Origin of the sequence: Oenococcus oeni DSM 20252 = AWRIB129, assembly GCF_000372485.1 — a bacterium.
Lineage (GTDB): Bacteria > Bacillota > Bacilli > Lactobacillales > Lactobacillaceae > Oenococcus > Oenococcus oeni.
The window spans coordinates 57,672-115,342 of the sequence record NZ_AQVA01000002.1; the positions used below are offsets into that span (position 1 = coordinate 57,672).

The window sequence follows — 57,671 nt, forward strand, 5'->3', positions numbered from 1 at the left end:
GAACCGAAACGGTTTTGCTTATGATAATGGTTACCGTCAGCAACCAAAGATGTCGGCAGTTAATTCTTCAACCCAATCTGCAAATAACTCAGCAAAAATCGATAGCCATATCGCTCTATTTGTTCCGAAAGTTTTTTCTGATGCTAAAACAATTGTTAATCAGTTATTGTTGCATGAAGCGGTGATTGTTAATTTTTCGGCGATCGATGAAACACAATCTGCCAAAATAGTTGATTTTGTCGCTGGTGCTATTTATGCTGTCGAAGGGTCGATCGAAAAGATTTCCGATGAGATTTGGCTAATTGCACCAAACAATTATGCGGTTTCCGGATCTGGTTCGGCTGCGAATTCAATGGGGCAAAATGCTCGCTTCTAATTCTTTATACTACATATACCTAATAATTCACTGGGTAATTAGTCTTTATTCGTGGATTATTTTTTTATGGGCAATTATGAGCTGGCTGCCGATTAACTTTAGTTCTAAATTTCTTTATTGGTTAAATTGGATTGTCGAACCTTTTATTAATATTTTCAGACGCTTTATTCCAACGTTTGCCGGGATTGATTTTTCACCAATTATTGCGATATTGGTCTTGCAATTTGCCAATCGTGGATTGGCGCTTATTTTTGTACAATTATTGCAATGACAAATTTTGATGTTAACTTAAACCACTATTCCGATGCCGAAAAAATTTTTGCAAAGCAGGTACTCGATTGGTTTTTTCAGGCAGATGAAAAAAGCTTTTTAACTGTTTTTTTGAACCCACAAGAGCAGAAAATTTTACTTGAGTTGGCGAAGCAGATTGGATTTTCTGTTCGTTTCGGCGGTGGTTACCAAAGGGCTGAAAATAAACGCGCCCTAATCGGCGATCATAAAGAAAATGATTTTCAAATATCTCTTCTCCAATTGAATTATGCTTCTCATTACGTTCACCTTCATCATTCAACTGTTTTAGGAAGTTTGCTGCATCACGGAATTTCCTATGATCGTATTGGCGATGTGATTCATGAAAACGATAATTGGCAGCTTTTAATTGATTCTAGTTTGGCCGATTTTGTGGTTGAAAATGTCAAACGGGCGGCTTCCAAGAAAATTACTTTTGAGAAAATTCCCTTTGAAAAAATTTTAAACCCTCAATCGGATGAAAAGGAAAAGGAAATAGTTATTTCCTCACAGAGAATCGACCTTTTGATTAGCCAGATATACAATTTTTCCCGTGCCCATGCGAAAGATTTAATCGAAACCGGCCAGGTTATGGTTAATTGGTTCGAGAAGGATAATACGAGTTATTTGGCCAAATTGGGAGATGTGGTTTCGACGCATGGCTATGGTCGAATTCGTTTGATTACCACTCGGGGGACGACTAATCGAAATAAAATACGTTTAAAGATTGGAATTGTCGGAAAAGGGTAGAATTTTTCCGATAGTTTTGTATAATGACTTTATATTCTGGAACAGAAAGTTAGAGTTTATGCGCACAGAGAGCCGGAACGCTGGAAACCGGTCGCCGATGAATTCTTTTAGATCAGCCGGTTAAAATAATTAATTTAGAAACGCTGAGGCGCACTGACCAAGTGCGTGAAGTTGGGTGGTACCACGTGAGAACGTCCCGATAATTCGAGGCGTTTTTTATTTTATCTAAGGAGCTTTATGAAGATTAAAGATACACTACATTTAGGACATACAAATTTTCCGATGCGGGGAAGTTTACCAAAAACCGAGCCCACGCGTGAGAAACAATGGGAAGACGATCACTTGTATGAAAAAAGGCTTGATTTAAACAAAAATAAAGCTCATTTCAACTTGCATGACGGACCGCCATATGCGAATGGAAATATTCATATCGGCCATGCAATGAACAAAATATCCAAGGATATCATTGTCCGTTATAAGAATATGACCGGTTATAATGCTCCTTACGTTCCCGGATGGGATACGCATGGTTTGCCAATCGAACAGCAATTAACAAAAGCCGGCTATGATCGAAAATCAATGTCGAAGGCTGATTGGCGTCGTTTGGCTCATGATTATGCCTTAAAACAGGTTGAGATGCAAAAACGCGATTTCAAACGGCTTGGTGTGCTTGGCGAGTGGGATAATCCTTATTTAACCTTGAATCCGGAATTTGAAGCAGCTCAGGTTCGTGTTTTTGGTGCAATGGCCGGTAAGGGATATATCTATCGGGGCTTAAAACCGGTTTACTGGTCTTGGAGTTCGGAATCGGCTTTGGCCGAGGCCGAGGTCGAATACCATGATTTGGAGTCGACATCACTTTTTTATGCTAATCGTGTCAAAGACGGTAAAGGGGTTTTGGATAATGATACCTATCTGGTTGTTTGGACAACTACGCCATTCACGATTACTGCCTCACGTGGGATTACAGTTGGGCCTAATTTTGATTATGTGCTGGTCAAGCCGAAGGGACAGACTAGTAAATATGTTGTTGCGAAGGCTCTGCTCGAAGAGAATGCTGCCAGGTTCGGCTGGAAAGAACCAGAAGTCCTGGCAACTTATAAAGGCATTGATCTTGATAAAATTACCGTTGAGCACCCTTGGGATAAAAACATTACAGAATTGGTTATGAACGCCGATCACGTTACTCTTGATTCTGGTACCGGACTGGTTCACACGGCTCCTGGTTTTGGTGAAGATGATTACAATGTCGGCATGAAATATGGCCTTCCGATTGATATGACAGTTGATTCAAAGGGTTATCTTATGAAAAGCGCCGGAAGTGATTTCGAGGGTAAATTCTATGATGATGTTGTTCCTTTGGTAATTGAGAAATTGAAAAAGGCCGGTTTATGGTTGGCAACTGAAAAGATTAAACATTCGTATCCTTTTGACTGGCGGACAAAAAAACCGATTATCTGGCGGGCCGTTCCTCAATGGTTCGTTTCAATCGAACCATTTAGAAAAGAAATTCTTGATCAGATAAAAGATGTTAAGTTTTATCCCGATTGGGGTGAAGTTCGTCTGTACAATATGATTAAAGATCGTGGCGATTGGGTTATTTCCCGTCAACGTGTCTGGGGTGTTCCATTACCGATTTTCTATGCAGAAGACGGTACACCGATTGTTGATGAAAAATTGATCGATCATGTTGCTGATTTGTTTGCCAAACATGGTTCAACTTATTGGTTCGAACACACAGCTAAAGAGCTTCTTCCAGATGGATATACTAACGAACACAGTCCGAATGGCAAATTCACAAAAGAAGAAGACATTATGGACGTTTGGTTTGATTCTGGTTCGAGTTGGTCGGGAGTGATGCAGGAAAGATCTTATCTCGATTATCCGGCTGATGTTTATTTGGAGGGGGCAGACCAGTTCCGTGGATGGTTTAATTCCAATATCATAACTTCAGTTGCTGTTAACGGAATTGCGCCTTACAAATCTGTGATTGCCCAGGGATTTGTTTTTGATGATAAGGGACAAAAGATGTCCAAATCCTTAGGAAATATTATTTCGCCAAATGATGTTGCCAATCAAATGGGCACAGAGATTGTCCGCCTTTGGGTTATGAGCATTGATTCCAGTCAGGATGTTCATGTTTCAAAAGATATTTTAAAACAGGTTTCCGAGTCATATCGCAAAATCCGTAACACAATGCGATTTTTGTTAGCGAATACCGAAGATTTCGATCCTAAGAAAAATTCAGTAGCTTTTTCCGACCGCGAGCCGATTGATAAATGGATGACAGCTGATTTCAATCAATTTATTAAAGACTGGCATGAAAAGATGGGTCGATATGATTTTTATGATTTGTTCAAACAATTAATTAACTTCGTCTCAAACGATCTCTCAGCCTTTTATTTAGATGTGGCAAAAGATATTGTTTATATCGATGAAGCAGATTCTTCTGAACGTCGTTCAATGCAGACCGTTTTTTATGAAATATCTGTTAAATTAACAAAATTATTGACTCCTTTTTTGCCCCACACTGCTGAAGAACTTTGGGAGAATCTAAAAGAGCCGGAAGCTTATGCATATTTGTCTGAGGCGCCGCGTTTTGAGAAATTGGCCGATGCTGATAATTTATTGAAAGATTGGGATTACTTCTTCAAATTCCGCGATCTTGTTAATAAAGAGCTGGAAAATGCCCGCGAAAAGACCTTAATTGGGAAAAATGCCGAGGCAGCTTTGCAGGTCACTCTAACCGAAAAGCAAATGGAAGTTTTCGACCATCTTCAACTTGATATCAGGAAGCTGTTAATGGTCAGTCAATTAAAAGAGACGAAAGGCCAGGAAACAAAGGTCGAAGTCACTCATGCTTCTGGTCAGGTTGATCCTCGTGATCGTCTTTACCATGATGATATTGGTGCCGATACAAAATTCCCGATGTTTTCCAAGAAAAATGCTGAAATTGTTGAACACGATTTCCCTGATTTAACTTCTGAACAATTGGAAGACTGATAAAAAATATTTTGAAACGGAAATTAATTTTTCCGTTTTTTTATTGCCTGAGTTTAATTTTATTTAAATCTCCTTTATAGTCCCCAAAAACACAAACACGAAATATTTTTTAAAATCTTAATTAAATTGCTATTAAAAACAGTAAAACACGAACGTTCGGGAATAGAAGGGCTGGATTTTTCCGTTTTTTATTGATACACTTAACGAGTATTTCGGAGGACAGATGTCAAACACGAAGATTGCTGTTGTAATGGGATCAGTTTCTGACTGGGAAACGATGAAAAATGCGGTCAATATTTTGAAGGATTTTGGAGTTGAGATTGAAAAACATGTTATTTCCGCACACAGAATGCCTGACCAACTGAGTGAATTTTCCAAAGGAGCTCGTCAACGAGGTCTGCAGATGATGATCGCTGGTGCTGGTGGTGCAGCTCATTTACCTGGCATGCTGGCTGCCAACACAACCCTTCCAGTAATTGGCGTTCCGATTCAATCGCATGCTTTAAATGGTTTGGATTCTCTTTTGTCGATTGTACAGATGCCGGCCGGGATTCCGGTTGCCACGACGGCGATCGGTAATTCCGGCGCTAAAAATGCAGCTTACTTGGCTTTATCGATTCTTAGCCTGCAAGACCAAGAAATTGAAAATAAATTAATCATGTTTCGTCGGGAGCAGACAAAAAAATCACTTGAAAGCGATGCACAGCTCAATGATTAAAAGAACGATTTTACCACCGGCAACAATCGGAATTATTGGTGGTGGACAATTGGGACAAATGATTTCACTGTCAGCTAAATCAATTGGTTATCATGTTGGTATTTTGGATCCTACTGAACAGTGTCCGGCCGGGCAGGTTTCTGATTTTCAGATCGTGGCCGGGTATGGTGATGAAGCGGCATTAACCGAGTTGGCTGAAAAATCGGATCTGCTGACTTATGAATTTGAAAATGTCGATCAAGATGTTTTGGCACGTGTTCAAAAAAGAACCGGGGTCCTAGTCCCTCAAGGTGTCAAATTGTTGACGGTGACTTCAAATCGAATCAACGAAAAAAATTTTCTTCGAACACACGGCTTGCCGACAACCGATTTTGCAAAAGTTGCTTCGCCCGCGGAACTCAAAGTAGCGGTAAAAGAGCTTGGCTTTCCAGCAATTTTAAAAACTGTTTCTGGCGGTTATGACGGTCACGGGCAGTGGGACATCAATTCGGAACAGGATGTTAAAAATATGCTTGAAAAATGGCCAAAAAATCTGCTAGCTATTTTAGAAAAAAGGGTTGATTTCGTTAAAGAAATTTCTGTCATGGTTTCTCGTGATAATTGTGATCAAGTTAAACTCTGGCCTATTACCGAGAATCAACATAAAAATCATATCCTGCATCTTTCCTATGCTCCTGCTTCTATTACAGATTCCGTAGTTCAATCGGTTAAAAAAGAAGTTAGCAAATTAGCAAACGAAATTAATTTGTACGGTGTTTTGGGAGTTGAAATGTTTCTTCGCCCTGATGGAAAAATTTTAATTAATGAATTGGCGCCAAGGCCGCATAATTCCGGTCATCTGACGATCGAAGGCTGCAATATATCACAATTTGAAGGTCATGTTCGTTCAATTTGCGGATTGCCGATTCAAGGCCCACTTCTAATAAAACCCGCTTTGATGCGAAACTTATTGGGCGACGATCTGGCTAAAGCTCGAAATGATCTTGTCAATCATCCTGAATGGTATTTCCACGATTATGGAAAAGCGGAAATTAGACCGCAAAGAAAAATGGGTCACATAACTGTTTTAGGCGATGAGGCAATTAAAAAGTTGAAAGTGTGGAATAAATGACTGAAAGTCTTTTATATTCTGGTAAAGCAAAAAATATGTTTCAAACTGACGATCCAGAGATCGTCCATATTCATTACAAAGATCAAGCGACTGCTTTGAATGGAAAAGTCAAAGAGAAAATCGAAGGAAAAGGACAATTAACTTCGCACATTTCGGCTTTGTTGTTTAACTACTTAACTGTTCAAGGAATCGAAAATCATTTTCAAAAAGAATTGGAAAACGGTGATGCTTTAGTTAGGAAAGTTAAAATTGTTCCCTTGGAGGTTGTAACTCGTAATTTTGCTGCCGGCCATTTCGCTTCGCGTTTCAATGTGCCGATGCACAAAGCTTTAAAGCCGGCTGTTCATGAATTTTATTTTAAATCGGATTCTTTGGATGACCCTTTTATTAATAACGAACAAATTCTAGCATTGGAAATTGCCGATAAAAAAACTATCAGCCAAACGAAAGAAGAAGCTGAGCTGATCAATCAAAAACTGATCAATCTGTTTGATCAAATCGGAATTACCTTAATCGATTTCAAAGTTGAATTTGGGTTCACTAGTCAGGGAAAACTCTTGCTTGCTGATGAACTTTCTCCGGACAATATGCGCTTGTTGGATAAAGAAAGTGGCAAATCGCTTGATAAAGATGTTTTTCGTCAAAAAATCGGTGATGTCAGAATTGGTTATCAAACCGTTTTGGATCGTTTGAATAACAAATTAATTGCAGGGGAAAATTAAAATGTTTTTAGCAAAGATCTACGTTACTTACAAGCCTTCAATTCTCGATCCACAGGGTGAAGTCATAAAATCGGCTCTTCATCGCCTTGATTATACAGACGTTAATTCGGTTATGCAGGGAAAATACTTCGAAATAAAACTTGAGGCAAAAGATCAAAGGACAGCGGCAAAAGAAATTGAGGAATTTTCTGACGAATTATTGATCAATGTCAATATGGAAACTTTCACTTATAAATTAAGCGAAATATCTTCGGTGGAGGAATAAAAATGAAGGCTGCAGTTCTTGATTTTCCCGGATCCAATTGCGATTTTGATATGTATTATGCATTGATTGATTTTGGGATTGACGCAAAAATAATCGATGCCCGCCAAAGTAATCTGGATGATTATGATGCCATCTTTTTACCGGGGGGATTCTCGTATGGAGATTACTTAAGAGCAGGAGCAATTGCTCGTTTTGCTCCGGCAATGGAAGCTGTTAAAAAAGCTGCTGATCAAGGTCGGTTTGTCGTTGGAATTTGTAATGGTTTTCAAATCTTGACTGAAGCCGGGCTTTTACCGGGAGCTTTGAGAATGAATGCCAAAGCAGGATTTATTTGTGATCAGGTTTTGCTGAATGTTGAAAACGACAATTCGCTTTTTACAAAGAACCTTTATCGACAACAACTTTTATTGCCAATCGCCCATGCCGGTGGCAATTATTATGCCGATCAAGAAACTTTGACAAAACTACATGCCAACCGACAGATAATTTTTACATACCAGGACAACCCGAACGGTTCAATTGACGATATTGCCGGAATTGTCAACGAGAAAGGAAATGTTTTTGGAGTGATGCCGCATCCGGAACGAGCCGTCGATCCATTACTTGGGAATATCGATGGTCGTCCGTTCTTTGAATCGATTCTACAGACAAGTGGGGTTTTAAATTAATGTCAATAGCTGCTAATCCACAACTTAAATCAGCAGAAGAGGTCAAATCAGAACGCATTTATGCACAGTGGGGTCTTACCGATCAAGAATTTAAAATAATTGAAAATGAAATGGGCCGTTTGCCGAATTATACCGAGACAGGTTTATTTTCGGCCATGTGGTCGGAGCATGCTTCTTATAAAAAATCCAAACCAATTCTGAAAACTTTTTGGTCAAAAAACGAACGTGTTTTGCAGGGACCCGGGGAAGGAGCTGGAATTCTCGATATTGGCGATGGCCAGGCAGTTGTTTTTAAAGCCGAAAGCCATAACCATCCTTCTCAAGTTGAACCTTACCAAGGAGCTGCGACTGGAGTCGGTGGTATTTTACGGGATATTTTTTCGATGGGTGCTCAACCAATTGCGGTTTTAGATTCGCTAAGATTTTCAGAGATTAAAAATGAACAGACCAAATCTTTAATCGATGGAGTAATTGACGGAATTGCCGGCTATGGAAATGCTATCGGTATTCCAACTGTTGGCGGCGATGTTGCTTTCGATGATGCCTACGAAGGTAATTTGCTCTGCAATGTTATGTCTATCGGTTTGCTTGATCATCAGGATACGATCAAGGTCGGGCAAGCACACGGAAAAGATAATTCGGTCATTTATGTTGGGGCCAAAACCGGACGCGATGGAATCAATGGTGCTACTTTTGCCTCAACTGAGTTTTCTTCCCAAGAAGAATCTCAACGTTCCGCTGTCCAGGTTGGCGATCCTTTCATGGAAAAACTAGTAATGGATGCGACTATTAAAGCCGTCAGAGAAATGCCGGAAGCAGTAATTGCGATTCAGGATATGGGCGCAGCCGGAATCTTGTCCTCTTCGTCTGAAATGGGTGAAAAAGGCGGTTCTGGAATTTGGCTTGATTTGGATAAAGTTCCGGTGCGAGAAAAAGGAATGATACCTTATGAATTGATGCTTTCCGAGTCACAGGAACGAATGTTGTTGGTCGTTGCTCAAGGCCGGGAAAAAGGAGTGATTGATCTTTATAGAGATGCCGGCCTGGATGCTGTAGTCATCGGTAAAGTGACCGATGACAGTCGTTATCGTTTATCTTTTCAGGGGGAAACAGTTGCTGATCTTGATATAAAACTGTTAACCAAAGCACCTTCTTACAAACTGCCAAGTAAGCTGCCGGTCCATATTAAAAAGGCCAGTCAACAACAATATCAACCAAAAATTTCTAACCCGCTTCAAATTATTATGCAAATTCTTTCTCAACCGACGATTTCATCGAAAAAGTTTTTTTATCGTCATTTCGATTCAATGGTAAGAACCGATACTGTCGTGAAACCGGGCGGTGATGCTGCCGTAATCAGAATTCGCGGAACAAAAAAAGCCTTGTCGCTGACAACTGATGTTAATGGGCGTTACGTTTACTTGGATCCATATCGTGGCGGGCAGATGGCAATCGCAGAAGCGGCCCGCAATGTTGTTTCGACCGGTGCTTTGCCAATTGGAATTACCGATTGTTTGAACTTTGGCAATCCGGATAATCAGGAAGTTTATTATGAATTGGAACAATCTGTCGCCGGCATAAATAATTTTGCCAAACAGCTGAATACCCCGGTTGTTTCCGGCAACGTATCGCTTTATAACGAAACCGACAATCGGGCCATTTATCCAACGCCGATGATCGGGATGGTCGGTTTGATCAGGGATAATCGCAAAATCACAACGATTAATTTCAAAAAGAATGGTGATCTGATTTATTTAATCGGATCTACCGGCAATGACTTTAATGGATCCGAGATTCAAAAGTTGCAGACGGGAAAAATCTCGGGAAAATTATTCGACTTTGATGCCGATGCTGAATTAAACAACCAAAAATTAATCTTAACAGCGATTGAGGCCGGCTTATTGAAATCCGCTCACGATCTAAGCGAGGGAGGACTGATTGTCGCTTTGCTTGAATCGGCTTTTGAAACAAGCTTTGCTTTTGATGCCAACCTGAAACTCGATGATGCACAGCTTTTTGCGGAAACGAATGGTCGTTTTATTGTCACAGTTGAGCCAGAAAAAGAACCGGTTTTTGAAAAAATGGCCGGTGATCAGGCTGAATTGATTGGTCGGGTAACTGACAGAAATCATTTTCAAATCAAAACGGATCAAAGCAGTTTTTCGATTGATAAAGAAGAAGCGACCAAAACCTGGAAAAATTCGATCGCGAATTTAATGGAGTAACGAGGATAAAATGACGGAATTGCAAACTGCAACAGATTTTCGTGGACTGAATGAAGAATGTGGTTTATTCGGCGTTTGGGGATTGCCGGAGGCTGCCCAAACAACTTTCTATGGTATGCATGCCTTACAGCACCGTGGCCAGGAGGGTGCTGGAATTGTTTCAAACGACAATGGTCGCCTTTGGCAGCACCGCGGTCTCGGCCTGCTATCGGACGTTTTCCGTAATCCGGAGAAAATTGCCAGTCTAAAAGGGAACTCGGCAATTGGTCACGTTCGTTATGCAACTGCTGGTACTCACGGAATTGAAAATATTCAACCTTATTTAGTTCATTTTAACGATTACCAAATCGCCCTTGCTCATAATGGCAACATTACAAATGCCTTGACTTTAAGAAAACAGCTCGAAGATATCGGGTCGATTTTTCAATCTTCATCGGATTCGGAAATTTTGCTGCATTTAATTCGTCGCTCTCATCAGAATTCAATGAAAGAAAAAATTGCTGAGTCTTTAAGACAACTTCACGGAGGCTTTGCTTTTCTTCTGTTGACTCCCGATGCTCTTTTCGCTGCTCTTGATCCGCATGGTTTTCGCCCTTTCTGTATTGGGAAATTGCCCGGCGGACAATATGTAGTTGCCTCTGAAACAGCTGCCTTGAATATGACTGATGCTGAATTTGTCCGCGATGTTCAACCGGGAGAATTGATCGCCATTAATGATCAAGGAATGCAAATCGATCATTATACAGATAATGTGACTTTAAACATTGATGCGATGGAATATATTTATTTCGCCAGACCTGATTCAACGATTTATGGAGTCAATGTTCATATCGCGCGTAAGCATATGGGCCGTTGTCTAGCTCGCGAACAGCCGGTTTCTGGGGCCGATATTGTTGTTGGGGTTCCCAATTCTTCTTTGTCAGCGGCCCAAGGTTATGCCGAGGAAGCTGGTTTGCCAAACGAAATGGGGCTGGTTAAAAATCAATATATCGCTCGAACCTTTATCCAGCCAAATCAAGATAAACGCGAGCGGGCAGTACGAATGAAACTTTCGGCCATCAAAGAAGTTGTTAATGGAAAATCAATCGTTTTGGTTGATGATTCGATCGTTCGTGGTACTACTTCTATGTATATTATTCGTATGTTGAAAGATGCCGGGGCTAAAGAGGTTCATGTTCGGATTGCTTCACCGGCTTTTAAGTATCCCTCCTTTTATGGCGTCGATATGCAAACAACAAACGAATTGATGGCCGCGAACCATAGTTTGGAAGAAATGACCGAAATGATTCAGGCTGACTCTCTGGCTTTCTTGTCTGTTCAAGGCCTTGTCGATTCGATTAATTTGAAGACACCATATAATGGCAATGGTCTCACAACTGCTTATTTTGATGGTCATTATCCTTCGCCAATCTATGATTATCAATCCTCTTTGCAGAACAAGGTTGATGCCGGACTGGTTAATTTCGATCCCGAACCGATTGCTGTTATGCCAGAAATATTTTCTGTTAGGAAAGGTATTTAAAATGGTTGACGCGTATTCTCTCGCCGGTGTCGATATTCAGGCCGGTAATCAGGCAGTCAAAAAAATGTCGACAGCTGTTAAATCGACTTATAACGACCAGGTTCTCGCCGGTGTTGGCGGTTTTGCTTCTCTTTTCAAGTTTCCGGGAGGATATAGTAAACCAGTTTTGGTTTCCGGAACAGATGGTGTCGGTTCGAAACTTTTATTGGCTCAAGCCGCTAATGAACACCAATCAATTGGTCAGGATTTAGTTGCAATGGTTGTAAACGATCTGTTGGCTCAAGGCGCTAAACCACTTTTTATGCTTGATTACATTGGTATTGACAAAGTTTCATCGGATAAAGTGGCCGAAATTGTTAGCGGAATTGCCAAAGCCTGTCGACAGTCAAAAATGGCTTTAATTGGCGGCGAAACGGCCGAACTTCCCGACATGTATTTTAAAGACGAATATGATCTAGCTGCTTTTGCAGTTGGTGTTGTCGAAGAAGATAAAATTTTAAATGGCAATCGACTTCAGGTTGGAGACACGCTGCTTGGAATAGCTTCAAATGGTCTGCATTCCAACGGTTACAGTTTGGTTAGAAATTTATTGCTCACTCGGGCAAAAAAGACTTGGAGTCAATTAGATGATTCTTTACAAAAGGAATTATTAAGACCCACTCGTATTTATGCAGCATCGCTGATTCCGCTCTTGAATAACAACAAAATCCATGCACTGTCGCATATTACCGGCGGCGGCCTTCTGGAAAATGTTCCGCGAATGTTGAGCAACCAAACAGCTGTCGAAATTAATTGGGGTAGTTGGCCGATTCCGGAAATTTTTCAGAGACTGCAGGAAACCGGTAAACTTTCTAACCACGAAATGCTGGAAACATTCAATTTGGGTATCGGAATGGTTGCCGCTGTTTCGGCTGACGAATCTGCTGAAATAATGAACCAACTTAAAAAAAGTGGTGAAAAAGTCTATCAAATCGGAAAAGTTGTTTCCCGAGCAAAGAGTCAGCAAATAATCAATTTTAACGGAAACGAACCATGGAAAGAAAAAGCATGAATCCGATTAGACTAGCCGTTTTTGCCTCCGGAAACGGAACGAATTTTACGGCTCTCGTTAATTATGCGAAAAAACAATTGCCGAACGTAGAAATCGTTCGTCTGATTGTTGATCATAAGTATGCTTTTGTTGTTCAGCGAGCAAAAAAACTTGAAATACCCTCGACTTATATTGATTATCGAAAGTTTAAAGACAAGGCCGCTGCCGAAACTGAAATTATTGGCCGCTTAAAAGAAGATCAGGTTAGTGGGATTCTGCTTGCCGGTTTTATGCGAATTATTGGTCCGGATTTATTATTGGCCTTTCCAAACAGAATTATCAACATTCATCCGGCTCTTTTACCAAGTTTTCCAGGTCGCCATGGAATTGAAGATGCATTTGAGTATGGTGTCAAAGTAACTGGGGTAACAATTCACTATGTTGATAATGGAGTCGACTCGGGGGAAATAATTGCTCAAGCCCCTGTGAGAATAAAAGAAAGCGACAATTTGGAAAGTTTGGAAAAAAGAATTCATCGATTGGAACACAGATTATATCCGCAAACGTTAAGGCAACTAATTAAAAAAGGAGTTTTCACAGTATGAAAAGAGCATTGCTAAGTGTGTCCGATAAAAGAGGCTTGATTGATTTTGCCAAGGGCCTGATTAAAAATAATTACGAAATAATTTCGACCGGTGGAACTTTAAAATTTTTGACGGAGGCTGGTGTTAAAGCGAAGGCCGTTGAAGAAATTACCGGTTTTCCCGAGATATTGAATGGAAGAGTAAAAACACTTCATCCAAAAATTCATGCCGCATTACTTGCCAAAAGAGAAAATTCCGAACATATGAAGACTTTGGAGGAACACCAGATTACGCCGATTGATTTACTGGCAGTTAATCTTTACCCTTTTAAGGAAACGATTGAAAAAAAGGATGTTTCCTATGACCAAGCAATTGAAAATATCGACATTGGCGGACCGTCGATGCTTCGTTCTGCCGCTAAAAATGCTCGAGATGTAATTGTTGTTGTCGATCCGGATGATTACGATTCAATATTAAAAGCAATTGCAAACGACGATCTTAGTCATGACTTTCGACGACATTTACAAGCAAAAACTTTTCGTCATACGGCAGCTTACGATGCCTTGATTGCCGATTATCTTTCCAAAGAAGAATATCCAGAAAAGTTAACGGTAACTTATGACAAAGACTTCGATTTGCGTTATGGTGAAAATCCTAATCAGACCGCAGCCGTTTATGCCGATGCCATTCCGAAAGCTTATTCGATTCTGCAGGCGAAAATTCTTCACGGCAAGAAGTTGAGTTACAACAATATTAAAGATGCCGATGCCGCTTTAAGGACGATTGCCGATTTTCAAGATCAACCGACAGTTGTGACCTTAAAGCACATGAACCCGGCTGGGATTGGCCAGGCAATCACAATTGAAAAGGCCTGGGACAAAGCTTTTTATGCTGACGATATTTCTATTTTCGGTGGAATAGTTGTTTTAAACCGGGAAGTCGATTTAGCCACTGCACAAAAAATGCACACAATTTTTCTTGAAATTATCATTGCACCAGGTTTTAGCGAGGAAGCTTATCAAATTTTGGCAAAAAAGAAAAACTTACGTTTATTGACCGTAGCTATGACCAACACATTACCAAAAGAACTGGAGCTTACTTCAGTTCTCGGCGGAGCAGTTGTTCAAGAAATGGATAGATTAGTTGAAAACGCTGCTGATTTTGAGGTCGTTTCATCTGCTAAACCGACCGATGAGCAGTTGGAAGCCTTGGTATTTGCTCAAAAAGCCGTTAAACATGTTAAATCGAATGCGATTTTAATTGCTGCACAAGGTCAAACATTGGGCATTGGTGCCGGTCAGCCAAATCGAATCGATTCGGTTAAAATTGCCTTCAAACATGCAGAAGCCAAAAAGAATTTTGATCAGGCCGTTTTGGCTTCGGATGCTTTTTTTCCAATGGACGATTCGGTCGAATTTGCCGCTGAGCATGGAATTAAAGCGATCGTTGAACCAGGTGGATCGATCAAGGACAAAGATTCGATTGCGATGGCAGATAAACTTGGCGTGGTTTTGGTTTTCTCACATAATCGTCATTTTAGACATTAAGGATGATGGAAAATGGCTAAGGTTTTAATTATTGGTGCTGGTGCGCGTGAACACATTTTGGCAAAGACTTTCTTTAAAAGCCCTCAAGTCGATCAGGTTTTTGTTGCTCCCGGCAACGAGGGGATGATTGAAGAACGAATTAAGATTGTCCCGATTAATATCGATGATCTTAAAGGGATGGTTGATTTTGCAAAAAAAGAAAATATCGATCTGACTTTTGTTGGCAGTGAGGAACCTTTGGTTCTCGGAATTGTTGATGAATTCAAGAAAGCCGGCCTAAAGATTTTCGGACCGAATAAAACTGCAGCCCAACTCGAAGGATACAAATCATTTGCGAAATCGATTTTAAAAGAAGCGAATGTTCCAACGGCTGCTTTTTCGATAGTTCGATCTTTATCAGAAGCACGGAGAGCTCTTGTTAAACACGATTTTCCAGTTGTCTTCAAACTTGACGGATTGGCTGCCGGAAAAGGTGTTTCGGTTATTTCTTCTTGTAAGCAGGCGGAAGATTATATAGTAAATTTATATAAAAATAATTCAAATACGAAATTGTTGATTGAAGAATTTATGCAGGGTCCCGAATTCTCACTCTTCAGCTTGGTCGGCAAAAATAATACAGTTGTTCATACACCAATTGCTCAGGATCACAAACGCCGTTTTGATGGCGACAAGGGTCCAAATACTGGTGGAATGGGGGCCTACAGTCCGGTTGCTCAAATATCTTTCGCGATTATCGAAAAAGTGATTAAATCGATTGTCGAACCAGTCTTAAAAGTAATGCAGGATAAAGGCAATCCTTTCACCGGTGTTTTGTATACCGGATTGATGCTGACTAAAAGTGGCCCTAAGGTTATCGAGTTTAATGTTCGCTTTGGCGATCCTGAGGCGCAAGTTGTTCTGCCACAATTAAAAGGTGATTTTTATCAAATGATTATCGATCTGATGGATGGCCGAAAACCCTTGATCGAATGGCAAAAAAAAGAAATTTATTTGGCTGTTGTGATTGCTGCCCCCGGCTATCCTGATAATGTTGATAAGGGATTTTCAGTTCCGTTATTAGATGATTTGCCGTCGGATTTACAAATTGATTATGCTGCAGTTAAAAAAGATGGCCATAATTTGATATCTAGTGGTGGTCGGGTGGCCACGATTGTCGGTCATGCAAAAAAAATTCAATTAGCACAAAAAGATGTTTATTCCTATTTGGATCGAAGCAATTTACAACTTGCCTATCGTCACGACATTGCCAATCAACTAGCAAAATTTGAAAGAGATAATCAATAAAAATCATTAATTTATTCCAATCTGTTTTCGTCGGAAATAGGCTTGCATTTAAACTTATTTCTGGTAAGGTAAATAGCAACCAAGCAGGTATATCGTCGGATAATGGCTGACAGTTTCTACCCAACACCAATGTTGGACTATCTGTGGATGTCTTTTTGGCGTCTGCAGCGACTTCTTGAAGCTTTCTGCGGATGCCTTTTTGTATAGATAAAGACGAGGATAAATATGACAGATTTTTCAAATAAATACACTAAACTCGGTTTGACTTTTGACGATGTTTTGCTCATTCCGGCCAAGTCGGAAGTTACTCCTGATCAGGTACAACTGGGAACCGATTTAACGCCAAGCCTGCATTTGAATATTCCGATTTTAAGTGCAGCAATGGATACAGTGACCGAAAGTCCAATGGCAATTCAATTGGCTTTGAACGGCGGCTTGGGTGTTATCCACAAAAATATGCTCTTGACCGAGCAAGCTAAAGAAGTATCCAAGGTTAAACAAGCTGTAATTGATTTTGATAAATATCCGGACGCGGCTACCGATGAATATGGAAGACTAATTGTTGCTGCTGGTGTCGGTGTAACCAACGATACCCTTGACCGGGTTAAGGATTTAGTCGAAGCCGGCGCCGATGCAATTATTGTTGATTCTGCCCATGGACATTCAGAAGGCGTATTAAGAAAAATCAGAGAAATTCGTGAAACATATCCTACCTTAAATATTATTGGTGGCAATATCGCTACCGGAGCTGGCGCTCAGGCTATTTTCGAGGCTGGAGCGGATGTTGCCAAAGTCGGCATTGGCCCCGGATCGATTTGCACAACCCGGGTGGTTGCTGGTGTCGGTGTTCCCCAAATTACAGCAATTACTGATGCTGCCGAAGTCGCTTCCAAGTATAAAAAAACAATCATTGCCGATGGCGGCGCTAAGTGGTCTGGAGATATTGTCAAAGCAATTGCGGCTGGCGGAAACGCCGTGATGCTCGGTTCAATGCTAGCCGGTACTCAAGAAGCACCTGGCGAAGTGATTGTCGGCGAGGACGGCAACAAATATAAGACCTATCGCGGCATGGGCTCAATGGCCGCGATGCAAAACGGTTCCAAAGATCGTTATTTCCAAGGTGAAGTCAAAGAGGTCAATAAATTGGTCCCTGAAGGAATTGAAGCTGTGACTGCTTATAAGGGAACAGTCGACCATGTTATTTTTGAAGATTTGGGCGGTTTGAGGGCCGGAATGGGTTATACCGGATCAGCTACTATTAAGGATTTAATTGAAAACGCTCAATTCGTCAGAATTACTAATGCTGGTTTGGTTGAATCTCATCCTCATGATGTTCATATAACCAAGCAAGCTCCAAATTATGTTCGCGTATGATAATGTTCGTGTTCTAATCGCATATAGTAAAACACGTCGAGGACAACGACGTGTTTTTATTAATATTTAGGAACTTAGGAGAATTTCATGGCGGGAATTGTCGTAGTTGGCTCCCAATGGGGAGACGAAGGAAAAGGTAAAATTGTTGATTTATTGTGTCAAACAGCTGATGTAGTCGTTAGATATCAAGGCGGTGACAATGCCGGACATACAGTCTATCATCAAAACGAGAAATTTGAGTTGTCTTCTTTGCCGGTTGCAATCATTAATCCAAATCATTTAGCAGTAATCGGTAATGGAGAAGTGGTTAATCCAAAGGCTCTTTTACTGGAAATGAAAATGTTAAGGGAACGTGGTCTTGATATATCCGGATTAAGAATTTCCGATCGGGCTCACGTTATCATGCCTTACCATATTGCTCTGGATGCACTTTGTGAGCAGGCTAGTGGCGGAAGAATTGGTACTACCAAAAAAGGAATCGGACCGACTTATGCGGATAAAATCAATCGTCGAGGAATTCGGATGGTTGATTTAGTTGATCCAAAATCTTTTGCTGAAGTATTAAAAGAATTTTTACCCGAAAAAAATAATGAAATTACCAAATTATATGGTGGCCAGGCTTTTGATTTTCAAACGATTTACGATGAATATGTCGAATATGGTCGCCAGTTGGAAAAATATGTGACCGATACAACTGTTTTACTTGATAAATTATCTCAGGAAGGCAAACGGATTATTTTCGAGGGAGCTCAGGGAATCATGCTTGATATCGATCATGGAACTTATCCATACGTGACTTCCTCAAATCCAGTCGGTGGAGGTGCGGCCGTTGGCAGCGGAACCGGACCAAATAAAATCAATCAGGTTGTTGGCGTTGTTAAAGCCTATACTTCACGAGTTGGGGAGGGTCCTTTCCCAACCGAATTGAAAAATGAAATCGGTGATAAAATTCGCGAAACTGGACATGAATACGGTGTGATCACCAAGCGCCCGCGTCGAATCGGTTGGCTTGACGCAGTGGCCTTACGACATTCTGTTTTGGTTGCTGGAATTACACAATTATCAATCAATTCGCTGGATGTTTTATCTGGATTGAAAGAGATTAAAATCGCGACAGCCTATAAGGTCGACGGTCGGACCTTGGATCATTTTCCTGCTAACTTGAGAATCCTGGAAAATGCTGTTCCGGTTTATGAAACGATTCCCGGCTGGTCTGAAGATATAAGCGAAGTTCAGCGCCGCCAGGATTTGCCTGTTAACGCTCAGAATTATTTGAATCGGATTGAGGACTTGTTAAAAACACCAATCTTGGCTTTTGCCGTTGGACCGCATGCCGAACAAACTCATTTGCTGAAAGACCCTTGGTCGGAAGATAAAGAGGTTTTGCATACAATATGATTGATCGCTATACGAAAGCTGAAATGGGTGCGATTTGGGAACTGAAAAATCAGTACCAAACTTGGTTGGAAGTCGAAATAGCCGTTGATCAGGCTTGGGCAAATTTTGGTAAAATTCCCCAAGCCGATGTTGATGCAATTAAAAATAAGGCAACTTTTGATGTCGATCGAATTGCCGAAATCGAAGCAAGGACACATCATGATGTCGTTGCTTTTACTCGCGATGTTTCCGAATCGCTTGGACCGGAAAAACGTTGGATCCATTTTGGCCTGACTTCGACCGACGTTGTTGATACGGCTCAGGGCCTTCGCTTGAAACAAGCCAACAAAATTATTAAAAATGATCTAATTGCTTACTTGGACCAGATTAAAGAAATGGTACTTAAATATAAGACTACTGTCATGATGGGAAGAACACATGGCGTTCATGCCGAACCAACAAGCTTTGGCCTGGTTTTGGCTCGTTACTACGAAGAAACCAAACGGAATATCGAGCGTTTTGATCGAGCTTCAAAAGCAGTTGAGACTGGTAAACTTTCTGGGGCTGTCGGCACCTTTGCCAACGTCCCGATGGAAGTCGAAGAGGACGCTATGAAACAGCTTGGGCTAACGGCCCAGCCAATTGGATCACAAGTTTTGCCTCGTGATCTTCATGCTGATTATATTAATTGCATCGCTTTGATTGCGACCGGCATTGAAAATTTTGCTACAGAGATTCGTGGTCTCCAGCGTTCCGAAATACATGAAGTCGAGGAAAATTTCGCGGCTGGTCAGAAAGGTTCTTCGGCGATGCCACATAAAAGAAATCCAATTGGATCGGAGAACATGACCGGTCTGGCGAGAGTTATTCGCGGGCATATGGAAACAGCTATGGAAAACATTACTTTGTGGCACGAAAGGGATATTTCCCATTCTTCGGCTGAACGGATAATCCTTCCCGATACGACGATTTTAATTGATTATATGCTTCAGCGTTTTACAAATATTTTAAAGGGCCTGGCTGTTTTTCCGGAAACAATGAAAAATAATATGAAAAAAACCTACGGTTTGATTTATTCTCAGCGCTTGCTTTTGAAATTAATCAATGCAGGGATGAGTAGAGAAAAATCTTACGATACTGTTCAGCCGTTAACCGCTCGTTCCTGGGACGAACATCTCATGTTTAAGGATTTGGTAGAAAAGGATCCACTGATTAGTTCAAAACTCAGTCAAGCGGAAATTGATGATGCTTTTGATTATCGATATCATTTAAGAAATGTTGATAAAATTTATGCACGACTGGGATTGGAGGAAGCATGAACGCATTAGTTAGTCATCCTGCCATTAAAGGTGTTTTGGCTACGGAAACCGATATCTCGGCAGTTGTTCAACGGATTGCCGACCAGTTGGATGCCAAGTTTTCTCAATCGAGCCAGCGGCCTCTGTTTATTTCAGTATTAAAGGGGGCGGCAATTTTTACGACCGACCTGCTGAGAAAAATGACTCTGGATGTGGATCTGGATTATATTGACGTTAAATCTTATAATCATGCACAATCAACCGGCAATATCCGTGTTACACATGATGTCGATACAGATTTGACTGATCGAGACGTTGTGATTGTTGACGAGATTGTGGACACGGGTCGGACGATGAAATGGCTGACAGATTACTTTAAATTAAAGGGTGCTAGGTCAATTACGACGGTTGTTTTAACGGATAAAAAAGACGCCCGAATTTTAGATGTCGAGATCGATTTTACCGGTATTCAGGTTCCTAATGAATTTTTGGTTGGCTATGGTATGGATTACAACAGTTATTTTCGTAATCTTCCCGTGATTGCAGTTATTGATACAAATAAATTGGATACGATTAAATAAAATGATAGAACTTGAAAAAAAATATGATAAGATCCTTGTCCTTGATTACGGTAGCCAATATAATCAGCTGATTACTCGCCGAATTCGCGAGTTTGGTGTTTTTTCAGAACTGAAATCAAGAAAAATGACAATTGATGAAATTAAGGATTATGTTCCAAAAGCAATAATTCTTTCCGGGGGGCCAAAATCAGTTTATGCCGATGACGCTTTTACGATTGATCCGGAAATTTTTAGATTGGGAATCCCGATTCTTGGTGTTTGTTACGGCATGCAGTTAATGGCTTATGTTTTGCCTGGCGGAAAGGTTCTTCCTAATGATGGCAACGGCGAATTTGGTCAGGCTGCTCTGCATTTTGATGAAAATTCGCTTTTGTTTGCTAATACGCCGGAAGGACAGAAAGTACTGATGAGCCACGGAGACTCGGTTGAAGCGGTACCGGAAGGTTTTGTCGTTGCGGCTAAGACGGATAAAACAAAAATTGCCGCTATTGCCGATGACGATAAGAAACTTTACGGTGCCCAGTTTCATGCCGAGACGACCTTATCCGAGTATGGGAATCAAATTTTAAAGAATTTTGTTTTTAAAATCGCCCAATGCCAAGCAAATTGGCAAATGAAAGATTTTATCAATGACCAAATTGAGAAGATCCGCACTGAAGTCGGCAATAAAAAAGTTCTTTTAGGTCTCTCAGGTGGAGTCGACTCTTCCGTAGTGGCTGTTTTACTTCACAAGGCAATTGGCCGGCAATTGACCTGCATTTTTGTAGATCATGGTTTATTGAGAAAAAATGAGGCCAAACTGGTAATGGAATCATTAGCCGGTAAATTTGGCTTAAACATTATAAAAGTCGATGCTCAAAAACGTTTTTTGGATAAATTAGAGGGAATCAGCGAACCTGAGCAAAAACGGAAAATTATTGGCAAAGAGTTTATCGAAACCTTTAATGATGAAGCGAAAAAGCTGGATGGGATTGATTTTTTGGCGCAGGGAACTCTTTATACGGATGTAATTGAATCCGGAACCGATACTGCCCAAACAATTAAGTCGCATCACAACGTTGGCGGTTTGCCAAAAGAAATGCATTTTAAATTAATCGAACCCCTGCGTACTCTGTTTAAAGACGAGGCCCGTAAACTTGGCGAAGAAATGCAAATGCCACATGCTTTGGTCTGGCGTCAACCATTTCCCGGCCCAGGATTGGCAATTCGAATTTTAGGCGAAATTACAGAAGAAAAGTTGGCTGTTGTGCGTGATTCCGATGCGATTTTGCGCGATGAGATTGCCAAAGCCGGTTTAGAAGATTCAGTTTGGCAATACTTTACGATTTTGACCGGTCTGCGCTCGGTCGGTGTCATGGGCGATGGTCGGACTTATGACTGGACAATTGCGATTCGGGCAATTACTTCCGTCGATGGCATGACAGCTGATTTTGCCAAACTGCCATGGGATCTGCTGGGCAAAATTTCTGAACGCATTGTCAACGAAGTTGGTCACATCAACCGCGTAGTCTACGACATCACGAGCAAGCCGCCGGCAACGATCGAATGGGAATAAATTAAATAGATTGTTTAGGTAGACTTAAGGCTTTTTAGGGGGATTTGAGAGTATTTGGGGACCTTTAAAAAAGTAAAATGATCGATTAGAATACATGGCTGTTTGCCAAATTTTTTTTGCATTTTATATTCACACGTATGTGATGAAGAAATAGGCGTTTAAATGGATATTATTGCAACATCGAGCAGGTGATTCCCGATTTGTTTATATATGCAAATTCAAAGAATTGCTATAGGGAAATCAATTTTTTCGACTATTTATTATCACAGACCTATATTTCGATTAATTACAACAAAACATGAAGAAAAGAATAAAAATGCAAAAATTTCGGGAAAAAATATTGGTAATTTTTTCATATGTATATTTGTGTGAAGGACATGGATAGAGCAATAAATTTCTATGAATTATTGCTGGATCAAAAGGTAAGCGAGAGATATTCTGTTTTAGCATTTTCAATTTCTAACATAATAGACTTTGTCTGTTTAATCCCCCAAAAGTAATCGAGAGACATATTTGGGGTAATAATTGTTTACCGAGTTTTCAAGTTAACAAAATGGAATTATTGCTGAAACGGATTGATGAGTTGAGCGTTCCTATCGGATTTCTTTTGACGAAAGTTTGGTCTTATAGTTTAAAGATAGCGAAGGGGATGTATTGCAAACAGATGAATTGTTTTTTTGGTCTCTTTTTGGATAATAATATATTTTTTTAATGATAAAGGGTTAATCGTTTAACATTTTTGCCTTGAAATCGGGTAAAATAATTCTTGTTATTTTTTTGTCCTTGGGGGAAATATGGTCGCAAAAAGTAAATTACTAGGATCTGTGGAGGCCGGCGGCACGAAGTTTGTTTGTGCCGTAGCCGATAGCAATTTTAATATCGTTGATCAAATAAAATTCAAGACATCTAATCCACACGATACCTTGCTGCAGACGATTAATTTTTTTCAAAAATTTGAAGTATCTGCGATCGGTGTTGGTTCCTTTGGACCAATCGGAATCAAAGAAGGCTATGACGATTATGGTTTTATTACGAAAACGCCAAAAGTCGGCTGGTCTGATTTCGATTTCATCGGAACCTTGAAGACAGCAATTAATGTACCGATCTTTTTTACAACTGATGTCAATTCTTCGGTCTATGGAGAATATCAGTTCGGAACTGTTAAAAAGGACCAGACACTGGTTTATTTTACTCTCGGCACCGGCGTTGGTGTCGGTGTCATCCAGAGCGGCCTATTCGTCGGCGGACGTTCTCATCCGGAAATGGGACATATCATTTTGCGTAAACATCCCGATGATACAAATTTTGCCGGAGTTTGTCGTTTTCACGGTGATTGCCTTGAGGGACTTGCTTCTGGGCCTTCTTTAGAAGCAAGAACAGGAGTCCGCTGGCTCTTTTTGCCTTGCAAAAAGCCGAAAATATCAATCTTTGATCGAACATCTTTTGATTTAATCGAGATTAATGTCTATTAAATTGCTTCTTTTTAAGGCTAAAATATTATAAACGTTCGAGTTTTGCTGTTTTTATCTTCAAAAAATTGTATTCTATTTTGTATGAAGCGAATTTTTATCATTAGACACGGGCGAACTGAATGGAATTTAGAAGAGAGATTTCAGGGAGCTAATGGGGATTCGCCGCTTCTAGAATCAAGCAAAAAGGATTGCAGGGATTTGGCCGCTTTTCTCGACCATTTTTCATTTTCGGCTGTTTATACGAGCCCGATTAAACGAGCTAGAAGAACGGCTGAGATAACATTGGCCGATTCAAAGAAACATTCCAAAGAAAGAATCATCGATGATGAAAATTTCCGCGAGCTTGCTTTTGGCGATTGGGAGGGTTTGACGAAAAAACAGGTTGTTAACAAGCATCCCGAGCTTTTCGCCAAATTAATCGCCAGAGAAGATGATCCACGTTTTTTACATTTTGGCGTTGAAAATTTTTCCAAGGCAAGGGAACGTTTTAAAACAGGAATTATTCACCGCATTAAAGAAATTAACGATGATGAAAATCTTTTGATTTTTTCTCACGGATCTATTATTCAGCTCGGAATTAAAGCATTAACTGGAAATGAAAATATTTCTTCGTTAAAAAATACCTCGACTTCGATTTTGCAGACGACAGATGATGAGCATTTCACGATTGAAAGCTATGACGAAGTCGGTTATTTGAAGGAAATTAATACCAAGGGAAATACAACACTTATTTGAGGAGAAATATGTTTCAGTTAGAAAAGTATCACACGAATGTCAAAAGAGAAGTCATTGCCGGTTTTACGACTTTTCTATCAATGGTTTATATTTTCTTTTTAAACCCACAGATCTTAGGACAAACCGGTATGCCGAAAAAGGGCGTTTTTTTGGCTTCGATTATCGTTTCGACGATCGGAACATTATTTATGGGATTGTTTGCCAATGTTCCTTTTGCCTTGGCTCCTGGAATTGGCATGCAGGCCTATTTCACCTACACAATCGTTTTTGGTTTTCATTTTAAATGGCAGCAGGCTCTGGCAATCGTTTTTTTGGTTGGGACTTTTGATTTAATTATTACTCTGACGCATGGAAGACGGGCGATTGTTAAAGCGATTCCCGTGGAGCTAAAAGCCGCAATTGCCGGCGGGATTGGCTTGTTTGTTACTTATATCGGCTTAAAGAATGCCGGATTTATCAATTTCATTATCGATAAAACCGATGTTATTTCCGGCTGGGGAACATCTTCGATGATTGGCAATGGCAGCGTTACACCCGAGATGGCCAATTTCAATCAGACTCCGGTAATCCTGGCACTAATCGGTTTGTTGATTCTGATCGTTTTGTGTTTGCGGAAAGTTCCCGGCGCTTTTTTGATTTCAATGATCTTAACAACATTGATCGGTATCCCAATGGGGGTCACTAATACGGATATCTCTTGGGGACAATCACTTTCGGAAACTTTTTCTGAGTTTTCAAAAGTCTTTCTGGCTTCGTTCTCCAATCAAGGTATGCCAACTCTTTTCACTAATTGGCACGCTTTCTTGTTAACGCTTGCGACTGTCTTTGCGATGGGTTTGACCGGATTATTCGATGCGATCGGAACTCTACTTGGAATCGGCGAACAGACACAGATTTTTACAAAAGAAGATCAGCGCGAGTTTGCTGAAAATCGTGCTGGTTTCAAAACTCGAATGGATCGCGCTCTGTTGGCTGATACTGTGACGACCACCAGCGCTGGGCTACTGGGTACTTCCAATACAACGACTTTTATTGAATCTGCTTCTGGAATTGCCGCCGGCGGGAGAACTGGCTTGTCCAATCTCGTAACAGCAGCAGCATTTTTGCTGACAATTTTCTTTGCTCCTTTTGTCTCTGTAATTCCAAATGCCGCTACAGCGCCGATTTTAATTTTGGTCGGTATTTCAATGATGGGCGAATTCAAAAAAATTGAATGGGGCGATCTTGAAATTGCTATTCCATCGTTCTTTACTTCTGTATTTATGGCCTTGTCTTATTCGATTTCTTATGGAATTGCTGCCGGATTCATCTTTTATATTTTTGTAAAAATAATCAAAGGAAAGTTCAAACAGATTAATCCGGTTGTTTTGATCATTAGTCTGATGTTTTTGGTAAACTTCATTCTAATTGCCTTTAGATTTGCTGATTAAAAAAAGTATGAATTTGTTAATAAATATGACAGAATATCAGTATGTGTTACCTTTATGATGTTTAATCAATTACAAAAGATTTGATTAAAATAGGAGTAAAAATGCTGACAGAAAAAAGTCCAATCCACGTAAATTCAGAAATTGGCAGATTGAAGACGGTTATACTTCATCGGCCCGGGAAAGAAATCGAGAATTTGACGCCTGATACAATGGGACCTTTGTTGTTTGATGATATTCCTTATTTATTGCTTGCCCAAAAAGAACATGATAATTTTGCTGATACCTTGCGAAAAAAAGGTGTTGAAGTTTTGTATCTTGAAAAGTTGGTTGTTCAAGCTTTGGAAACAGATGAACAGGTTAAAGCTTTTTTTATTGATAAAATGATTGCCGAATCTGGTTTTAAAAGTGGGACGATACATGACCAATTACAAAAATTTTTAGTTGACCTACCAACTAATGAGATGGTCGATAAAATTATGGCCGGCGTTCGTTTCGATGAAATCGAGTTTTCCTCAAAAGATTTGCAAAATTTTTCATTCGATCAGACGAGACCTTTTCTCATGGCACCAATGCCTAATCTTTATTTCACTCGCGATCCATCGGCTTCGATTGGCGATGGTTTAACGATCAACCGAATGACCTTCAAAGCTCGTCGACGGGAATCAATGTTCACCGAACTGGTTATTAATCATCATCCACGTTTTGCAAATAAAAATATCAACGTGTGGCGCGATCGTAATCACGTTGCCAGACTTGAAGGCGGCGATGAATTGGTTCTTTCCGATCATGTGTTGGCGATTGGTCTTTCGCAAAGAACTAGTTCCGAAGCAATCAAGGATGTTGCGAAAAATTTATTTGCCGGATCGAATTACGATACCGTAATCGCGATTCAGATTCCTCAAACTCATGCGACGATGCATTTGGATACGGTTTTTACAATGGTAAATTTTGATCAATTTACTGTTCACCCGATGATTCTCAACAACAAGGGAGAACTGCCGATTCTTGTGATGCATAAGGATAAACAGAATCAGATTAAAATCGAATCTTCCAATAATCTTAAAACAGTTCTTAAAGAACAGCTCGGTTTGAACGAACTTGATCTGATCTCAACCGGTGATGGTGATCCGATAATTTCCGCCCGTGAGCAATGGAATGACGGATCGAATACTTTGGCAATCGCCCCTGGATCAGTTGTGACTTATGATCGTAATTATGTTTCAAACGAAGCTTTGCGTAAGCATGGTATTCAGGTTTCCGAGGTCCCTTCTAGTGAAATTTCTCGTGGGCGTGGCGGCCCGCGTTGTATGAGTATGCCGATCTATCGCGAAGATATTGAAAATTAAAGTATTTAAAAAGATTGCATTTAATAATTAATGCAATCTTTTTAAATTAATTGTTATTTTTTTCAGGAGATTCCCAAAGAAATTCTCGCGAGCCGGGAAATCCGATTCGGGTCCCAGACGATCGTCGGGTCGATTTGTACCAAAACGTTAGTAAAATCACTATATGTCATAATCGCATCTTCGACGATTGTCTGCAATTCGGCAGTTAAAGGACATCCGAGCAGTGTCAAAGCCATTAAAACATGTAGTTGCCGTTTCTTGTCTTTCTTGACGATCTGCAAACTGTAAATCAAGCCAAGATCCTGGACGCTCACTCCCATTTCCGGGTCAATCGCCTGTTTTAAAGCTTCTATAACTGAGGAAAACTCCGCTTCTGTCAAGGATTCGTCAACATTTTCAACTTGTGTATTTTTATTCAAAGCTTGTCACCAGCCTCCTAATAAGTTTAATAAAAGTTTAATAAATTCTCACTTAAAAATAATTTTTTTCAACGGCTTCAGATTAGCATGATTCAAGCAAAACATCTATCTTTTCCCTTCAAAAAAACTAACTCTAAGGCATTTTTTTAGATTGAACCTTGCCCAATAATCCGTTATTATTGGCGTTAATCAAAAAGATAAAGGAGTTGAATGAAATGATAAATCAAGATAATGATTCGCCAGCAACGCTAACCGCAATTAAAATTCAAGAAGACGACGGCAGTATTTCCCAACTAAAAGATGACCAGATAGAAAAAGTGCTTTTGCATGCCAATGACAAAGTCGATCAGCCGCTTGACAGCCAATTAATCAAAAATATCGTTGATCAAGTCATGACAAAAATACCGCTTTCCGACAACTCTGTAGCAACTCGCCAGGATTTGAACACAGCTATTCTGCGTTCTTTAAAAGAGCAGGGCAATCCACAACTGGCACAAGTCGCGAATAATCAATTATTGTCGGCCGAAATTAATTCCAGCAAAGCAACGGATATCAATTTTACGATTCAAAAACTGCTTAACAAAGACAAGACAGTCGTCAATGAAAATGCGAACAAGGACAGCCATGTTTTTAATACTCAACGAGATTTGACGGCAGGCACCGTTGCGCGTTCAATTGGTTTGAAAATGCTTCCGCCAAGGGTCGCCAAAGCACATATGAGTGGCGATATCCATTGGCATGATTTGGATTATCAACCATATAGCCCAATGACCAACTGCTGCTTAATCGATTTTAAAGAAATGTTGACCAACGGTTTTAAAATCGGCAATGCCGAACTTGAATCTCCAAATTCAATTCAGACTGCCACTGCCCAAATGGCCCAGATCATTGCTAATGTAGCTTCCAGCCAATATGGTGGTTGTTCTGCAGATCGGACTGACGAATTTCTAGCTCCCTTTGCTGAAAAAAATTATCATAAGAATCTAGCCGAAGCAAAGCAATGGATTGAAGACGAAGACAAACAGGAAGCTTTTGCTCGTCAAAAAACCGAAAAAGACATTTACGACGCGATGCAGGGTTTGGAATATGAAATTAATACTTTGTATTCTTCTCAAGGCCAGACGCCATTTACGACTGTCGGTTTTGGTTTAGGAACGAGTTGGATAGAACGGTCGATCCAAAAGGCGATTTTACAAGTTCGGATTAAGGGCTTGGGCAAGGAAAGGCGGACGGCGATTTTTCCAAAATTAGTCTTTACTATCAAACGTGGGCTCAATCTAAAACCTGAAGATCCTAACTATGATATTAAGCAGTTGGCAATCGAATGTGCCACTAAGCGGATGTATCCTGATGTTTTGATGTATGACAAAATTGTTGAACTTACCGGTAGTTTCAAAGCCCCGATGGGCTGTCGTTCATTTTTGCAAGGATGGTGGGATGAAAATGGCCGCGAAGTCAATGCCGGTCGCATGAATTTAGGGGTTGTTACAGTTAACCTTCCCAGAATAGCCATGGAGTCAAAAGGAGATCAGGCGAAGTTTTGGAAGATTTTCGAGGATCGTTTGAATGTTTGTAAAGAAGCGCTTGTTTTCAAGATCAACCGCGCCAAAGAAGCTAGTCCGGAGAATGCTCCGATTCTTTATGAATATGGAGCCTTCGGCAAGCGCTTGAAGCCGACTGATTCAATCGATCAGCTCTTTAATAAATCCCGCTCGACTGTTTCTTTGGGATATATCGGTATTTATGAAGTGGGAACTGTCTTTTTTGGTCACGCTTGGGAACATAACCCGGAGGCCAAAGCATTTTCTGTTAAGATTGTCAAAACCTTATGGGAACACTGCAAGGCTTGGGAAAAGGAATATGGCTACCATTTCAGTGTTTACAGTACTCCAAGTGAGAGCTTGACCGATACATTCTGCCGGCTTGATACAAAGAAGTTTGGCATTGTTAAAGACATTACCGATAAGGAATATTACACGAATAGTTTCCACTATGATGTTAGAAAGAAAATTACCCCCTTTGAAAAGATCGATTTTGAAAAAGATTATCCAAAATACTGTTCTGGCGGTTTTATTCATTATTGTGAATATCCAAATTTGAAACAAAATCCAAAAGCATTGGAAGCAGTTTGGGACTACGCTTATGACAAAATCGGGTATTTAGGAACCAACACTCCTATCGACCAATGTTTTAAATGTGGTTTTAAGGGAGAATTTGAAGCCACAGCGCGTGGTTTTAAGTGCCCGAAGTGTGGTAATACCGATCCGGCAACCTGTGATGTTGTTAAAAGGACTTGTGGATATCTTGGCAACCCATTGCAGCGGCCAATGATTCATGGACGTCACCAGGAAATTATTTCTCGTGTCAAGCACATGTCGCTCGGAAATGATAGTACAAGCAGTGCTCGTCAAGGATAGGAGATTTTAATGACGGAAAAGGAAACAAAAGCCGTAGCAAAAAGGCAGCACCAACATCGGCAGCGTTTGCCAAAAAATCCAAAACCTAAAGAATGGTTGTCTAAAGATTTAAGTTTGGATTATGTGGCTAGTTATAAACCATTTAATTTTGTTGATGGCGAAGGAGTCCGCTGCAGCTTATATGTCAGCGGCTGCAAGTTTGCCTGTCCCGGCTGCTATAACAAGGTCGCTCAGAATTTTCATTATGGTCAGCCGTACACGAAAGATTTAGAAGATCAGATCATCGCCGATCTTGGTCAGTCTTATGTTCAGGGGCTGACTTTATTAGGCGGCGAACCATTTTTGAACACTCATGTATGTTTGCAATTGATCGATAGAATTCATAAAGAATATGGTCATAGTAAGGATATTTGGTCTTGGACCGGCTATACCTGGGATGAGCTGCAGCTGGAATCAGATGATAAAAAAGAAATGTTGAGTAAATTAGACATTCTGGTCGATGGCCGTTTTTTGGAAGCACAAAAAGATTTAACACTGCAATTTAGAGGCAGTTCGAATCAGAGAATCATTGATGTTCAGAAATCCTTGCAGCAATCCAAGGTAGTTATTTGGGACCGTTTGGTTAGATAGGAAGGTAAGATTGACCAGTGACAACTTTAGAGATCAAAAATCTACACGTTCAAGCAGAGGGACAACATATTTTAAAGGGTGTTAATTTAACTGTATCCACTGGTGAGATTCACGCGATTATGGGTCCGAATGGGACCGGGAAATCGACTCTATCAGAAACAATTATGGGTAGAAGTGGTTATCAGGTGACTGAAGGCGATATTTTACTCGATGGCAAAAGTATCTTAAATTGGACTGTTGATGAGCGCGCTCGACACGGCCTATTTCTTGCGATGCAATATCCTCAAGAAATACCCGGAATTACGAATATGGAATTCATTCGAGCAGCGGTTAATGCCGGCCGACCAAAGGAAAAAGCGATTAAAGTTCGCGATTTTCTCCAACAGTTGGATGAGAAAATGGCTCTATTAAAAATACCGGAAGAGATGGCGGAACGGTATTTAAACGAGGGATTTTCCGGCGGCGAAAAAAAACGTAACGAAATATTGCAGCTTTTGATGTTAAAACCCCGTTTTGCAATTCTAGACGAGATTGATTCCGGCCTTGATATCGATGCATTAACAATTGTCGCTAAAGGTGTTAATTCTTTGCGTGGAGCTGAATTTGGTTCCTTAATTATTACTCACTATCAACGACTTTTGAAATATATTGTTCCTGACGTTGTTCATATTATGATGGGTGGACGGATTGTAAAGACTGGTGGTCCGGATTTGGCCGCTGAACTGGAAAAAACTGGATACGAGGGTCTTGCCAAGACGCTTGGTTTAGAGACTGCAGACCATGATTAAGACAAGACGTTCCGATTTTTTTAAACGGCAATTGAATGTTTTAGCAGATCTTCATGAAGCTGAATGGTTGACCGAACATCGTAAAAAAGCTCTTTCGGTTAGCCGAGACTTGGATTGGCCGGATTACCCGCGAGTTTTAAAAACAACTTTCCAAGCGATTTCAGCACCTTCAAGTTGGTCGCTTCAAGAAGAAAAAACTTTTCTTACAGAAAAATCTCAAATTAGGATCGAACAAAGTAACTTATCAAGTTTGAAGATTTATCTTCCTCGGGAACTTCAAAAACTTGGTGTCGTCGTGATGAATCTTTTTGAGGCTGCCGAAAAAAGGCCTGATTTAGTCCAACAATATTTGCAAAAAGATCCGAATAACCGCTTGCTGGCCATGCACCAGGCTTATTGGAATTGCGGTCTTTTAATTTATTTGCCAAACGATCTTCATTTGGAAAAACCAATTGAAATTTCTTTGACTGTGGATAATTATGCTTCGGCAATTGAACAACATATTTTATTTATCACCGGTAGTGGCGTTACGGCTACAGTTGTTCAAACGACAAAGTCTTCGCCCGGTTTGGAAAAAGTGCAGCTCAATTCTGTCTTTGATTTGATTGCCGGTCCGGGAAGCCGGCTTGATTGTTTTGCCGTTGACCAATTAAATCATTCTAAGATCAGTTACTTCAATCGTTTCAGCCGCCTCGGAGTTGATGCAGAAGTTAATTGGCTCTTGGCGGAAATGAATTTGAATAATTTGGTTGGCGAGTGTTCGGCGATCTTAAATGGCAATGGTTCAAAAGCCAACTTAAGGGTCGTTAGTTTGGCTGATCGAAAGCAGAAACAGGCCTTGATGACAAAACTGATTCACATTGGTCAACATACAACCGGCAACATTAATCAACGCGGAGTGATTCTTCAAGATGGTCGTTTGATTTATAATGCGGTTGGCAAAATCGTTAAGGGCGCCCACGGTGCTAATTCGGAACAAAGCAGCCGGATTTTATTATTGTCTCCCACTGCGACAGGAGATGCCAATCCAATTCTTTTAATTGATGAAAATGACGTTGAAGCTGGTCACGCTGCCAGTATTGGTCGAGTGAGTCCGGAGCAGCTTTATTATTTAATGAGTCGCGGATTAACAGTCGATCGGGCCCGTCAATTACTTGTTAAAGGTTTTTTTGATGATCTTTTGGATCGTTTGCCAATCGAAAATTTAAGAGCCGAATTAGATCAGGCATTGGAAAGGAGACTGTTAACGAATGTCCAAAAATCAGTTTCGTGACGATTTTCCTATTTTGAATAATGTGAAAATGAATGATGAACCCTTGGCTTATTTGGATAATGCGGCAACGAGCCAAAAACCCCAACTTGTTATCGACAGAATTAGCAGGTATTACAGTTATGAGAATGCTAATATTCACCGAGCAACACATGCTTTGGCTTTAAAAGCGACTGACGATTACGAGCAGGTCCGTGACCAGGTGCGGCATTTCATTAATGCAAAGTCCCGCGACGAGATAATTTTTACCCGCAGCACAACTGAAAGTTTAAATTGGGTGGCTCAGCGCTGGGGTGAAGCAAAACTTAAACCGGGAGACGAAATTGTTCTTTCGATTTTAGAACATCACAGTAATCTCGTACCTTGGCAGCAGGTGGCCAAAAAAACCGGAGCCCGTTTACGCTTTTTGGATTTTAATCAAGAAGGCGTGATTGATTTGAATGCTGCCAAAAAAACAATTAATGCAAAAACGAAAATTGTCAGCATTACTCAGGTTTCTAACGTACTTGGCAGTATTCAGCCGGTCAAAGAGTTGGCGCTTATGGCTCATCAGGTTAATGCAATTATGATTGTCGATGCTGCCCAAAGCGTTCCTCATTTTAAGATTGATGTCCAAAATCTCGACTGTGATTTTTTGGCATTTTCTGCTCACAAGATGCTGGGGCCAACCGGAGTCGGTGTTTTATATGGTAAAAGTGAATTGCTTGAGAAAATTGATCCGGAGTTTTTCGGTGGCGAGATGATTGAAGAAGTTAGTAAAAATGAAGCGAGCTTCAAAAGCGGCGCATTGCGTTTTGAAGCCGGGACGCAAAATATTGCCGGTGTAATTGCTTTTGGCGCTGCCTTAACATATTTACAAAAAGTTGGTTTTGATAAAATTGCCGCACAAGATCGGTCCTTAATGGAATCCGCTATTTCTGCTTTACAAAATAGATCGCAGGTGAAGATTTATGGATCGGCCGATCCTGCTAATCACACCGGAATTATTTCTTTTAATGTTGGTGAAATTCATCCTCACGATGTATCGACAGTTTTCGATCTTGACGGAGTTGCGATTCGAGCCGGACATCATTGTGCCGAACCCTTAATGAACCGTTTGGGTGTTTCAGCAACCTGTCGGGCAAGCTTTTATTTTTATAATAATTTGGACGACGTCGAGAGATTTTTAATTGCTCTAAAGGATACGGAAGATTTTTTTAATCGTCACCCTTCAAAGGAGTCCTCAAATGGCTAAGACAGTACAAAGATCGGGCACAGAATTTCATGATCAGTTCAAACCGATATATTCTACTGGAATTGGTCTTGATGAAAAGGTTGTTCGCGAAATTTCGGCTGCTAAACACGAGCCCGATTGGATGCTTGATTATCGTTTAAAATCATTGGCGATTTATAATAAAATGCCCATGCCTGATTTTGGTCCGGACTTGAGCGGCCTAGAGCTTGATCGCCTGCATTATTTTCAGCGCGCTACTGATAAAAAGTACCGCGACTGGAATGATGTTCCTGCGACTATTAAAGAGACTTTTGATCGATTGGGGGTTCCTGAAGCAGAAAGACAGTATCTGGCCGGTTCGAGTGCCCAATACGAATCAGAAGTTGTTTACCACAACATCAAAGATCAATTTGCCAAACAGGGAATTATTTTTACCGATACGGACACAGCCTTACAAAAGTATCCGGAATTATTTAAAAAATGGTTCGGTAAATTAGTCAGTCCGGCTACGAACAAATTTTCAGCCCTAAACGGTGCAGTATGGTCTGGCGGAGCTTTCATTTATGTTCCAAAAGGCGTTCGCGTTAAGACACCGATGCAGTCTTATTTTCGTATTAACGAGATCAATACCGGGCAGTTTGAACGGACTTTGATTATTGTCGACGAAGGGGCCAGTGTGAACTATGTCGAAGGTTGTACGGCGCCCCACTATGATTCCGATAGCCTTCATGCTGCCGTTGTAGAAGTAAACGTTCAGAGGGACGCATATTGCCGTTATACGACGATTCAAAACTGGTCGACTAATGTTTACAGTATGGAGACAAAAAAAGCTTCAGCAGCTGAAAATGCGACGATGGAGTGGGTTGACGGGAACTTGGGTTCAAAAATTACGATGAAGTATCCGTCTGTTTATTTAAATGGTCCTGGAGCAAGGGGGACAATGTTGTCAATTGCCGTTGCCGGAGCACACATGGATCAGGATAACGGAGCTCGGATGATTCACAATGCTCCCAATACGTCTTCCAGCATTATTTCAAAATCGATTTCCAAAGATGGTGGCGCGGTCGACTATCGTGGCGCGGTTCGTTTTGGCGAACATTCCCAAGGATCAAAAGCTCATGTTGAATGCGACACGATTATCATGGACGATAAATCATCTTCCGATACGATTCCGATCAATGAAATTCATAATGGACAAGTCAGTATGGAACATGAAGCCCGTGTTTCCAAAATATCGGAAGAACAACTTTATTATTTAATGAGTCGCGGAATTTCTGAGGCGACAGCTACCCAAATGATTATTATGGGTTTTATTGAACCTTTTACAAAACAATTACCGATGGAATATGCAGTCGAACTTAATCGTTTGATCGAATTTCAAATGGCAGGTTCGATCGGTTAGGATATTTTCGTGGGATTAGAAGGATTAAATCAGTTATATCGGCAGGTTGTTTTGGATGCTGCCGTTGACCAAAGATATCGGGGACAATTACTGAACCCAACGGCAGTCCAGCTTGCCCACAATCCAAATTGCGGCGATGTTTTAGAGCTTCAGATCAAAGTTTCTGATCGGCATATCACTGCAATTGCTTTTCAAGGGCAGGGTTGCACGATTAGTCAGGCTTCGGCAAGTATTCTTGCTGATTTGGCACTTCACCAATCGCTTGAAAGCATGCAAACGAGAATTTCCCAATTTCAGAAGATGATTACTGGGAAAGAAAGTGTAGAAATCGATCAGCTTGGAGATGCTTCGGTCTTTTCTAAAATCAGTCAATTTCCAACCCGGGTGAAATGCGCCGGTTTGGCTTGGGATGCTTTGGAACAAATGCTAAAAAACAATCAATTTGATTAGTGGACAAAAAGGAGGAATAATCGGCCTCCTTTTTGTATTATTAAGCTATGTCTTTAAAAGACAGGATCAACAATTGGGTCGAAAAAAGAAACGCCAAGGACGAAGCTCAAGATCGTTTGAAAAAACGAAAAGCGATCGAAAAGCAATATGCCAAGGAACATCCAAAACAGGTAACTCCTGTCCAACCGGAATACGAACAAGAATTCAAATTAACTCACAATGGCAAGTTCGAGCTTGGTTCGGACGGAAAGCTGACAAGTAAAGGAAGAAGCCAAAGACTAAAATTTCGCTTGAATATTGCTATTTTGTCATTGGTAGTTCTGATTGTCCTTTTGTATCTATACTTTATTTTTTTATGAGGAGCTCTATAAATGAAGATTGGAATCATTACACCGATGGAACAGGAAAAGCGTCAATTGCTGGATGCTTTGAGTAATATTCAAAGCAAAAAAATTGCCGGACAGAATTTCTCCGAAGGACAGATTTATGGTAAAGATGTTATTTTGACGGAATCCGGAATTGGCAAAGTTCAAGCCGCGATGGCAACCGGTGTTCTTTTGGATCGCTATAAACCGGATCTTGTTGTGAATACTGGGTCTGCCGGTGCTTTAGCTGCCGGTTTGCATATTGGCGATCAGGTTATTGCCAGCAAATTGGCTCATCATGACGTTTACAACACCAAATTCGAAGGTTCTGTTGGCTACGTGCCGGAAAAACCGCGTTTCTTTGAATCTGATCCTCAGTTGGTAAAAGATTTTCAAGAGGTTAATCCGGAAGCAAAGACTGGTTTGATTGTTACAGGCGATTCCTTTGTGATGGGCGACATGAAAAATACAATTATTAAAAATTTTCCTGATGGATTGGCCGTTGAAATGGAAGGTGCGGCAGTTGCTCAAGTTGCCTACGATTTCCAAGTACCTTTTGTCATTCTAAGAGCGATTTCCGATGCTGCCGATGACCAAGCGGCGATTAGTTTCGATGAATTTCTCGTGCAGGCTGGCGAAAGATCGGCTAAATTGCTTTTAAACTTTATTCAATCAATTTAATTTTGATGCTTAAGGGTTTCGCTTGATATAATTTAAACATGGCATTTGAAAACACAGTTTTGGTAAAGGGCGATCAAGGATATCGAATCAGCCCTGAAATAAAAGCTTTTACTCTTCGAGATCTTGGTTTTGTTTTAAATAATGCCGGTGCTTTTGTTCAAACAGACATGCTTGAACCGGAAAAGGGCTACTCTGCTTCGAGAAAATTAAAGATAACCTTTACGAAGGATTTGACTGCCTTTAAACTTTCATTGCTCAGTGGCAACGAAGCGATTAATATTGACATTTTTTCCAATCCTAAAGACAAAGCTTTGGTAGAACAGTATCGTTTTTTTATGAAGCAATTAATTGATCGAAAAGTTATCGAAACAATTAGTTGATCTTTAATATTCAAATCTTGCTTAAGCGCCGAATGACGCTATTTATTTTGAGTTAAACTGATTTAAGTGGCGCAATTAGTAGCAAGTATAAAAAAATCTTTTTTTAAAAACAGTGCTAATAATTATGCTGTTTTTTTGGCGAAAGTATCCAATGATGATTTTGATTGGGAAGAGACGGAAATCACTCTTACGGGCGAAATTGCCGATTTAAAAATCGGCGAGTCTTATGAATTCTCCGGAAAATTAACGGTTCATCCGAAATATGGAAAACAGTTTAATGTTTTTGATTATCAGTCCGTTTTACCGGATGATAACGATGGATTAATAGATTTTCTCAGTTCTGATCTTTTTGAGGGAGTCGGGAGAAAGACAGCCGAGAAGATCGTAGGTAATTTTGGCGGTGAATCGCTTGATATGATTGTTGATAAACCCGATCAGTTGAAGACACTCGGTTTGAAGAAAAAACAAATTGCAAATATGCGAGCCGTTCTTTTAAGCAATCAGGAAAAAACCAAAGCAATTGCTCAAAGCAGCCAGTATGGCCTTAGCCAGTCTTTGATCGAGCGATTGTTTGACCAATTTGGTTCCGATTTTACAAATCTTTTGTCGGAAAATCCCTATCAATTGATTGGCCAGGTTGATGGATTCACTTTTCAAGACGCTCAGCAGATTGCCCGATTCAATAATTTGAATAATCAAGAAGATCAGATCGATGGAGCAGTTATTTTCAGTTTATTGACGGCAGCCCAAGAAAGTGGGGATACTTACTTAAGCAAAGGCCAGCTCGTAAAGAATGTTTCAGAACTTTTGGAAAGCGGACTCGGGTTTTTCGATCAGGAAATTTTGACTGAAATCGAAAGTTTGCAAAGGAAAGGGCAATTGTTCATTTCCGATAGCCGCGTTTCTTTAGCTGAATATTATCGTTTGGAAGAATCGGTTATCGATGATTTAAAACGTGTTTCAAAAAACAAACAGCGTTCTTTCAACGGAAAACTGCAACTTTCCAATAAGTCGTTACTTGACGATAAGCAAAAAAAGGCCGTAGAATCGGTTTTCAAGAATCAGATAACGATACTGACTGGTGGACCAGGGACTGGCAAAACTACTGTTATCAAGACTGTTATTCAGCAATGGGAAAGAGCGGCCGAGAAGTCTGATTCGGAAAATAAATTCAAACAAACGAAAAAATTGGTTTTGTTGGCTGCTCCAACCGGTCGTGCTGCAGCTCGTATTACAGAAGTAACCGGGCGTCAGGCTGTCACGATTCATCACCTGCTTGGGGCGACCTCTGATGGATATTTTGATTTCGATGAAAATAATCAGCTGCAGGCCGGATTGATTGTAATTGATGAAATGTCAATGGTTGATCTGCAACTCTTCCAGCATTTCTTGCGAGCGGTACCTAATGGTTGCCGTTTACTATTGGTTGGCGATAAAGATCAACTTCCATCGGTTGGCGCCGGTCAAATTTTAACTGACTTAATTCTCAGCGATCAATTTAAAACAATCGAATTACAGATCAATCATCGGCAGACGAAGGGCTCTGGAATCGACCTTTTATCACAGGATTTGAAACGGGGAATCGTCGATCAAAAAATGTTTGAAAACGGTAATGATATCTCTTTCTTTTCTCTTGAAGAATACCAGTTGGAACAAGGGATCAGCCGAATTTTGTCCGCAGCAATGCGTTTTGGTATTAAAAAGGAAGATTTACAAATCATCACTCCGACGAATCGACTTGTCGAACTTCTAAACCAACTGGCACGTCCATATTTAATTGATCGAGATATCCGGATTGATGATTTATCGACTGCTTTTCTGGCTGGGGATCGGGTTATGCAGCAAGAAAACAATCCGGAAAAAGGTGTCAATAACGGTGATATAGGATATGTGATTGCCACGCAATTGTCTGGTCCGCTTCGTTCACGCTTCATATCGGTTGATTTTCTTGGTAATACTGTCATGTATAAAGAGAATGAAATTAATCAACTACGGCTTAGCTATGCATCGACAGTTCATAAGTCCCAAGGCAGTGAGTTTAGAAATGTTATTTTTGTTTTGACAAGTACCTTTAATAATTTTGTGACGAGAAATCTTGTCTACACCGGTGTTACGCGTGCCGAGAAATCATTGATTTTAATTGGCAGTCAAAGAGCTTTTACCGATGCAATCAACAATCCGACGCCTTTACGGCAGACAAATTTAGTAAAATTATTAAACGGTGTCGATAGGCCTGTAGTGCTAGCGACCAAAAAAGAGGCCAATGAGTCTCCTGACTATGTTTTAAGCAAAGAATTGATTGAAAATAATCAAATCGATCCAATGATTGGTATGAACGGAATCAAACCAGGCGACTTTATTAAATAATTATGAATACTTTTCCTTTAACAATTAAATCAAATGCTTTTCTTGGAAGTTGGATCGAGGATTCGACCAACAAACAGATTTTTTCAACAAATCTTGGTGCAGAGATTTGGCTTAAAAGCAGTCATTGTTCAAAGATTATCTTTGATTGGCCAAATAGAACTTTAGCTGCGGATCAATCAAGAATTCTTATTTCAATTGATGGAGCCGATTTTTACTCGCAAATTTTGTCCGAACGTAATATTCAGCTTGATTTGGATCCTGATTCAGATCATTTAATTCGGATTATGACTCAGGCGATAACTTTTGTGAAAGCACAAACCTGGAATCTTTCTGAATTTTTCCTTTTAAAAAAAATCAGTTTTAACGGTCAACTGACCGGTGCGGTTCCCTCTAGAAAAAACTTGGTTTTTATTGGTGATTCGATCATCAATGGCCAAAAAATTTTACCGGACAGTTTTGATACTTCGGCTCATCGTCCCGATAAGAGTTGGGCTTATTTGCTTTCAGAGAAACTCGATTACAACAATCTTAGAATTGCTTATGGCGGTACTGGAATCACTCAAAGAGCCAATATTTATCCACCGACGGCAATTGATTTTATCTGGAACTCGGCTTTAAATGTTTCTCGACCAATTGATTATTCGCGGCCTTTAGCCGGAGTAATTGTTAATTTAGGGACGAATGACCGTTCTGCCAGTTCTGAGGAATTTTCTTTTTCTCTAAAGGCTTTGCTGCGTGAATTAAAAAAACGTTTTCACGAAACGAAAATTATTGTTGTTGAACCTTTTAACGGTTGCTTCCGAGATGTTTTCCGCAAGGTCTTTAAGGACGAAAAACATATTTCTTTGATTGAAAATAATCATTGGAATTTTGAAATAAGTGATCACGGTGTCCACTTGAGTGTTACTGGTCAACAACAGGCGGCCAAAACTCTTCTGCCACTAATTGAGGAAAAATTGAATGCTTGAGCTACCAAAGGAATTCATAGCGAAGTATCGGCGCCTACTTGGGAAGGAGGCGGATGATTTTTTGGCCAGTTTTCAAATGGAAGCCGATAATGGTTTTCGTTTGAATCCTTTAAAGGACCTTCGCCAATTTTCTTCTTTAAAAAGGCAAACCCCGATTCCTTGGAATCGGGAAAATGGCCGTTATGGGAAAATTTTTGGTGAATCAACAGCTTTTTTGAGTGGGGTTGCCTATTCACAGGAACCAAGTGCTCAGTTCGTTGCCCAGGTGGTTGACGCACAGCCGGGAGAAAAGATCCTCGATCTGGCAGCCGCACCCGGTGGAAAAAGTACCCAAATTGCTGCTGATATGAATAATCAGGGCTTACTGATGGCGAATGAGATCAGTTTTTCCAGAGCAAAAATCCTTAGCGAAAACATTGAAAGATCCGGGATTACTAATTGTATCGTTACCAACCATCGCCCTGATGAATTGGCAGAACATTTTGAAAATTATTTCGACAAGATTCTTTTGGATGCTCCCTGCAGTGGCGAGGGCATGTTTCGAAAAGATCCTCAGGCAATCAAATATTGGCATTCCGACTATAGTTCGGAGTGTGCCAACCGGCAAAAAGAAATTCTCAAATCAGTTTTGTCAATGCTCCGTCCAAACGGCCAGCTTATTTATTCAACTTGTACCTTTGCGCCGGAAGAAGACGAGCAGATTGTGGCCTGGCTTTTGGATAATTATTCCGAATTATCGCTATTAAAAATCAGGAAAAAGGATGGTATCGAAGATGGTCGTCCGCAGTGGGCCAATGGAAATCGCGAATTAAAAAATACGGCCCGTCTCTGGCCAAACAAAATTAAGGGTGAAGGACATTTTGTTGCCCGATTAATTAAATCGAAAGGGAAGAACCAAAAAAACAAAGTTAATCAATTGCGGAGTAATTTAAGTCGTAACGATTCTCAAAATCTTCAGAATGCTTTTAAAGAGAATCAGTTCGATTTTCCAATTAAGCAAATTTATAGATTTGGCGATTATTTTTATTTATTTCCCGAAAATTGTCCTGAAATTTCCGGATTGAAGGTTCTTCGACTCGGACTGCAAATCGGTCGACTAAAAAATAAACGTTTTATTCCGGCTCACTCACTTGCGTTAAGCAGTTTGGGCAATAAAATTTCTCAAACCTACGATCTTTCGGATTACGAATTCAGACAATTTATTCATGGTGATATAATCATAAATTTAAAGGGTAATTTTGTCAAAGGATGGGTCTTAATGACCAAACAATCTAACGGGATTGGCATTGGCCGCTATTCCGATAAGGTAATTAAAAACTTTTATCCAAAGGGATTAAGAAAGACAATTCACGATCAGCCAAGATCGTAGGGATCGATTTCTTTTAATTGACTGATTTCTTCACTATTGGTGACTCCATAAATCGCATATAGCAAAGGTAGTTGTTTTTGCCAATTTTCAATTGTTTTTTCGAGTTTATTTTGACTAAGCTGAAATAAGAAATAACCAGCAATCCCGGCCATTTTTGCACCAAGGGCTAGGGAATTAAAAACTTCCAAAGAATTTGTAATTCCACCATTTGCGATAATCGGTAATCCAGTATTGGCCTGTTTGGCAAAACGAAGGGAATCGCTTGTTATAATGCCAAGATTTGTATTGCTGGTTAGAATGCTTTGAAACTCGGGATCATCAAATTCTTCTTCTTCTTGTTCCTGTTCATTTTGTTCGTCTTGATCGGCTGTTTCCCAAAAAGATTGACGATTTCTTGTTTCTTCGATTCTGCCAAAGTCTGTTCCACCCGCACCGGCTATATTTATGGCGGCGGGGTGTAAAGAGGCTAAATCAGAGACTGATTTTTTTGACATACCAAAACCGACTTCTTTAAGGACGACCGGAACATCGACTTGCTCGATAATATTGCTTATATTCCTTTTCCAAGAAGCAAAGCTTCGGTCTCCTTCACTCATTGACAGCTCTTGGACAGCGTTTAAATGAATTTCCAATGCATTTGCATCGACAATTCGAATAGCTTCTTTAGCATCCTCTACAGAATGGCCGGCGCCAATATTGGCAAAAATGAAACCATCAGGATTTTCTTCTCGAACGACCGAAAAGCTTTTGATTGTTTCTTTTTCGCTGATAGATATAGACTCTGATCCAACAGCCATTGCAAGATGATACTTTTTGGCAATAGCAGCTAATTTTTGATTAATAACGCCGGTTCTAAAGCTTCCGCCGGTCATTGCTTCGATATAAAAAGGCCACTGGAAATGATTTCCAAAAAGTTTTACCGAATGATCAACATCAGTAACGTTGACATTTGGTAAAACCGGTCGATCGAGATGAACAAATTGCAGCCCACTTAAAGGTAGTTTATGACGCCATTGCCAAATAACCAGGCTGAGGTGTTCGTCTTTTCGATGGGCATGAGCGGATTCAATTTTTTTTGGATTTTCTGTCACTTTTTATAGTATACGTGCAAATCAAGCGGAATAATTCCAGCTTCCTGCCAATTATTTTTAATTTGTTGACTAATTTTCGGATCTCTTGTAAAAGCAATTACGTTATCGCCACCGCCTGCGCCGGAAATTTTGGCCTCGATGCCGAAATTTTTCGCGATTTCGATTGCCTTGGCCAATTCGTCTGTTAAAACACCGCTCAGTTTTTCAAGATTTTTTTCAGCCAGAAAAATTTCCTGGTTAAATTTTTCAAAATCTTTTGCTTTAATAAAATCAACCATTTTCCTGACAATCATATCGGATTCTTTTACAAAAGAGGATGACAATTGATTTTTTTTAACCAATTCACTGGTAATGGCCGGTTTTCCAGTCCAACCGACAATTAGATTCCAGTTTTCAGGAAAAAAGATTCTCTCAGGAAAACTACCGTTTTTATAAAGCAGTAAGCCTGAATAGGTTGAAGCGGCTATATCGGCACCGGAGTTTTGTGGCTGTGTTTGTCGAGACAAAATTAACGCCTGCCGAAAAATATCTTTATCCGAAAGTGAAGAATTTTCCATTTTAGTCATTAAAACAGCGTAGGCGCCTGAGGATCCAAGTCCGTATTTGACTCCCTTTTCGTTTACTAGTTGTGAATAATTTTTTGAAATAAATCGGTCAATTGAGAAAACAAGAGCCAGATGGTTTGCCAGTGTAACGGCATACTCTCCCGCCAACATCAATTTCCCCGGTATTTTTAGTTCAGACATTGGCTACACCCCGACCTGGTTTTTGAACCAATATTTCGCCGTATTCTTTGAGTACATTGATAATTTTTTCCTGATATTCCGAATTGGTAATAACTTTTACGTTGGGACCGGCATCCACTGTTGCAAAGGCTAGGATTCCTTTTTTGTAAAGTTGGTCGACTTCGGCAATAATTTCTCGAGTATTTTCCGTGAAGTAATCGAAGGGGACTTTTGCAGTTCGATTCAGTTCATGCATCGATGCCGAATTTGTTTCGGCAATCAAACCGATTTTTTCAAGATCGTGATCTGAAATTGCTTTTAACATTTCATCGATCTGACGATCATTTTTTTTAAGCCAACTGTCATAATTTGGAGAAGTTTGAGCCAGCTGCATTCCTTGACTCGAAGATATTTTTTTTACACGTTTGTCGGCTAAAATGTCGATAACCCGGATATCAAAATCGACTGGATCCAAAATTGATTCGGCAAAAGAATCATCCTTGTTTTGCCCTTTATGCCAGATGGAAAAACCACCAAAAATCGACCGGCTGGCCGAGCCGGATCCAATTCTGGCAATCTTTGAAAGTTCTCGATTATCCAATTCGAGACCGAAAGCCTGACTGGCTGCTTTTGTCAAAGCTGCAAAAGCAGAAGCCGAAGAAGCCAATCCAGCCGATGTCGGTACATGATTTTCACTGATAACTTTTACAAAATTTTTATTACCGCACGAATTTCGGATAAAATTGATGATTTTACTGATTTTTGGCCCTTCGATTTGTTGCCCGTTTAATTGAAAAAAATCTTTTTTTGAAAACTGATCAATTTCCACGCTCGTGTCGGTGTAAAAACGATCCAAAGTTAGACCAATCGAACTACTGGTCGGTAAATTCCAGTTTAGATCGCTTTTTCCCCAGTACTTTATCAGGGCGATATTTGTATATGCACGGACTTTAGCCATCAGATTTTCGAGATCCAGCTTTCCGATGCTCCTGATTTGCTGAGAGCACTTTTTATTTCTTTTGCGGTTTCCGATTTATCAGTTAAAGCGACAATACTTCCGCCGAGCCCGCCACCGGTCAATTTAGCACCCAGTGCGCCGTGTTTTAGGGCAATTTTTATTAAACGTTCCAAGTAGGGTGTTGAAACGCCTAATTTTGACAATAAAAGTTGATTTTCGTTCATTAACTGGCCAAAGTCTTTTAAGTCGTCTGCGATAATTTCTTCTCGGCCTTTATCGGCAATTTCTCCCATTCTTTTCAAGTAACCGCCATAGACAGTTGGATTCTTTTCATAATTGTCCGCAACCAATTGAACGGATTGAGAGGTCAAACCGGCTGTTCCGGAATCGGCAATTATAATATAAGCCTGTGTGTCGAGTTTTAGAATCGTCGCATCTTTGTTGCTGTCGAAAAAAATCGGACCTTCGGCCATAACGGCATAGGTATCTCCACCGGAAGATTTACCGTGATTTTTATTTTCGGCTATTTGAGCGAATTTGAAAACTTCTTCATCGGTGTACTGATAGTCAAAATAATCGCAAAAAGCCTTTACAATTGAGACAGCATATGCTGCCGATGATCCAAGGCCCTTTTTCGAGGGTATATTTGATTTAACGTGCAGTTTGAAAGTCAGATCGGGGCTTTCAAAGAAATTGAGCAATTCGACCAGGAGATTATAAATTCCGCTGAAACGATAATTAAGTTGGTACATCGATCCGGAAAAGTTGTCTGTTTCGATAACTATTGTATCGGAATCGATAATCTCGGCTTTATTCGTGAGACTCAATAAAGGCGCGATAATTGCCGGATATCCGTATACAACCGAATGTTCTCCAAGAAGATGTGCTTTAGCATGTGCTTGTCCAAAACCGAAATTCATAATACTAATTGTAGTAAAAAAGGTAAAATTTTGTAGATGGATGAAAATTCAACTTTTTCAATTGTGGATTTAGAAACAACTGCTCCATTCAAAGAGGGCGGCCATATTATTCAGATTGGAATTAGTTTTGTTAAAAATTGGAAAATAATTAATAATTTTCAGACGATGGTTAATCCTGGCGTTAAAATACCTGAACAAATTGTAGATTTAACCGGGATAAAAAACGAAGATGTCGAGAATGCACCATATTTTGAAGATTTGGCTCGAATGATTCATGACCAACTGTCAGGAACTGTTTTTGTTGCGCACAACGTTCGTTACGACTTTCCGTATTTAAACGGGGAATTCGCTCGGATAAAAATGCGCCGCTTACGTTTGGAATACGTTGATACGGTTCAATTGGCCCAAATTGTTTTTCCAACAATGAACAGTTATAAATTAGATGAGCTTGTTTCAAAACTCGGTATTAATCTACCAAGGCATCATCGAGCGGATCAGGATGCTTCGGCAACTGCACAGCTTTTTTTGAAAATTCATGAACATTTGCAGGAATTTCCGCAGAATACTTTAAATAATTTGATTAATCATTCGAAAAGTTTGCTTGGAAATACGGAAACAATTTTTCAATTGTCGAAAGGAAAAAGAACTTTTCCCGGTGATCGATATGGTCCTTTCGACATCGCAAGACTGAAAAAAATAGATAAGGGGCAGCTTATTAAATGGATAGAAGCAAAGAAACAGTCTTCGCTTTCCAAACCGCTCCCGGCAACTGTTTTAAGACCACGTCAAGAATCTTTTGCCAATATTCTTCAATCGAAAATTACTGGCAAAAATAATAAGATTTTTTCTGTTTTTTCCCGACCGCGTTTTGGAAAAACAAATGCTTATTTGGATTTGGCTGTGAAAATTGCCGCCAAAGGATATAAAATTTTAATCATTGAGGAAAATTATTTAAGAAGACGTTCGACTTTTCAAAAATCTCAATCCCTATTTCCCGAAAATAAGGATTTGTTTCAAATCCCGATTACAAGAAAAGATTTCGTTAGTTTGGATAAATTGGCTGATGCTTTTTTGACCGAAGACAATCCCAGCCGTCAATTGGCGAAGTTAAGAGTTATTAGTTGGCTACTTAAAAGCAGGACGGGAAACTTGAATGAATTCGTTAATGGCTTTCCCGAACCGCTCTTTAATTTTTTCAGTGATCAGGATTCGCCAAATAAATTCGATTATTTTGAACGATCGATCTCCAGTTATACTTTCCCCTCAATCGCTATTACCGATCTTGACAGTTTCTTGAGAACTAAAAATGAATTTTCCCGGGAATATAATTTGTTTATTTTCGATGTCGACAAAGGAGTATCCAATTTGATCGATATGCTTCCATTTTTTTCCAAAAAAATTATTTTGTTTACTCAGGCCCAGAGCTATATAAAGAATTGGTACTCAATCAGGGATTTTTCTGATATGAATTCCGTAATTTTGTCTTTAGGTAGTGAATTAAAATAGCCGTTTTTATATAATTTATAGTCGTAGTAAGTGAGGATATTTGGACAACTATTCAAGAATACAATATCAAGAGAAATCTAATAAGGCTCATCGGCGTTTAATTTATGTCGGACTGATGATTCTTGTACTGCTTTTAGTTTCACTCTATCTTTTTTTCGTTTTACTACCGATCAATAGTTCCGCAGGTAAATTTTCAAGTTTGGCGGAAACAAAAGCTGGTATTAAGAAAGTCAAGACTTTCAAAGAGAGTGATCGTAATGGAAACTATTATTCAATTTATGGCACAAACAGCAAAGGCAAAGAATATTTGGTCATTTTCAATGCCAAGAAAAAAATAGTCGATAAAATTCCGGTTTCCGAACAGCTTTCGGATAGCAAACTCGATAAAATTTATGAAAAGTACAAGGTTAAGAATGTTTATTCCTTTGCTCCATCGATTTATAAGGGTCGGGCTGTTTTCGAATTAAGTTATGCAGGAAAAAAGAATTCGGTTAGTTTTCTAACGGTTGATTTAAAGAGCGGCAAAGTTTATCGCCTAATTGAAGGATTATAGTAATTTAAGGAGTTTTGAATAAATGGGAGAAACTAAAGTAATTAGAATCGAAGATGTTTCTGAATTTGTCGGTCAAACAGTCAAGATTGGTGTTTGGCTCAGGCAAAAAAGAGGAAGTGGAAAAATTGCCTTTTTGCAGTTGCGTGATGGGACCGGTTTTATGCAGGGGGTTGTTTCGGTCGGCGATGTCGACGAAGCTACTTTTAAGTTAGCCGAACATTTAAAACAGGAAAGCAGTTTTTATGTAACCGGCGAAATTCATCGAGATTCACGAAGCGAGTTTGGTTTTGAAATGGCCGTCTCCAATATTGAAATTGTTGGTGAATCGGAAGATTATCCAATTACGCCAAAGGAACATGGCACAGATTTTCTGTTTGATGAAAGACATCTATATTTGCGCCATCAAAAACCATTCGCCACGATGAAAATTCGCGACGAAATTATTCGTGCGATTTATGATTTTTTTCACAAAGATGGTTTTTTAAAATTGGATTCGCCAATTATTACAGATTCGGCCCCGGAAGGAACCACTGAACTGTTTCCAGTAAAATATTTCGATAAAGATGCTTATTTATCGCAAACCGGTCAGCTTTATGCTGAAGCCGGGGCGATGGCTTTTGGAAAAGTCTATGATTTTGGTCCAACATTTCGTGCGGAAAAGTCCTCGACCCGCCGGCATCTGACTGAATTTTGGATGATTGATGCCGAGATGGCTTGGATGCATCAAGAAGATTCCCTAAAGGTCCAAGAACGATTTATAGCTTATTTGATTGAAAGAGTTGTTGATAACTGCCAAGTTGAATTAAAAATGCTTGGTCGGGATGTCGAAAAGCTACGCGCCTACACTAAACTTCCCTATCCAAGAATCAGTTACGATGATGCGGTTAAATTATTACAGGATAATGATTTTAAAATCGAATGGGGTGTTGATTTTGGTTCGCCGGAGGAAACTTTTCTGGCAAAACGTTTTAATTCACCTTTTTTCGTTGTTAATTTCCCTAAAGCGATTAAAGCTTTTTATATGAAACGTCACCCAAGCCGCGATGATGTGGTAATTTCGGCTGATATGCTGGCTCCGGAGGGTTACGGGGAAATAATCGGCGGTTCCGAACGTGATACCGACTATGATTATTTGAAACAGCAGATTATCTCCCAACATCTCGACCTTTCCGAATACAGCTGGTATCTTGATCTTCGTAAATACGGTACCGTACCGCATTCCGGTTTTGGCCTTGGTTTGGAACGCTTGATTCGCTTTATAGCTGGCGAAGATCATATCCGCGAAACGATTCCATTCCCAAGGACTCTTAATCGATTGCACCCCTGATGGACGAAGACGAAAAACAATTTTTTGCCGAAGGAAATGTCGATATTCCGACGCGGCTCTTAAGAAATTATCATCAAATTGGATTGAGCAACGAGGATTTAATTGTCGTTATTCAACTTTTTGCGTTTTCAAGAGAAGGGATTAAATTACCGAGTTCTGAATTAATTTCTGCCCGGACTAATTTTTCTCAGAATTCGATTCAAAGAATTCTTGAAAAACTGCTGAAGCATAAATTCATTTCCTTTTCAATGAATAACGATGCATATGACTTAAGCGGTTTAATCGAAAAACTTGTCGGAGGAGGCCGGGTTGATCCGAATTCTCTATCTGCCGACAAAAGTCTTAGCCAGCTTGGTACTCAAAAACGTCTCTATCAGACCTTTCAAAGGGAATTTGGTCGAATGTTAACACCGATGGAATTGCAGACGATTTCCGAATGGCTTAAAAAGGACCAATTTAGCCCTGATTTGGTCGTTACAGCACTTAACCAGGCAGTTAATGCTCAAATCTTAAATCTTCGTTACATCGAAAAAATACTGCTTAATTGGAAACATAACAATGTCCAAACTAAAGAACAGGCTGAAGCCGATAATTTACAGCACCGGCAGAGGTATTCGGGCGATTCTTTTGAGGGTAAACAGGAATTTAAAAGAAAACCTTCATCTTCTTCCGGATCGGAAAATATCAAGATACCTTTAAAAAAAATCGGTGAAGAAAAGAATTTATAATTTTGCAAACAAAAAAACGGATGTCAGAATCCGTTTTTTTGTTTTCTATTTTGTTGGAGTAATTATTATGGACTATTCGAATCAGTATTGGCTGACGATTCAGTATTGGCTGACGATGATGTCTGTGTATCATTGCTAGAACTGGAACTTGCAGCCGCAGAACTTGATGACGAGCTGCTGCTTTGAACAACAACGCTGCTTGACGAACTTGATGTGCTGGCAGTCGAAGCGGAAGCAGGCGGATCAACAACAACCGTCTGTGTACTGGAGGAAGACGACGAGTAAACGCTTGGCAGACCGCCGTTACTCCATTTTGCTCCTTTGACTTCGTATTCGGTAACTCCATTTTTAACAACTTTTTCAACCGTACTTGGCGCGGTCCAGTTGGTGTTTTCATATCCTTGAATGGCACTTATCATGAAATCGCGGTAGGCACGCTCAGGCATGGAAGACTCTGACGAATAAGGAATGTAGTTTCCGGTTTTATTCGGTTCGTCGTAGCCAACCCAGAAAGAGGCAGCCAAGTACTTTGTATAGCCTGTAAGCCAAACATCCGATTCTGCTCCATCAGGCTGTCCGACTGACGAGGCATAACCAACGATTCCGGGCTTTACCGCTTGATAGAGGCCGGATATTTTTGCTCCGGGAGCAGATCCATTTGATTGAGGAACGCCTTCGAGCATGTTTGTCATCATAAAGGCGGTTGATTTTTTCATAGCTCGTGTCCCGCTTGGCTTATAACTATGAGTTACACCATCCGAGGTGACGATTTTTTCGACATACTCGGGTTTGTAATAAGTACCACCATTAGCGAAAGCAGAGTATGCTGTCGCTTCTTGTTCTGTGGAAACATTAATACCAATTGCTGAAGAAGCGGTTAATTGGCTTGCTTTGATCGCTATGCCGAGTTTATTTAAGAATTCGGAGGATCTCGTTGTTCCCACATCCATCAGGGTTTTAACCGCCGGAATGTTTCTGGAAACCACGATTGCTTTACGCATAGTCATGTTTCCTTGATATTCGTCATCGAAATCATGAACACTGGTATTTGTTCCCGGATATTTATATGCAGTATCCTGTACCGTTCGATAAGTTGGCCAGTTTAGATATTCGATCGCTGGTCCATAATCAACCAAAGGTTTTGCCGTCGATCCCGAGGATCGATTGGTTTGTACTGCTCGATTAAGACCAAACATTGTCGTAACATTCCGACCGCCGACTTGGGCTAGTATTCGTCCGTTTTTTGGATTAGCGACTGTTGCCGCCGCTTGAATACCATTTTGCCATGGCACTCCCGTTCCGCCGTTTAGAACTTTATAAAGACGCTTTTGCATCTTCATATTCATGGCTGTATATATTTTCAAACCGTCCTTGTTGGGATTATATCCAAGTTTCTTGACTTCTTTTAGGGCAGACTGAACATAAGCATTCACAGTAAGGTTTGTACTTACAGAATTCGCAGTGTGTTTGCTTTTTGAAATAAGTCCTTTTGTGACTGACTCGGCTTTCGCCTTGTTGGCTTGAGCTTGAGTAATATAGCCCATTTTAACTTCGCCAGCCAGTACCTGATCGCGACGAATTTTTAGATTTTTCGGATAGACATACGGATCGTAATAAACCGGGGATTGGGGAATTCCTGCCAAAATGGCAGTTTGAGAAACGTCTAATTGTTTTAAAGTCTTTCCGAAATAATATTTGGCGGCTGTTTCCATTCCATAAACGCCGTTTCCCATATTAACTTTGTTGATATAAAAAGTGAGAATTTGGTTTTTACTGAAATTTCTCTCGACTTTTAGAGCCAACCAGGCTTCTTGAGCTTTTACTTTTAGCGTTTGATCCGATGTCTTGGTTGAAAATACGGATAATTTAACCAATTGCTGGGTTAAAGTCGACCCCCCTTGAAGCCCTGCGGTACTGCCGGTTATTTTTCCTTTGATATCCGAAACAAGTGCTCCGAGAGTTCGATAAACATCAACACCATGATGTTTATAAAAACGACGATCTTCGATTGCAACGACCGCATGCATCATACTTTTGGGTATTTCCGACTGGTCTGCATAATCTCGTTGCTGTTGGGAAACTGAGTAAATCAAATTCCCTTGTGAATCATAAATTTGTGTCGAATTTTCAGAAGCCAATTCCGATTCGGTAATTTTCGGTGCACTAGCCGCGTAGGTAAAAAAAACTGCCATTCCAGCCAACAGGACCAAGGCAAAAATTGTTGTAAACCAAGCAATAATTTTACCGAAAAGCCTTAATTTGCTCTTTTTTTTATTTTTAGGTCGATTTGAACCATTATTTGATTTTCTTCGACTTTTTTTCAAATTATTGGATGAATCCCTTCGCTTTTCATTAGGAGCTTTGTTTGCATCGTTATTGTAGTTATCATAATTCTCATACGAGAAATTTCGCGTATTGAAATCACTATTTTGGTTGAAATCGTTACTTTGATTAAAATCCTGGTTTTGTCCGTACGAACTCTGGTTTCCATCAAAATTTTTGTTTATGTTTTTATTTTTATTTTTATTTTTATTCCGACCGAAATGGATAGGACGCCGTCCATTTGTCTCGGGAAACATATTATTCGGATCTTTGTAATTCGATGGGGCTGAATCAAAATTCGAGTTGGCTTGATTAGCGGAATCGCTGCTATGATTTTGGCCGTCGTAATTACTTCCGAAATTATTTGGATTGTAAGAATTGTCAGACATTTAGATATTAAAAAGTTTTTTCAAAGCTGGTAAATAATCCAGGCTAGGTATCATTTTACTGTTTATTTTAATTCCTTGCTTGGAAACGATTTTATAGGGCAAAGATTTCTCTCCGCCAGCCTTTGCTTTATCCCAAATTTTGATTAAAAGTGAGGCTGGAAAAATATAATACTCCGATAAAGTCGTAAAGCCAAGGACCAAAAAACCAATCCCTCCATTTTCAAGCACGTTTTTTAAATGGGTAATTTGGTGTTGATGAAAATTTTTTAAGGGCATATTGGTCTTGTTTTTTGTTTCCTTGGCATCGAAATCAATGTATTTGCCGTTAACGACCCCATTATAATCGGTTGTTGACGGTTGAACATAATAAGCCTCGGTAATCTTGGCCATGCTCCGATCGGGATAGTCGACATGGACAACAGTAATCGGAGTTGGTTTTTTATGAATGACTGCTTGATGATTCACTAAGTAGTAGTCGTTAGCCTGATTGATCATTTCTTCAAGACCCATCCCACGTTTGCCGTAACGGATGTTCTGATTTTTCTTTTTTTGTGGATAACCGCCTGCTCTTACTCCACTTGGATAATTTACCATAACAACAATTGTAGAATAAAGACATGCAAACACGTCTTTGGGTTACAGGATACCGAAGTTTTGAGTTAGGTGCTTTCAATGATAAAGATCCGAAGATCGAAGTCATTAAACGTGCTTTGAAGGAAAATCTGATTGATCAGTTGGAAAATAACGGACTCGAATGGATAATTACCGGGGGACAAATGGGCACTGAACAGTGGACTTGTGAAACCGCGATTGGGCTTAAAAAAGATTTCCCACAGCTTAAAATAGCACTTATGCTTCCTTTTTCTAATTTCGCTGCAAATTGGAATCAGGAACACCAAGTGAAGTTAACTGATTTGAGGACTCGGGTCGATTTTTCGGAGGCCCTTTCAAAAGAGAACTATAAAAGTCCAATTCAATTACGCAACTTTCAGGCCTTTATGCTTAAGCACACGGATGGGGCATTGATGGTTTATGACCCTGATAATCCTGGAAAAGCGGAGTTTGAATACAAAGCAATTCAAGCATATCAACTGGAACACCCCGACTATTCTTTAAAAACAATTGATTTTGATATGCTGACAGATATTTCCAATGAAATCGAAGAAGAAAAACGACCCTGGTAAGGATCGTTTTTTAATAAAAATCTTAAAATAATTTTTTTAAGGTTGAAGGATTATTTTTAATTTATTTCTCAATTTGTTTCGTGTAAGCGATTATTTTATCAACTGTATCAGATAAAAATTGAATTGTATTTTTCAATGGTTGATCACTTGTTACATCGACGCCGGCAGTTTTAGCGGCCGCAATCGGTGCTTTGGAACCGCCAAGTTTTAGGAAATCCAACCAAGATTTGCGACCGTTTTCAGGATTGTTTTTTAAATTAATAAATCCCTGGGTTGAAATCGTTAAACCAGCTGAGTATGTATAAGAATAAAGACCCATATAGTAGTGCGCCTGCCGCATCCAGGTTAAAGCGGCATCATCATCTATTTCGACTGCATCGCCCCAAAAACTTGAAAGAACCTTCTTCATAATTTGATTCAGTTTTTCTGCATTAAAGGAAGCCCCTTGATCGATGATTGTGTAAACTTCTCGTTGAAAAGCCGCCTCGGTCAAATGAGTAATAAAATTATGAAAATAAGTATCACTTAGACGGTGAGAAAGAGCGAAACGCTTCGTTCTTGGATCATCGGACCGGTTTTCCAGATAGTCCGACAGGAGCAGTTCGTTAAAAGTTGAGGGAGCTTCGACATAATAGGTTGAAGGTTCATAGTTGTAATAGCTTTGATTTTTAGCCGACAAAGCACCTTGACCGGCATGACCGATTTCATGAATTAGAGTATAAACATCCGACAAGCGCCCAGTCCAGCTCATCAGGATGAAGGGATGGACCCCATATGGAAATGTTGTATATCCGCCAGAATCTTTGCCAGTATTTGCCGGGAAATCGACCCAACGATCTTTTAAGAAAGGCTCGATTGTTTTTGTATATTCATCCCCAAGTTTGGCAGTGGCCTTCATCACATAGCTGTAACCGTCTTCAATTGAAGCCTCCGGATTCAATTCGGAGTCCAAATCAAGTTTCCAATCGGCAAAAGTCATTTTCGACAACCCATTGACCTTGGCAACGTGTTTTAAATATTTTTGCGCAACCGGGGCAAAATCGTTCATGATCAAATCAATTTGCCGATCAAACATTGTCCGATCGACTTCTTGGGGAGCCAACAGATAGTCAAAAACTGAATCGTAACCGTGCATTGTTGCCAGTACTTTTTCGTTTGTCACCTGATTAAGATAAGCCGCCGCTGCAGCGTTTTGGTTTTCTCTTAAACCAGTTGAGAAAGAACGGAAAGATTTTTCTCGAATCTCGGCATTTTCGTCGTTTTGGTAGAAATTTTCGTATGCGACAAATGAATTTTTGTATATTTTTCCATCGACTTGAAAATCCTGCATATGATAGTCGCCGGCCCGAAGCTTTGTATAAACATCGTAAGGAGTGTTTAAAGCACTTTGTAAATTCGCGATTGTTTTTTCGACGGTATTTCCTAAATAACTTTTTTTGTCGAGTCTTGTTTTGCGAACCAATTCCGCATAATTGGGATTTTTATTTATTTCTTTAAGAATTTGATCATCGGCGTTAATCAAGGCATCTTTCCAAAAACTTAAAGCAACATCGCTTTTGGTGACAAAGTCCTGAGCGGCATGAGCTATTTCACCAAATTTTTCATCGGAAAAATCCGATGTTTGAGGCATAAAACCATAATTTGCAATTTGATCTATCTCTATTCCCAACTGTTCATAAACCTTCAAGGCTCTTTGAAAATCTTCAAGGCTATGTAAATGCCCATCAAAATTTTTTTGAAAAGCTTTAATCTGGTCCAAGCTATCGCTAATAGCTCTTAGAAATGCATTTTCATCGGCAAAAAGAGGACTCAGATCCCACTTATACCTTTCTTCGAATTCTGAACGTGCTTTTAACTCTGTCATAATTTCCTCCTAAATTTCCAAGTTACGAGTTAATAAAAAGTCTAGCACGGTAAAGCATTTGTAGAAATTCTTACTAAAAAATGTTTCTTTTTTATTTTTTTGAAAAAGTCGCCATGTGTATAATAGTTAAAGGCAAATCGGATGATCGCGCGATGAAAGACTCGTGAGGAAGGTCCATGCCCGCCCAATCTGAGATGATTGGAGTGTTTGTACTGAGCCCAATAAGCGAAGGCAGTATTTAACTGACGGCTAGCGAAAGGACTAAAGCTTAGCCATGTCTGATTAACTTATAAAAGTGCTATAGCGACGAATAACCGGGAAACCGGGGAAGTGAGACGACGTAAACCCTGCAAGCGGGCAACCCAAACTTTTTGGTAGGGGCGGTCAATTTGGCTAAATGAAGTAAAAATTGACACCGGTTTTATCCGGTAGATAGATGATCGTCGAAGAACGTGATCGCCAATCTCGTTTGGAACATAACATGGCCTATAGATTTGCCAAGGCAACCGCAGAGATGCGGTTTTTTTGTGCAATTGTGAAATTTATTGAAAGCGTTTCCAAGTCCCTTGTTAAAGTAGTAAAATGAATTTTGTAATATGGTTCACAAGTAGCGCGAAATCATAGTTTACAAGGGGAAGGTTTTATTATGAAAACAAGTAAGACACTAAAAAGCATCGCTTTAACGAGCGCTGCGTTTATGAGTTTGGGTTCTTTTACAGTTGCTGCTCCCGCTGTTTTTCCAAATACTTCGGTTACGGCCAGCGCAGCAAAAACTGCGAAGCAGACCGCTGGTAAGAAGCTTAAAAATGGGACTTACAAATTGGCAGAGCAGGATTACTATAATGGATATCGTGTTGTAATGTCGATGAAAGTCAAAAACAACAAAATTGTTTCCAATAAATATGATTATGTCAACAAAAAAGGCAAGTCGAAGACTGATGACGCAGCCTATGAAAAAGCAATGAAAAAGGCCAACGGGGTTGGACCTAAGGAATATATTCCAAAGTTAAACGAGGAATTAATTAAAGCTTACGGTTCCAAAGAACCTTCGGCCGTTGTTGACACGGTTTCCGGGGCAACCGAGTCTTCGAATCTTTTCGTTATTTATGCTCAACAGCTCATCAATCGTGCTCAAGCGGGCAACCATAAGACCGTTAAAATTTCTAATATCATTTACTCGGATTGAGCAACATAAATTTTCAACAATCTGAATCAAAAACACTTGTAATTCGAGGGTTCGGCTTACATGTGTTTTTATGTTCCTTAATACGTAAAATTTAAATGAGAGGTTAAAAATGACAAAAAAGGATTATGCGAAAATCACCTGGCCAATTTTCTTTCAATTGATCAGTCTCCCACAGAAACTCACTGGTTTGATGCCCCTTTTATTCGGTTTTGCCTATGCTCAGTATGCTTTTGGCAGAATTGACTGGATAAATACGCTGCTTTATTTCCTTGCCCAATTCTGTGTTGCTCTCTTTGTATCGGGTTTTAATCATGTACAGGATTTTAAAAAAGCCAAAGATTCAAAATACTTGGAAACGACAAATATTATCAGTTATCGGCATTTGAATCCGAAACACGTTCTTTATTTAATGTTTTCCTTTTTATTAATTGCTTGTTCAATTGGAATTATATTAGTTTTTCGGACAAATTTAATCCTTCTTTTCATCGGTGGGGCAGCGATCTTTGTTGCAATTTTTTACACAGCCGGCCCAATCCCTCTGTCGAGACTTCCTTTAGGAGAGATGTTGTCCGGACCGGTCGAAGGTTTTGGAACCGTTTTTATCGCTTCCTTCATCAACATGCCATATTTGCCGATTTTTTTGTCTTTTCATTCCGAATGGATTGTTAATCTGACGGTCAATCTTGCTGTTCTGTTCCAACTTTTACTTGTCGGTCTGCCATTCGCAATTCTCGATAGTACGGTTATGTTCGCTGATAATATATGCGACTTAAAACAAGATATAAAAAATGAACGTTATACTCTGCCTTTCTATCTGGGAAAAAAGAAAGCCGTCCAAATTTATCCATTTTGGCCATCGACGGCGCTTTTGTTCATCTTAATTTCAGTTATTTTTAATTATTTGCCAATCTGGAGTCTACTGGTTCTTCTTTTATTAC

General features: G+C 40.0%; 53 protein-coding genes, 1 other RNA gene and 1 riboswitch (2 of these 55 cut by a window edge). Of the genes, 46 read left to right on the plus strand and 8 right to left on the minus strand.

What is annotated here, in order from left to right:
* From A3G9_RS0102035 to arcA, 25 genes are all read left to right on the plus strand, one after another.
* Positions 1-376, plus strand: the 3' portion of a protein-coding gene (locus tag A3G9_RS0102035) for a cell division protein SepF (RefSeq protein WP_002817650.1). It extends 167 nt beyond the left edge of the window; only the last 376 of its 543 coding nucleotides appear in the window; its start codon lies off the left edge, out of view; its stop codon occupies positions 374-376.
* Complete coding sequence (locus A3G9_RS0102040) at positions 363-647, plus strand: YggT family protein (RefSeq protein WP_075646592.1); 285 nt, start codon at positions 363-365, stop codon at positions 645-647. Before A3G9_RS0102035 ends, A3G9_RS0102040 begins: the two co-directional genes overlap by 14 nt.
* Positions 644-1,414, plus strand: a complete 771-nt coding sequence (locus A3G9_RS0102045; protein ID WP_002821151.1) for a YlmH family RNA-binding protein — start codon at positions 644-646, stop codon at positions 1,412-1,414. Before A3G9_RS0102040 ends, A3G9_RS0102045 begins: the two co-directional genes overlap by 4 nt.
* A 237-nt stretch (positions 1,415-1,651) precedes the next feature.
* Entirely contained in the window at positions 1,652-4,417 is a 2,766-nt protein-coding gene (gene ileS / locus A3G9_RS0102050; protein ID WP_002821353.1) for an isoleucine--tRNA ligase, read from the plus strand.
* A gap of 223 nt (positions 4,418-4,640) precedes the next feature.
* Positions 4,641-5,135: a 5-(carboxyamino)imidazole ribonucleotide mutase gene (purE, locus tag A3G9_RS0102055; protein WP_002818982.1), complete on the plus strand. Its 495-nt coding sequence runs from the start codon at positions 4,641-4,643 to the stop codon at positions 5,133-5,135.
* Positions 5,128-6,246, plus strand: a complete 1,119-nt coding sequence (gene purK / locus A3G9_RS0102060) for a 5-(carboxyamino)imidazole ribonucleotide synthase (RefSeq protein WP_002818980.1) — start codon at positions 5,128-5,130, stop codon at positions 6,244-6,246. The genes purE and purK overlap by 8 nt, the downstream gene beginning before the upstream one ends.
* Positions 6,243-6,968 carry a phosphoribosylaminoimidazolesuccinocarboxamide synthase gene (purC, locus tag A3G9_RS0102065; protein WP_002821352.1) on the plus strand — a complete coding sequence of 242 codons (726 nt, stop codon included), beginning with the start codon at positions 6,243-6,245 and terminating at the stop codon, positions 6,966-6,968. Before purK ends, purC begins: the two co-directional genes overlap by 4 nt.
* A gap of 1 nt (position 6,969) precedes the next feature.
* Positions 6,970-7,233 carry a phosphoribosylformylglycinamidine synthase subunit PurS gene (gene purS, locus A3G9_RS0102070; protein WP_002821351.1) on the plus strand — a complete coding sequence of 88 codons (264 nt, stop codon included), beginning with the start codon at positions 6,970-6,972 and terminating at the stop codon, positions 7,231-7,233.
* A gap of 2 nt (positions 7,234-7,235) precedes the next feature.
* Entirely contained in the window at positions 7,236-7,901 is a 666-nt protein-coding gene (gene purQ, locus A3G9_RS0102075; protein WP_002821350.1) for a phosphoribosylformylglycinamidine synthase subunit PurQ, read from the plus strand.
* Positions 7,901-10,126, plus strand: coding sequence for a phosphoribosylformylglycinamidine synthase subunit PurL (gene purL / locus A3G9_RS0102080; RefSeq protein ID WP_002821349.1), 2,226 nt, complete (start codon positions 7,901-7,903; stop codon positions 10,124-10,126). The genes purQ and purL overlap by 1 nt, the downstream gene beginning before the upstream one ends.
* Positions 10,127-10,136: 10 nt before the next feature.
* Positions 10,137-11,648: an amidophosphoribosyltransferase gene (gene purF / locus A3G9_RS0102085; RefSeq protein ID WP_002821348.1), complete on the plus strand. Its 1,512-nt coding sequence runs from the start codon at positions 10,137-10,139 to the stop codon at positions 11,646-11,648.
* 1 nt (position 11,649) lies between these two features.
* Positions 11,650-12,699, plus strand: coding sequence for a phosphoribosylformylglycinamidine cyclo-ligase (purM, locus tag A3G9_RS0102090; RefSeq protein ID WP_002821347.1), 1,050 nt, complete (start codon positions 11,650-11,652; stop codon positions 12,697-12,699).
* Complete coding sequence (gene purN, locus A3G9_RS0102095; RefSeq protein ID WP_002821346.1) at positions 12,696-13,283, plus strand: phosphoribosylglycinamide formyltransferase; 588 nt, start codon at positions 12,696-12,698, stop codon at positions 13,281-13,283. Before purM ends, purN begins: the two co-directional genes overlap by 4 nt.
* Positions 13,280-14,809 carry a bifunctional phosphoribosylaminoimidazolecarboxamide formyltransferase/IMP cyclohydrolase gene (gene purH / locus A3G9_RS0102100; protein WP_002821345.1) on the plus strand — a complete coding sequence of 510 codons (1,530 nt, stop codon included), beginning with the start codon at positions 13,280-13,282 and terminating at the stop codon, positions 14,807-14,809. The genes purN and purH overlap by 4 nt, the downstream gene beginning before the upstream one ends.
* A gap of 12 nt (positions 14,810-14,821) precedes the next feature.
* Complete coding sequence (purD, locus tag A3G9_RS0102105) at positions 14,822-16,093, plus strand: phosphoribosylamine--glycine ligase (RefSeq protein ID WP_002821343.1); 1,272 nt, start codon at positions 14,822-14,824, stop codon at positions 16,091-16,093.
* Between the two features lie 65 nt (positions 16,094-16,158).
* Positions 16,159-16,253, plus strand: a riboswitch (purine riboswitch).
* A gap of 65 nt (positions 16,254-16,318) precedes the next feature.
* Entirely contained in the window at positions 16,319-17,467 is a 1,149-nt protein-coding gene (gene guaB / locus A3G9_RS0102110; protein WP_002821342.1) for an IMP dehydrogenase, read from the plus strand.
* 87 nt (positions 17,468-17,554) lie between these two features.
* Positions 17,555-18,865, plus strand: a complete 1,311-nt coding sequence (locus A3G9_RS0102115) for an adenylosuccinate synthase (protein ID WP_002821340.1) — start codon at positions 17,555-17,557, stop codon at positions 18,863-18,865.
* A complete protein-coding gene (gene purB, locus A3G9_RS0102120; protein ID WP_002821338.1) occupies positions 18,862-20,163 on the plus strand; it encodes an adenylosuccinate lyase in 1,302 nt (433 codons plus the stop codon). The genes A3G9_RS0102115 and purB overlap by 4 nt, the downstream gene beginning before the upstream one ends.
* Positions 20,160-20,723: a hypoxanthine phosphoribosyltransferase gene (gene hpt / locus A3G9_RS0102125; protein WP_002817151.1), complete on the plus strand. Its 564-nt coding sequence runs from the start codon at positions 20,160-20,162 to the stop codon at positions 20,721-20,723. The genes purB and hpt overlap by 4 nt, the downstream gene beginning before the upstream one ends.
* A 1-nt stretch (position 20,724) precedes the next feature.
* On the plus strand, positions 20,725-22,278 hold the full coding sequence (gene guaA, locus A3G9_RS0102130) for a glutamine-hydrolyzing GMP synthase (protein WP_002818955.1): 1,554 nt from the start codon (positions 20,725-20,727) through the stop codon (positions 22,276-22,278).
* 356 nt (positions 22,279-22,634) lie between these two features.
* The gene (locus tag A3G9_RS1000000110740; protein WP_369324016.1) at positions 22,635-22,778 is read left to right on the plus strand and encodes a VOC family protein; all 144 of its coding nucleotides are present in this window, start codon (positions 22,635-22,637) and stop codon (positions 22,776-22,778) included.
* A 294-nt stretch (positions 22,779-23,072) separates the two neighbouring features.
* A complete protein-coding gene (locus A3G9_RS01000000109390) occupies positions 23,073-23,750 on the plus strand; it encodes an ROK family protein (RefSeq protein ID WP_018025214.1) in 678 nt (225 codons plus the stop codon).
* 81 nt (positions 23,751-23,831) lie between these two features.
* Positions 23,832-24,485 (plus strand): histidine phosphatase family protein, encoded by a 654-nt coding sequence (locus A3G9_RS0102140; protein ID WP_002818949.1) that lies wholly within the window; start codon positions 23,832-23,834, stop codon positions 24,483-24,485.
* A gap of 8 nt (positions 24,486-24,493) precedes the next feature.
* Entirely contained in the window at positions 24,494-25,915 is a 1,422-nt protein-coding gene (locus A3G9_RS0102145; RefSeq protein ID WP_002818948.1) for an NCS2 family permease, read from the plus strand.
* A 101-nt stretch (positions 25,916-26,016) separates the two neighbouring features.
* Entirely contained in the window at positions 26,017-27,261 is a 1,245-nt protein-coding gene (arcA, locus tag A3G9_RS0102150; protein ID WP_002821337.1) for an arginine deiminase, read from the plus strand.
* 62 nt (positions 27,262-27,323) lie between these two features.
* Here arcA and A3G9_RS0102155 read toward each other — a convergent pair whose 3' ends face one another.
* Positions 27,324-27,680 carry a metal-sulfur cluster assembly factor gene (locus A3G9_RS0102155; RefSeq protein WP_002821336.1) on the minus strand — a complete coding sequence of 119 codons (357 nt, stop codon included), beginning with the start codon at positions 27,678-27,680 and terminating at the stop codon, positions 27,324-27,326.
* A gap of 215 nt (positions 27,681-27,895) precedes the next feature.
* On the opposite strand from A3G9_RS0102155, the gene nrdD reads away from it, so the two are divergent.
* From nrdD to A3G9_RS0102220, 13 genes are all read left to right on the plus strand, one after another.
* The gene (gene nrdD / locus A3G9_RS0102160; protein ID WP_002821335.1) at positions 27,896-30,097 is read left to right on the plus strand and encodes an anaerobic ribonucleoside-triphosphate reductase; all 2,202 of its coding nucleotides are present in this window, start codon (positions 27,896-27,898) and stop codon (positions 30,095-30,097) included.
* Between the two features lie 9 nt (positions 30,098-30,106).
* Positions 30,107-30,727 carry an anaerobic ribonucleoside-triphosphate reductase activating protein gene (gene nrdG, locus A3G9_RS0102165; protein ID WP_002817158.1) on the plus strand — a complete coding sequence of 207 codons (621 nt, stop codon included), beginning with the start codon at positions 30,107-30,109 and terminating at the stop codon, positions 30,725-30,727.
* Between the two features lie 17 nt (positions 30,728-30,744).
* Positions 30,745-31,515, plus strand: coding sequence for a Fe-S cluster assembly ATPase SufC (gene sufC / locus A3G9_RS0102170; RefSeq protein ID WP_002817159.1), 771 nt, complete (start codon positions 30,745-30,747; stop codon positions 31,513-31,515).
* Positions 31,508-32,788 carry a SufB/SufD family protein gene (locus tag A3G9_RS0102175; RefSeq protein WP_002817160.1) on the plus strand — a complete coding sequence of 427 codons (1,281 nt, stop codon included), beginning with the start codon at positions 31,508-31,510 and terminating at the stop codon, positions 32,786-32,788. The genes sufC and A3G9_RS0102175 overlap by 8 nt, the downstream gene beginning before the upstream one ends.
* Complete coding sequence (locus tag A3G9_RS0102180) at positions 32,766-34,019, plus strand: cysteine desulfurase (protein ID WP_002821334.1); 1,254 nt, start codon at positions 32,766-32,768, stop codon at positions 34,017-34,019. Before A3G9_RS0102175 ends, A3G9_RS0102180 begins: the two co-directional genes overlap by 23 nt.
* Positions 34,012-35,400, plus strand: coding sequence for a Fe-S cluster assembly protein SufB (gene sufB, locus A3G9_RS0102185; protein WP_002821333.1), 1,389 nt, complete (start codon positions 34,012-34,014; stop codon positions 35,398-35,400). The genes A3G9_RS0102180 and sufB overlap by 8 nt, the downstream gene beginning before the upstream one ends.
* A 9-nt stretch (positions 35,401-35,409) precedes the next feature.
* The gene (gene sufU / locus A3G9_RS0102190; RefSeq protein WP_002821332.1) at positions 35,410-35,850 is read left to right on the plus strand and encodes a Fe-S cluster assembly sulfur transfer protein SufU; all 441 of its coding nucleotides are present in this window, start codon (positions 35,410-35,412) and stop codon (positions 35,848-35,850) included.
* 47 nt (positions 35,851-35,897) lie between these two features.
* On the plus strand, positions 35,898-36,209 hold the full coding sequence (locus A3G9_RS0102195; RefSeq protein ID WP_002821330.1) for a hypothetical protein: 312 nt from the start codon (positions 35,898-35,900) through the stop codon (positions 36,207-36,209).
* Between the two features lie 12 nt (positions 36,210-36,221).
* The gene (locus A3G9_RS0102200) at positions 36,222-36,896 is read left to right on the plus strand and encodes a 5'-methylthioadenosine/adenosylhomocysteine nucleosidase (protein ID WP_002817162.1); all 675 of its coding nucleotides are present in this window, start codon (positions 36,222-36,224) and stop codon (positions 36,894-36,896) included.
* A gap of 38 nt (positions 36,897-36,934) precedes the next feature.
* On the plus strand, positions 36,935-37,276 hold the full coding sequence (locus tag A3G9_RS0102205) for a DUF1831 domain-containing protein (RefSeq protein WP_002817163.1): 342 nt from the start codon (positions 36,935-36,937) through the stop codon (positions 37,274-37,276).
* A 66-nt stretch (positions 37,277-37,342) separates the two neighbouring features.
* On the plus strand, positions 37,343-39,643 hold the full coding sequence (gene recD2, locus A3G9_RS0102210; RefSeq protein WP_002821328.1) for an SF1B family DNA helicase RecD2: 2,301 nt from the start codon (positions 37,343-37,345) through the stop codon (positions 39,641-39,643).
* A 2-nt stretch (positions 39,644-39,645) separates the two neighbouring features.
* On the plus strand, positions 39,646-40,611 hold the full coding sequence (locus A3G9_RS0102215) for a GDSL-type esterase/lipase family protein (protein ID WP_002817165.1): 966 nt from the start codon (positions 39,646-39,648) through the stop codon (positions 40,609-40,611).
* Positions 40,604-41,980: an RsmF rRNA methyltransferase first C-terminal domain-containing protein gene (locus tag A3G9_RS0102220; RefSeq protein ID WP_002821327.1), complete on the plus strand. Its 1,377-nt coding sequence runs from the start codon at positions 40,604-40,606 to the stop codon at positions 41,978-41,980. The genes A3G9_RS0102215 and A3G9_RS0102220 overlap by 8 nt, the downstream gene beginning before the upstream one ends.
* Here A3G9_RS0102220 and fni read toward each other — a convergent pair.
* Genes fni through mvk form a run of 4 tightly spaced genes read right to left on the minus strand, consistent with a single transcriptional unit; the run spans position 41,965 to position 45,674 of the window.
* Positions 41,965-43,071 carry a type 2 isopentenyl-diphosphate Delta-isomerase gene (gene fni, locus A3G9_RS0102225; RefSeq protein WP_002817168.1) on the minus strand — a complete coding sequence of 369 codons (1,107 nt, stop codon included), beginning with the start codon at positions 43,069-43,071 and terminating at the stop codon, positions 41,965-41,967. The two genes, A3G9_RS0102220 and fni, sit on opposite strands and share 16 nt — an antisense overlap.
* Positions 43,068-43,817: a mevalonate kinase family protein gene (locus tag A3G9_RS0102230; RefSeq protein ID WP_002821326.1), complete on the minus strand. Its 750-nt coding sequence runs from the start codon at positions 43,815-43,817 to the stop codon at positions 43,068-43,070. The genes fni and A3G9_RS0102230 overlap by 4 nt, the downstream gene beginning before the upstream one ends.
* Positions 43,810-44,754 carry a diphosphomevalonate decarboxylase gene (mvaD, locus tag A3G9_RS0102235; protein WP_002817169.1) on the minus strand — a complete coding sequence of 315 codons (945 nt, stop codon included), beginning with the start codon at positions 44,752-44,754 and terminating at the stop codon, positions 43,810-43,812. The genes A3G9_RS0102230 and mvaD overlap by 8 nt, the downstream gene beginning before the upstream one ends.
* Positions 44,754-45,674, minus strand: a complete 921-nt coding sequence (mvk, locus tag A3G9_RS0102240) for a mevalonate kinase (RefSeq protein ID WP_002821325.1) — start codon at positions 45,672-45,674, stop codon at positions 44,754-44,756. The genes mvaD and mvk overlap by 1 nt, the downstream gene beginning before the upstream one ends.
* Positions 45,675-45,710: 36 nt before the next feature.
* On the opposite strand from mvk, the gene A3G9_RS0102245 reads away from it, so the two are divergent.
* The 4 genes from A3G9_RS0102245 to A3G9_RS0102260 are packed head-to-tail and all read left to right on the plus strand — an operon-like array spanning position 45,711 to position 49,788.
* Positions 45,711-47,180, plus strand: a complete 1,470-nt coding sequence (locus tag A3G9_RS0102245; RefSeq protein WP_002817172.1) for an exonuclease domain-containing protein — start codon at positions 45,711-45,713, stop codon at positions 47,178-47,180.
* A gap of 40 nt (positions 47,181-47,220) precedes the next feature.
* Positions 47,221-47,733 (plus strand): cell wall elongation regulator TseB-like domain-containing protein, encoded by a 513-nt coding sequence (locus A3G9_RS0102250; protein WP_002817173.1) that lies wholly within the window; start codon positions 47,221-47,223, stop codon positions 47,731-47,733.
* 22 nt (positions 47,734-47,755) lie between these two features.
* A complete protein-coding gene (gene asnS, locus A3G9_RS0102255; RefSeq protein ID WP_002821324.1) occupies positions 47,756-49,060 on the plus strand; it encodes an asparagine--tRNA ligase in 1,305 nt (434 codons plus the stop codon).
* Positions 49,060-49,788 (plus strand): DnaD domain protein, encoded by a 729-nt coding sequence (locus tag A3G9_RS0102260; protein ID WP_002817174.1) that lies wholly within the window; start codon positions 49,060-49,062, stop codon positions 49,786-49,788. Before asnS ends, A3G9_RS0102260 begins: the two co-directional genes overlap by 1 nt.
* Before the next feature lie 65 nt (positions 49,789-49,853).
* On the opposite strand, the gene A3G9_RS0102265 is transcribed toward A3G9_RS0102260, so the two are convergent.
* Both A3G9_RS0102265 and recU read right to left on the minus strand, forming a co-directional pair.
* A complete protein-coding gene (locus tag A3G9_RS0102265; RefSeq protein WP_002821323.1) occupies positions 49,854-52,499 on the minus strand; it encodes a transglycosylase domain-containing protein in 2,646 nt (881 codons plus the stop codon).
* Positions 52,500-53,093 carry a Holliday junction resolvase RecU gene (gene recU / locus A3G9_RS0102270; protein ID WP_002821321.1) on the minus strand — a complete coding sequence of 198 codons (594 nt, stop codon included), beginning with the start codon at positions 53,091-53,093 and terminating at the stop codon, positions 52,500-52,502. It abuts the gene before it with no gap.
* A gap of 23 nt (positions 53,094-53,116) precedes the next feature.
* On the opposite strand from recU, the gene A3G9_RS0102275 reads away from it, so the two are divergent.
* Positions 53,117-53,683: an SLOG family protein gene (locus A3G9_RS0102275; protein ID WP_002821319.1), complete on the plus strand. Its 567-nt coding sequence runs from the start codon at positions 53,117-53,119 to the stop codon at positions 53,681-53,683.
* Between the two features lie 61 nt (positions 53,684-53,744).
* Here A3G9_RS0102275 and pepF read toward each other — a convergent pair whose 3' ends face one another.
* Complete coding sequence (gene pepF / locus A3G9_RS0102280) at positions 53,745-55,547, minus strand: oligoendopeptidase F (protein ID WP_002818909.1); 1,803 nt, start codon at positions 55,545-55,547, stop codon at positions 53,745-53,747.
* Positions 55,548-55,680: 133 nt separating this feature from the next.
* Here pepF and rnpB point away from each other — a divergent pair.
* From rnpB to A3G9_RS0102295, 3 genes are all read left to right on the plus strand, one after another.
* An RNA gene (rnpB, locus tag A3G9_RS1000000109770) (RNase P RNA component class B) lies at positions 55,681-56,041 on the plus strand.
* Positions 56,042-56,193: 152 nt separating this feature from the next.
* On the plus strand, positions 56,194-56,733 hold the full coding sequence (locus tag A3G9_RS1000000109775) for an FMN-binding protein (RefSeq protein WP_002817179.1): 540 nt from the start codon (positions 56,194-56,196) through the stop codon (positions 56,731-56,733).
* Positions 56,734-56,842: 109 nt separating this feature from the next.
* Positions 56,843-57,671, plus strand: the 5' portion of a protein-coding gene (locus A3G9_RS0102295) for a prenyltransferase (protein WP_002821318.1). The gene runs 137 nt beyond the window's last position; the window shows 829 of its 966 coding nt (coding positions 1-829); it begins with the start codon at positions 56,843-56,845; its stop codon lies off the right edge, out of view.

What these genes read in the sequence shown, in the direction of transcription:
- A3G9_RS1000000109775 (WP_002817179.1), top strand. Translation starts at nt 56,194, where the DNA reads ATGAAAACAAGTAAGACACTAAAAAGCATCGCTTTAACGAGCGCTGCG.
- purE (WP_002818982.1), top strand. Translation starts at nt 4,641, where the DNA reads ATGTCAAACACGAAGATTGCTGTTGTAATGGGATCAGTTTCTGACTGG.
- A3G9_RS0102045 (WP_002821151.1), top strand. Translation starts at nt 644, where the DNA reads ATGACAAATTTTGATGTTAACTTAAACCACTATTCCGATGCCGAAAAA.
- purD (WP_002821343.1), top strand. Translation starts at nt 14,822, where the DNA reads ATGGCTAAGGTTTTAATTATTGGTGCTGGTGCGCGTGAACACATTTTG.
- purK (WP_002818980.1), top strand. Translation starts at nt 5,128, where the DNA reads ATGATTAAAAGAACGATTTTACCACCGGCAACAATCGGAATTATTGGT.
- purH (WP_002821345.1), top strand. Translation starts at nt 13,280, where the DNA reads ATGAAAAGAGCATTGCTAAGTGTGTCCGATAAAAGAGGCTTGATTGAT.
- mvk (WP_002821325.1), bottom strand. Translation starts at nt 45,674, where the DNA reads ATGAATTTCGGTTTTGGACAAGCACATGCTAAAGCACATCTTCTTGGA.
- A3G9_RS0102205 (WP_002817163.1), top strand. Translation starts at nt 36,935, where the DNA reads ATGGCATTTGAAAACACAGTTTTGGTAAAGGGCGATCAAGGATATCGA.
- purB (WP_002821338.1), top strand. Translation starts at nt 18,862, where the DNA reads ATGATTGATCGCTATACGAAAGCTGAAATGGGTGCGATTTGGGAACTG.
- purS (WP_002821351.1), top strand. Translation starts at nt 6,970, where the DNA reads ATGTTTTTAGCAAAGATCTACGTTACTTACAAGCCTTCAATTCTCGAT.
- A3G9_RS0102040 (WP_075646592.1), top strand. Translation starts at nt 363, where the DNA reads ATGCTCGCTTCTAATTCTTTATACTACATATACCTAATAATTCACTGG.
- nrdD (WP_002821335.1), top strand. Translation starts at nt 27,896, where the DNA reads ATGATAAATCAAGATAATGATTCGCCAGCAACGCTAACCGCAATTAAA.
- A3G9_RS0102220 (WP_002821327.1), top strand. Translation starts at nt 40,604, where the DNA reads ATGCTTGAGCTACCAAAGGAATTCATAGCGAAGTATCGGCGCCTACTT.
- A3G9_RS1000000110740 (WP_369324016.1), top strand. Translation starts at nt 22,635, where the DNA reads ATGTATATTTGTGTGAAGGACATGGATAGAGCAATAAATTTCTATGAA.
- A3G9_RS0102145 (WP_002818948.1), top strand. Translation starts at nt 24,494, where the DNA reads ATGTTTCAGTTAGAAAAGTATCACACGAATGTCAAAAGAGAAGTCATT.
- pepF (WP_002818909.1), bottom strand. Translation starts at nt 55,547, where the DNA reads ATGACAGAGTTAAAAGCACGTTCAGAATTCGAAGAAAGGTATAAGTGG.
- A3G9_RS0102275 (WP_002821319.1), top strand. Translation starts at nt 53,117, where the DNA reads ATGCAAACACGTCTTTGGGTTACAGGATACCGAAGTTTTGAGTTAGGT.
- guaB (WP_002821342.1), top strand. Translation starts at nt 16,319, where the DNA reads ATGACAGATTTTTCAAATAAATACACTAAACTCGGTTTGACTTTTGAC.
- A3G9_RS0102140 (WP_002818949.1), top strand. Translation starts at nt 23,832, where the DNA reads ATGAAGCGAATTTTTATCATTAGACACGGGCGAACTGAATGGAATTTA.
- A3G9_RS0102230 (WP_002821326.1), bottom strand. Translation starts at nt 43,817, where the DNA reads ATGTCTGAACTAAAAATACCGGGGAAATTGATGTTGGCGGGAGAGTAT.
- A3G9_RS0102115 (WP_002821340.1), top strand. Translation starts at nt 17,555, where the DNA reads ATGGCGGGAATTGTCGTAGTTGGCTCCCAATGGGGAGACGAAGGAAAA.
- A3G9_RS0102265 (WP_002821323.1), bottom strand. Translation starts at nt 52,499, where the DNA reads ATGTCTGACAATTCTTACAATCCAAATAATTTCGGAAGTAATTACGAC.
- sufB (WP_002821333.1), top strand. Translation starts at nt 34,012, where the DNA reads ATGGCTAAGACAGTACAAAGATCGGGCACAGAATTTCATGATCAGTTC.
- A3G9_RS0102175 (WP_002817160.1), top strand. Translation starts at nt 31,508, where the DNA reads ATGATTAAGACAAGACGTTCCGATTTTTTTAAACGGCAATTGAATGTT.
- recU (WP_002821321.1), bottom strand. Translation starts at nt 53,093, where the DNA reads ATGGTAAATTATCCAAGTGGAGTAAGAGCAGGCGGTTATCCACAAAAA.
- A3G9_RS0102215 (WP_002817165.1), top strand. Translation starts at nt 39,646, where the DNA reads ATGAATACTTTTCCTTTAACAATTAAATCAAATGCTTTTCTTGGAAGT.
- guaA (WP_002818955.1), top strand. Translation starts at nt 20,725, where the DNA reads ATGATAGAACTTGAAAAAAAATATGATAAGATCCTTGTCCTTGATTAC.
- A3G9_RS0102200 (WP_002817162.1), top strand. Translation starts at nt 36,222, where the DNA reads ATGAAGATTGGAATCATTACACCGATGGAACAGGAAAAGCGTCAATTG.
- A3G9_RS01000000109390 (WP_018025214.1), top strand. Translation starts at nt 23,073, where the DNA reads ATGGTCGCAAAAAGTAAATTACTAGGATCTGTGGAGGCCGGCGGCACG.
- hpt (WP_002817151.1), top strand. Translation starts at nt 20,160, where the DNA reads ATGAACGCATTAGTTAGTCATCCTGCCATTAAAGGTGTTTTGGCTACG.
- arcA (WP_002821337.1), top strand. Translation starts at nt 26,017, where the DNA reads ATGCTGACAGAAAAAAGTCCAATCCACGTAAATTCAGAAATTGGCAGA.
- purM (WP_002821347.1), top strand. Translation starts at nt 11,650, where the DNA reads ATGGTTGACGCGTATTCTCTCGCCGGTGTCGATATTCAGGCCGGTAAT.
- purN (WP_002821346.1), top strand. Translation starts at nt 12,696, where the DNA reads ATGAATCCGATTAGACTAGCCGTTTTTGCCTCCGGAAACGGAACGAAT.
- purF (WP_002821348.1), top strand. Translation starts at nt 10,137, where the DNA reads ATGACGGAATTGCAAACTGCAACAGATTTTCGTGGACTGAATGAAGAA.
- asnS (WP_002821324.1), top strand. Translation starts at nt 47,756, where the DNA reads ATGGGAGAAACTAAAGTAATTAGAATCGAAGATGTTTCTGAATTTGTC.
- purC (WP_002821352.1), top strand. Translation starts at nt 6,243, where the DNA reads ATGACTGAAAGTCTTTTATATTCTGGTAAAGCAAAAAATATGTTTCAA.
- purQ (WP_002821350.1), top strand. Translation starts at nt 7,236, where the DNA reads ATGAAGGCTGCAGTTCTTGATTTTCCCGGATCCAATTGCGATTTTGAT.
- purL (WP_002821349.1), top strand. Translation starts at nt 7,901, where the DNA reads ATGTCAATAGCTGCTAATCCACAACTTAAATCAGCAGAAGAGGTCAAA.
- mvaD (WP_002817169.1), bottom strand. Translation starts at nt 44,754, where the DNA reads ATGGCTAAAGTCCGTGCATATACAAATATCGCCCTGATAAAGTACTGG.
- A3G9_RS0102260 (WP_002817174.1), top strand. Translation starts at nt 49,060, where the DNA reads ATGGACGAAGACGAAAAACAATTTTTTGCCGAAGGAAATGTCGATATT.
- A3G9_RS0102180 (WP_002821334.1), top strand. Translation starts at nt 32,766, where the DNA reads ATGTCCAAAAATCAGTTTCGTGACGATTTTCCTATTTTGAATAATGTG.
- A3G9_RS0102245 (WP_002817172.1), top strand. Translation starts at nt 45,711, where the DNA reads ATGGATGAAAATTCAACTTTTTCAATTGTGGATTTAGAAACAACTGCT.
- ileS (WP_002821353.1), top strand. Translation starts at nt 1,652, where the DNA reads ATGAAGATTAAAGATACACTACATTTAGGACATACAAATTTTCCGATG.
- nrdG (WP_002817158.1), top strand. Translation starts at nt 30,107, where the DNA reads ATGACGGAAAAGGAAACAAAAGCCGTAGCAAAAAGGCAGCACCAACAT.
- A3G9_RS0102195 (WP_002821330.1), top strand. Translation starts at nt 35,898, where the DNA reads ATGTCTTTAAAAGACAGGATCAACAATTGGGTCGAAAAAAGAAACGCC.